Here is a 54,304-nt window from a genome sequence, read left to right as displayed (position 1 = left end):
GGCTCGCGGAAGGGCAAGTCCAGAGAACACAGAAACTGTCAATCTTGAGATGATCATAAGCGAGGTGCTCTAATATGGCTGTAGAGAAAAAGTTCGTTCAGGATGGATATGTAAAAGCATCCATGGATGAATATTTTGCAAAACAACTCAGCAGGGCTGGCTATGGTGGTATGGATATAAACCGTACTCCTATGGGTACCCAGATCACAGTATATGCTGAAAAACCAGGTATGGTTATTGGAAAGGCTGGAAAGGTAATCAGGAAGCTCACTCGTGATGTAGACCGATTATACGATCTGGACAATCCTCAGATCGATGCACAGGAGGTCAAGAGGCCGGAACTCAATGCACAGATGATGGCATCAAGACTTGCATCCTCCATCGAACGTGGATGGTACTTCAGAAAGGCCGGACACAACACCATGCGTGCTATCATGAATGCTGGTGCACTTGGCTGCGAGATCGTCATCTCTGGTAAATTGACCGGTGCAAGGTCAAGGGTAGAGAAGATGGTCAATGGTTACATCAAACATGCAGGAAAGCCTGTCGATGATATTGTCGATGATGGTTTTGCTGTCGCTGTCAAGAAACTCGGTACCCTTGGTTGTAAAGTACGTATCATTCACCCAGATGCAGTTCTTCCAGATTCCTACAGGTTGAAGAACGCCGAAGAACTTGGTTCATTGGTTTCCACTCCTGTCGAAGAGGAGAAGAGCGCAGGCATCGAGGAACTCGTTGAGGTAGAAGCTAAAGATGAAGTCGCAGAAGCTGCAGAAGCAGTGGTCGAAGAAGCAGCAAAGGCTGAGGCTGAGACCGTTGAAGAGCCAGCTGAAGAAGCGGAAGCATCCGAAGTAGAAGCTGATGTAATTACCGGTGAATCTGTTACCGAGGAAGGAGAGGAGCGCCGCGAGGTCAATGGTGTCTGGCAACACAAACATGGTGCCCATGATTACTGGCATCCAACCGGACGTATGCACAGGGAGAGCTAATTATGGCAATTCTTCGTACAAAAGAAATAAGGGACATGACCCCTCACGAACGTGAGGATGAGCTTGTAAAGATCCGCGGTGAACTTATCCGTGAACGTGCACTTGCATCAGCAGGTGGCGCTCCAGATAATCCTGGCAGGGTCGGAGAGCTTAGAAGGACAGTCGCAAAGATAAAGACGATTCAGCACGAATTGAAGGAGATCTGAATTGGAAGCATTGCCTTCTAATTTGATCTTTCACGAGCTAATCGGGCTTTATGCGGAAGTATTTGAGTCAACAAATCCCAAATTAATCAATATTTGTGGCAGAGTGATAGACGAGACGCGCAATATGCTTGTTATCGAAACGGAAGACACGCACGAAAAAATGGTTCCAAAGAACGGGACCACGTTTGTGTTCAAGCTTCCCTCATCATCTGCCGATCACGATCAACGTGTTAAAATATTCGGGACATTATTGCTCTCACAACCCGAGAATAGAGTCAAGAACATTAAGAAAATTCGCATGAGGTAATAATCATGGCAAAAGACATTGGATTGGATATACCCGAGCCAACAAAGGAATGTGATGATATTAATTGTCCGTTCCATGGCGAACTCTCCGTTAGGGGACAGATCCACGTCGGTACTGTTGTAAGCGCCAAAATGGATCGTACAGTGGTAATTCAACAGAGGCGTGAAAAACTGATAAATAAATACCAGAGATATGAGAAGAGGCAATCAAAGATCCACGCTCACAATCCACCTTGCATTGATGCAAAGGTTGGAGATGTTGTGACAATCGCGGAATGCCGCCCTCTCAGTAAAACAAAATCATACGTTATTGTCAAGGCGGAGGTGCAGGCATGAGGGGTATTCGTTCAAAGATCCCACGTGCACTGAATGCTGGCGCTAAGATAGAATGTGTTGATAATACTGGAGCACGTACTGTGGAGATCATCTCTGTAAAGAAGTACAGGGGTGTAAAGAACAGGATGCCTAAAGCAGGCATCGGCGAAATGTGTGTTGTATCTGTAAAGAAGGGTACTCCGGAAATGCGTAAGCAGATCCTTTACGCAGTCGTTGTACGCCAGAAGAAGGAATTCCGTCGTCCAGATGGCCTCAGGGTCGCATTCGAGGACAATGCTGTAGTTATCGTTGATGACAAAGGCATTCCAAAAGGAACTGACATCAAAGGTCCTGTTGCAAGAGAAGCAGCAGAAAGGTTCCCTAAGATCGGTACAACTGCATCTATGATTGTGTGAGGTGTTAAATATGGTATCAAAACAGCCAAGGAAACAGAGGAAAGCACGTTACGAGGCTCCACTTCACATGAAGCAGAAGTACATGGCGGCACCTCTGTCAAAGGACCTTCGTGGTAAGTACGGTCGCAGTGCAAATGTCATTGTAGGTGACACTGTAACTGTGATGCGTGGTGACCATGCAGGTGTTAAAGGAAAGGTCGAGGCATTATCCTTGAAGAGCGGAACAATTGTTGTAGAAGGTGTTTCTGTCAGCAAGGTGGATGGAACCGAGGTTCCAAGGCCGATCTATCCTTCAAATGTGATGATCACATCACTGGAAATGAAAGATAAAAATAGAGATTCAATATTATCAAGAGGTAGGTGAATTCGTGGCCACTCATCAAAAGAGGATATCTGTCCCAAAAAGCTGGCAGATCTCAAAGAAATCCAACAAATGGATAACATCCACAAGGCCTGGTCCTCACAACAGACTCCAGAGCATCCCATTAGCAGTCATACTCAGGGATATGCTCGGTGTTGTCGATAACCGCGCAGAAGCAAAGAGAGTACTCTCAGAAGGCAATGTACTTGTTGACGGAGTAGCAAGAAAGGACCTTAGGTTCCCTGTAGGTCTGATGGATATCATTACCATCCCATTGAACAACGTGGAATACCGCGTAATGCTCGATGGTAAGAGCAGGCTTGTGTTGAACAAGCTTGATGGAACCGGTTCTGACAAATTATGCCGCATCGAAGGCAAGACTACTATCAAAGAAGGCAAGGTTCAGATGCGCCTTAATGATGGTGTCAATATCATTGGCTCCAACGAGTACAACACCAAAGATTCAATCATCCTGTCTGTTCCAGACAAAAAGATCGTCAAACACATCAAATATGAAGTTGGCAATCTTGCAATAATTGTTGGTGGAAGCCATGCAGGTGAAGTTGGGTCTATCAAAGAGATCAACACAGTGAAAAGCTCCAAGAACAACACAGTTACTATTTCCGGTGAGACCGAATTCGAGACCATCGAAGATTATGTGTTCGTGATCGGAGAGTCCAAGCCAGAGATCTTCATAGGTGGTGAAATCGTTGAGTAATCCAATGAGAAATCCTAAGGTCGAGAAAGTAGTCGTTCACATGGGCGTTGGCGAAAGTGGTCAGCACCTTGTTGATGCAGAGGGTATCCTTGAGACAATTACCGGACAGACAGTTGTCAGGAGCTATGCAAAGAGAACCCTGCCTGCTTTCAGTATCAAAAAACACGAGCCTATCGGATGTAAGGTCACACTTCGTAGCGAAGCAGCAGAAAGTTTTCTTGAGACTTCATTGGGAATCGTTGAAAGAAAGATCAATGAATCCCAGTTCGATATCTTTGGCAATGTTTCATTTGGTATTGAAGAGCACACCGATTATCCAGGCATGAGGTACGATCCAAACATCGGTATCTTTGGAATGGATATCACTGTGGTCGTAAATCGTCCTGGTTACAGGGTGAGCAAAAGAAGGATCGCAAAACGAAAGATACCAACTTCCCACAAGATCACAAAAGAGGATACGATATCTTTCTTCAAGGATAAGTATGCTGTGGAGGTAGAATGATGACTCAGACAGTGAAGAACTTTGGAAGAGGCGCAAACGAGTGTAAAAGATGCGGCAGAAAGCAGGGTCTTGTGCGCAAGTATGGGATCTATCTTTGCAGGCATTGTTTCAGGGAAATTGCCCATGACATGGGATTTGAAAAATATACGTGAGGTGAACAGATATGGTATTATTAGATCCTCTTGCTGATGCGTTATCTATTATCAAGAACGCAGAAGCTGTTGGTAAAGATTCCTGTACGATCAGACCTGCATCAAAACTCATTGGAAATGTCCTTAAGGTCATGAATGACCGTGGATATATCGGTGATTTTGAGTTCGTAGAAGATGGTAAGGCTGGAATTTATACAGTTGAACTTATTGGACGTATTAACAAATGTGGAGCTATCAAGCCACGTTACTCCGTAGGAGTAACTGAGTTCGAGAGATGGGAGAAACAATTCCTTCCTGCTAAGAACTTTGGTGTGCTGATCCTCACAACCCCTAAGGGAGTGATCTCCCAGTACGAGGCTCGTGAGAACAATGTCGGTGGACAGTTATTATCATTTGTATACTAAGATTAAGGGTGAGATGATATGGCAAAAGAAATCAAGAAAATAATCTCGATTCCTGAAGGTGTGGCAGTGACGTTTGAGAAGAACGTCCTGTCTGCTTCAGGGCCCAAAGGTACCAATACAAGATTCTTGTGGTATCCAGGCGTGAATATTGAAGTGAACGGTTCAGAAATCACCGTTGACTCTGCTTCATCGAGGAAAAAACAGAAAGCAATGGTTGGGACATATGCCTCCCACATCACCAATATGATGAAAGGTGTTGTTGACGGGTTTGAGTATCACATGAAAGTGGTCTACTCTCACTTTCCAATGCAGATCAAGGTCGATGGAAAGCAGTTCGTCATCAACAATTTCCTTGGTGAGAAGAAGCCTAGGGTATCAAATATCCTTGGTGAAACCTCTGTAAAGGCAAGCGGCGATGAAGTTATCGTTTCCGGTATCAACAAGGAAGATGTCGGTCAGACCGCTGCTAACATTGAGCAGAAGACCAAGATCAAGCGTTTCGACCCACGTGTGTTCCAGGATGGTATATACATCGTAGACAAGAGGGTGTAAGAGAGATATTGTAGGTGATCTGAATGGAAGATACAGTTAATGAAACTAACATGAAGGAAGCAGTGTCCACCGAACTTGCACTTGATGTAGAGTCCAAGAGACTTTTCAATGTAAGAAAGGTCCAGAAGGGCAAAAAGCCTGATTTCAAAAGGGCCGATTCACACAAGTACAAGCGTCTGGATTCTAACTGGAGACGTCCAAGAGGTCTTCAGGGTAAACAGCGCAAGGGCATTAAAGCAAAAGGTGCAGTTGTGCAGGCAGGATATGGAAGTCCTAAAGCAGTGAAAGGTCTTCATCCATCTGGATACTCAGAAGTTCTTGTGAACAATCTTGCAGGAATAGAGGGTGTCGATGCTACACTTGAGGCTATCAGGATCGGAAGGACTGTTGGCGCAAAGAAGAAAGCTCTTATTGAAGCAAAGGCTGTAGAAATGGGAATCAAGATATTGAACCCAACAAGGAGTGAGTGAGATGACCGATCTCACAAACCAAAAAAGGCTTGCAGCTAAAGTTCTTGGATGTGGAGTTCACAGAGTTTGGCTGAACCCTGAAGCATCCAGCGAGATCGCTGTTGCTATCACAAGGGAAGATATCCGTGGTCTTATCGCAAGTGGAAGCATTAAAGCAGAAGCTGTGAAAGGCGTTAGCCGTGGACGAGCAAGAGCAAGGGATGCAAAACGCAGGTACGGTCACCGTAAGGGACATGGTTCCCGTAAAGGTACAAAGGGTGCACGTAATCCTCGAAAAGAACAGTGGATGAAGAAGATCCGTGCTCTCAGAAGGAGGCTCAAAGAGCTTCGAGCAGATGGCACACTCGATAAATCCGCATTCTGCAAAGCTTACCGTAAGGCAAAGGGTGGCGAGTACAAGAACTTGGCTCATATGGAAACACACCTCAATATTGCAAAGAAAGAGTAAGCCTGAGGAATGAATAATGAAAACAAATTTAAATGTTAAACTGATGTGGAGGATCTAATATGGCTACAGGACCCCGTTATAAAGTCGCATTCAGGCGACGAAGGGAAGGGCGTACAGATTATCACCAGAGACTCAGGTTGCTTTTGTCAAGAGAGGACCGTGTTGTTGTGCGTAAGAGCGCAAGGCACATGCAGATACAGCTTGTTGCACCTGATGCAAATGGGGATGTAACACTGGCATCCGCAATCTCAAAAGAGCTTGCAAAATACGGCTATGAAGGATCTACCGGTAACACTACCGCAGCATACCTCACAGGTCTCTTGTTTGGTTACAAGGCACTTGCTGAAGGTTATGAGAGTGGTGTGTTGGATATCGGTATTCAGGCATCATCCGTAGGTTCCCGTGTCTATGCAGCACTTAAAGGTGTTGTTGATTCAGGACTGGATGTTCCTCACAACTCCTCAGTGTTCCCATCCGATGAGCGCATAAGGGGAGAACATGTTGCAGAATACATGGAAGGATCAAATCTGCCTGAAGTGTTCGATGCAGTAAAGGAAAAGATCCTTGCCGAGTTCAGTTAAGGTGTGATTAATATGGCATATGAATATAATGAAGAATGGGTTCCTCAGACAAGGCTCGGAAAGCTTGTCTTCGATGGACAGGTCACATCCATGGATGAAGCTATGGATTCCGGTCTGCCTATAAGGGAATCAAAAATAGTAGATCTATTATTACCTGAACTTGAGGACGAAGTTCTCGACATTAACATGGTTCAGAGAATGACTGACTCCGGAAGGCGTGTCAAGTTCAGGGCTACTGTTATCGTTGGAAATGGAGACGGTTTCGTAGGACTTGGTCAGGCAAAGGATGTCCAGGTAGGACCTGCTATCAGAAAAGCTATTGACAATGCAAAGATCAACATCACACGTATCAAACGTGGATGCGGATCATGGGAATGTGGCTGTGGTCTTCCACACACCGTTCCTTCAGAGGTCAATGGTAAAGCAGGTAGTGTAACTGTGGTTCTCAAGCCTGCTCCTCGTGGGCTTGGTCTTGCTGCAGGAGGCACTGCAAGAAAAGTGCTTGAAAAAGCAGGCGTCAAAGATGTCTGGACACGTACTGAAGGTCAGACCAGGACAACCCTCAACTTCGCAAAGGCAACATACAATGCTTTGATGAACACCGGCACTGTAAGGCGTCCAATAGTTTTCGATGAGACGGAGGCCTGAAAATGTTCGCAGTAGTTAGAATTAGAGGCCCGGTAAATGTAAGCGGCAAGATCGAGGATACCCTCGGCATGCTCCGTTTACACAAGGTCAACCATTGCGTCTTCCTTCAGGATACCCCTAACAATAAGGGTATGATCCAGAAGGCAAAGGACTACATCGCATACGGTACTGTCGATGTTGAATCACTGACTGAGGTACTCAGCAAACGTGGAAGGTTGGAAGGCGATGTTCGTCTTACCGATGAATATGTGAAGGAAAACTCTGAGTTTGCTTCCATTGCTTCCTTTGCAGAAGCTCTTGTCAATGGTGATGCAAAGATCACCGATGTCCCACTGTTGAAACCTGTTTTCAGGCTTCATCCACCAAGGAAGGGACACGCAGGTATCAAAAGGACTGCTCAGCAGGGCGGTGTCCTTGGAAACCATGGCGATGATATCAAGGCACTTTTGAACAAGATGAGGTGATGTTATGACTAGCAGAAAATGCAACACAAAGAAGTTCAGGGGTTCTCGTACCTGTGGTGGCGGAACTACCAAGAATCGCCGAGGTGCAGGTAACCGTGGTGGACGTGGTAGATCTGGTGAAAACAAACACCACTTCACAAGGGCTCTTCAGCTCGGTTACATACGTGGAAGCGAACGTGGTTTTTCCCGCCCATTAAAGGCGATCCATGACGTTTCTGTAGTGAATGTAGGCGAACTTGATGAACTTGCAGATCAGCTCGTAGAAGATGGCTTTGCAAAGCTTGAAGCTGGAGCATATGTCATCGACCTTGCAGATCTGGAAATCGAAAAAGTTCTTGGTACCGGAAAAGTAACAAAGAATATGGTTGTTACTGCATGCAACTTCTCTGAAGTTGCAAGGGGCAAGATCGAAACTGCAGGTGGATCCTGCGTAGAATTTAAGGAGTAATGTCTTTTAAGACATTACTTTTATATTTGTTGTTTATCTTATACTGTGCTACTTAATTTGTTTTCCAGATATTCTGGATTTCAAACCTAATTAAAGGGTGTAGTTAATGAGTCTCAGGGAGAGTTTGGAACCGATTTTTAATAGATTGCCCGCCGTAGCTAGTCCGGAAGGGCATGTGCATTTTAAAAACAAGTTAATGTGGACTCTTGGAATTCTAGTGCTTTATTTCGCTCTGGCGAATATTCCACTGTTTGGTCTTTCAAGTGAATCCATTGACCTGTTTGAACAATATCGCGCTTTCTTCGCAGGAGCATCTGGTTCTTTGATGCTGCTGGGTATAGGTCCTATTGTCACAGCATCTATCGTACTTCAGCTTCTTGTTGGTGCTGACGTCATCAAACTCAATATGTCCGATCCTGCAGACCAGGCATTCTTCCAGGGTGCACAGAAATTCATGGTCTTTGTTATGATCGTTCTTGAAGCTCTGCCGCAGATCGTTGGTGGTTATATACGGCCTGATGTGGGTGTAGCATCTGCACTTGGTGTAACTCCAAGTATTGTTACAGGTATCATCTTCGTTCAGATCTGTATTGGTGGAGTCCTTATCCTCTTCATGGATGAGATCGTATCAAAATGGGGAATTGGTTCCGGTGTGGGACTTTTCATCGTGGCCGGTGTTTCCCAGCAGATCGTAACAGGTCTGTTCAATTGGGGTATTGACACTTCAGGTCTTCCAATTGGTATCCTTCCAAAGTGGATATACATCGTTCAGAACGTTGGTTTGGATTACATCGCAACCAGTGAAGGGGTAATGTTCCTGCTCATCAGAGGTGGGATACTTGCACTGATCAGTACGATAGCCATATTCCTGATAGTCGTGTTCGCGGAAAGTACTCGCATAGAGATCCCTCTTGCACACAGTGCAGTTAGAGGTGCCAGGGGCAGGTTCCCTGTGAAACTGATCTATGCTTCAGTTCTTCCTATGATCCTTGTCAGGGCGCTTCAGGCAAACCTTCAGATGATAGGTCTGCTACTGTCAGGACGTGGTATCACCATACTTGGTGAATATTCCGGTTCAAAGCCCATCAATGGTATCATGTATTATCTCTCACCGATAAACAGTCCGTATGACTGGATCCCTTCACTTGTGAGGGAGACGTTCACAGGCTATGGTGTTGCTGTGCCATCAATGTGGCAGGTCGGTTTGCATGTGCTAATTGATGCGATCTTCCTGATCGGTGGCGGTATCATATTCGCTCTGTTCTGGATCGAAACGACCGGAATGGGTGCAAAACCAACTGCTCAGAAGGTATTCAATTCAGGTATGCAGATACCAGGTTTCAGGCGTAATGTCGGAAGTATAGAGAAAGTAATGATCAGGTACATCCCGAAGGTCACTATCATTGGTGGTGCTTTCATCGGTGCACTGACGCTTCTGGCAAGTATGCTCGGTACTATAGGTGGTGCCGGTGGTACTGGATTGTTGCTTACCGTAAGTATTGTGTATCGCCTGTATGAGGATATTGCATCTGAACAGATGATGGAAATGCATCCAATGGTCAGATCGTTCTTCGGACGGGAATAATAAAAAAATGGAGATATATTGATGAATGTTGTATTGTTTGGTCCACCGGGTGCAGGAAAAGGCACCCAGGCCAAAGAACTTGCTAAGCACTATCAGATCCCTCACATATCTACCGGTGATATTCTGAGGGCCAATGTACGCGATGGTACTGAACTTGGTAAAGAAGCAAAGGGCTACATGGATAAAGGCGAACTGGTTCCTGATGAGGTACTTATTGGTATCATAAAGAACCGTCTGGCTGAATCTGATTGTAAGCCTGGCTATCTTCTCGATGGCTATCCAAGGACAACTCCTCAGGCAGATGCTTTATCTGCTATTCTTGTGGAGATCGGCATGCCTTTAGAGGTTGTGCTGAACATCGATGTTGCTGATGAGGAACTTGTCACCCGTCTTTGTGGCAGGTACGTGTGTACATGCGGTGAAAGCTATCACATGAAGTTCAACCCTCCTGAAAAGGAGAGTGTCTGTGACGCATGTGGTGCAGAGCTTTACCAGCGTGATGATGATAAGGAAGATGTTATTCGTCAGAGACTTGATTCATACAAGGAAAAGACCCAACCTCTCATTAACTATTATAAGGAGAAAGGTCTTCTTGTGGACATCGAGGGTACTGGTGCAATTGATCGGGTATTCTCGGATATCTGTAAAATCCTTGATCAGTACAAATAAACGAAAAACAGGTGTGACGCATGGCAGATTCTAATTTTAAAAAGACCGCAGAAAAGTTTGTTCTGGCGGTCGGTATTTCTTTAATGATAGGTATTGTCGTACTTGGTGAAGAAGGAAGAGAGTCCATTGGTGCTATTATGGGTGTCTTCATGGATCCTATCAGTATGATGGTCGGTGAAGGCAACTTCCACATAATGTTGTTCATTATGGCAGCTATCACTGCTCTTTACGCATCACTCATTCAGAAATATACAATTGACTGGGACCTGATGCGCAACACACAGGAGCGCATGAAGTCATTCCAGAAGGAGTTCCGTGAGGCACAGCTTTCTCAGAACACCTATATGGTGAAAAAACTGGAAGAGCAGCGTGCTGATATGATGAGTGACCAGATGGAGATGTCAAAGCAGCAGTTCAAGCCAATGGCATACATCAGTATCATCTCTCTCCCACTCTTCATGTGGGCATACCACTACATAAGTGGTCATCCGGGTGCATTCCTTGTATTTCCATTCTGGGGAGAACAGGTATTGGTCGAGACTATAATCGGTCCTATACAGTACTGGATCTTCTGGTATTTCATTACATCACTGGCTATCAGTCAGGTAGTACGTAAAGCACTTAATATCGGTGGCGTCTAAGCATGCTACTGACTATTAGTGGCTTGCCTGGCAGTGGAACCACTACTGTGGGGAAACTGCTGGCCGAGCATTACTCTGTGGATATGATATCCGCAGGTGATGTTTTCAGGGGTCTCGCAAAAGAACGTGGCGTAACTCTTGCTGAATTTGGTCGTCTCGCTGAATCCGACCCAAGCATTGATGTCGAGATCGATAAGAGGCAATCGGATATCGCGAATTCTTCGGATAATCTTATTCTCGAGGGCAGACTTGCCGGTCAAATGGCGAAAAAAGCACTTAAAATATGGATAAAAGCCCCTCTTGAAGTGCGTGTTAAGAGAATAGTTGACAGGGAAGGTTCTTCTTTCGAAGTGCGCTTGCAAGAAACTGTGGAGCGCGAAGCTTCAGAAGCTCTTCGTTACAAAGAGATCCATTCCATTGATATCAATGATCTCTCTGTCTATGACCTGGTGATCGATTCCAGCCGATGGGACCAGTTTGTGATCGCAGATATGCTTAAGAAAGCAATTGATGCTTCTGGCAGTTTTTAATTCTCAATGGAGTTTTTAGTTCATGGTTTCATCTAAACGTTTTTCCAAAGATGTGGATATAATGGTGGAAAAGTTCCACGCAACTACCAATGCAGCATACGGTTGTCCTCCCCTGGACCGGCCGATCCTTGAGTATATCAACATGGGTGTCGTGAACATCGATAAGGCGATAGGTCCGACCAGTCACGAGGTCACAGCCTGGGTACGGGATATGCTCGGTGTAAAAAGAGCAGGACATTCTGGGTCTCTTGACCCGCACGTAACAGGTCTGCTCCCTGTAATGCTTGGCAAGGCAACAAAAGCGATCTCAGCTCTGCGTCTTTCCGGAAAAGAGTACATATGTGTTATGCATTTGCATGACGACATTCCTGAAAGGAAGATCCGAAAAGCATGCAAGGAATTCACAGGTCCTATCTACCAGACACCTCCAATTATCTCTGCTGTCAAAAGACAATTGAGGATAAGGAACATCTATTACCTCGATGTCCTTGAGATCGAAGGCAGAGAAGTGCTCATGAGGGTGGGTTGTGAAGCCGGTACATATCTTCGCAAGCTCTGCCATGACATAGGGCTGGTCCTTGGATGTGGCGGCCATATGAAGCAGCTTCGCAGAACCGGGACAGGTCCGTTCAGGGAAGATACTCTTGTATCCCTGTATGATCTCAAGGATGCATGCGTGTTCTGGCAGGAAGATGGCGATGAGTCTGAACTACGCAAATTGGTACGTCCAATGGAAGAAGGTCTGTCACATCTGCCGAAGATCATCATTCGTGATACTGCTGTAGATGCTGTTTGCAGGGGCGCTTCCCTTGCAGTTCCGGGAATCGTTTCATTTAGTAAATGCATCAAGAAAGATGACATAATTGCCGTTTTCACTCTAAAAGGGGAAGCTGTGGCACTTTGCAGATCCTCTATGGGTGCAGATGAACTTGAAAATGAAAGTCACGGCATAGCCTGTGTTACCGAAAGGGTTATTATGGATGCCGCTATTTATCCAAGGTGCTGGAAGGCGAAATAAACGCCAGTCAGCACGAATCTGGCATTTTTGCCGAGGTAGTCTAGCGGTATGGCGCAAGCTTGGAAAGCTTGTGGGGCTTGACCCCTCGGGAGTTCGAATCTCCCCCTCGGCGTATAATTCTTTTTAGATATTTGATCAATTCCTTTCTATCTTTATTTGTATCATCTGTTATCTTTTCTCGAAATGTTTATATGTTTACAAAATGCATATCTCCTTGATGGGTATGTTGGGGAAAATCATAAGATCGGGTATATTAGTTACAACTGTACTATTAATCTTCACAGTTGTTGGTGTAGCGGCAGATTTTGAAGAATGTGGCGACTGCCATGAGGATACGTATGTGACCTGGAGCTCATCACCTCACGGGTCTGCATCTTGTGAGATATGTCATGCGGTATCGGCAGGTGGTTTTGATGCGCATATCTCTGCGCCGTTCACGTCCTCGCCTGGTGTAAACCTTTCTTCTGAAGTTTGCGGGGACTGCCATTCAGGTGTCTATGATGAATGGAACGAATTCGGTGAAGCTGACTTCGATATGGAAGCCATTGCAAGCCATTCAGAACCAACAGAAGTTGCTGAGCCTTATGTACTGGACAGCGGAGCATCATGTACTGCATGCAAGAGCACTGATGGTGGCATATTGAACATTGCAGACGCTGAACCTTATGCTCTGGATGAAGAAGGCGTTCATGATCTTGAAGTTGTGGAAGAATGGGCAATTTCATGTGCCGCATGTCATGACCCTCACGATACTGGCCCTCGTATAGATGATTCGATCCTTCTGTGTGGGAACTGCCATAACACCGAAGGTGCTGTTCTGGATGGTAATACACCGGTAGTAAGACATGCACAGTGGGAAATGGTGAGCACTTCCGGATATGTGGATGGTCCACATCCTACATCCATCGGTTGTGTGGATTGTCACATGGTGGAAATATCCACTGATGAAGTTGTTGAAACCGGGCACACATTCGACTTTGATGCGGCACTATTGTCGAATCCAGATTCCGGGAACAAATGTGGTAACTGCCATTCGTCTTTATCCTCCTTGATTGAGGAAAAGCAGGCACCTATTGAATCCCATATCTCCGATTTGAACTCATTGAAAGAAAAGGCAGGCAATGCACTTGAGAGCATCAATGGTACTGATGCATACGAGGAACAAAGGGCCAACTACAACAACGGCCAATTTTATCTGACAAAAATAGAGAATGATGGAAGCCTTGGGGTCCACAACCCTGAAACCGCTACAAATGACCTAGTGGCCTCAGAAGAACTGTTCAATATGGTCATAATTGCAGGCGATGGTTCCGATGAAGCCGAAAAACCAGTCCCTGGATTTAGTGCTTTCATCTCAATAGCACTTTTTGTTGCAGTGGCTTTTATTGTAAGGAAAGGGCGTTAATATCTGCCCCCACTCCTTCTATCCTTTTTTAAGTCTTTTTACTGTATTATTTACTTCAAAGCCTTTATCAAAGCCTGTCCATATTTGTTGGCAGCGTTTGGGTCCCTGCCAGTTATGATATTCCCATCGACCATGACATCCTTATCCCTGTATTTCGCATCATTGTCCTTCAGGATCTTCACAGTTTCATCGCTCTTGAAAACCGTGCTCATTTTGCCTTCCAGCAATCCCGCATTGGCAAGGACCACAGGTGAGATGCAGATAGCACCAATGATCTTCCCCTGTTCGTTTGCTTTTTTGACAATTTCCTGAAGTTCCTTATTGTCCCAAAGATACTGCTTTGCTCCTCCGCCTCCGGTTATTGATATCGCATCATAATCATCGATGTTCACATCAGAGATGCTGATGTCCGGACTGATCTTCTTTCCAAGCATACCTTTTGCCTTTTTTGTGGTGTTGCTCGCAACGGTAACCTTTGCACCACTGTCCTCGAATACCTTTTTTGGTTCTAGGAACTCTTCATCCCTGAAATTTTCCTGTGCTATTACCATGAGTATCTTCTTCTGCTCTGTCAAACTTATCACTCCTAAAAAGTTATTTCTTTTCTATAATTGTGTCCTTTTCTTTGAAAAAGTGTTGGTTTCATCTACTGCTTGCAGAATATTGACTGGCCGTTGCCTATCACTATTTAGAAACATGTTTAAGCTAACATGACTTTAGGAAAATAGGTGTAATCACATGGAACGTATATACAAATATTATCCTGAAGATTTTGGGGAGCTTAATGTAAATGTCATTCACATGGACCTTTTGTTCGATGTATATGATGACCATACATATGTTACATCCTATCTGAAGGTCAAGACCCTTGACAAACCGATAGATCATCTTGACCTTAACTGTCGTGATCTGGAAATAAAGGACATTAGTTGCAAGGACTATGACATATCCTACGAATTTAGGGCGGATGAATATATACTTTCCATCAAATTCCCTGCATTGGTGCCGGAAAATACTGAAATTGTCATTCACACGGAAACTATTTGCAGGCCAACCTCGAATGTACTCGAAGGTCTCTATTATGACGAAACACCTGCAGGCGCACCTCCTCAGCAGATCACTCAGTGTCAGCAGTGGGGTTTCCAGCGTATTGTTCCATGCATTGACGACATGACTGCAAAATGCACTTACACTACAACAATAATTGCAGATGAACGTTACACCAATCTCATAACCAATGGTGATGTGATCGAAGAACGCCATTCCATCGGAAATGGCAGGTCAAAGATCGTCTATGACAATTCCATCACACCCATGGCCACCTATCTCTTCTTTTTGGGAGTGGGTACCTACCGCACTTTCGCAAGAGAATTCGAATACCCCTCTGGAGACACTTTCGATCTCGAGTTCCTGGTCCCTCCGGGATCGGAAATATATCCTGCGGAAAAGGCACTCGATGTTCTCTATGATTCGGTTCTGTGGACATATCTTTTCACCGGACCTGAGCAATACAATGATCTTGACAAGAGGAAAGAGATATATGAGCTTGTCAGGACAAGGGATGGACTGAAGAAAGAAGGTGGTCCTGAAGACCTCCAGTTCGTTCGTGATGAACTGAAAAAGCTTGATAGCTCCCTTAAAATGGGCTATAAATATACCGGCACCGTCTATCGTGAGATTGGAATGCAGAACTCTGATTTTGGCGGGATGGAAAATGTCGGCAATACCACAATAACCACGAACCGCATAATGCCATATCCGGAAACCACCGATAATGCATTCGAATATATGATACGTGTCAAAGTGCATGAATATTATCACAATATCAATGGTTCGGAAGTCACTGGCTGGAGTCCTTTTGAGATCTGGCTGAACGAAGCGGTGACCGTACACATCGAACATCAGTTCCATGCTTTCCTTTTCGGGGAGAACTACAGCCGTCTGGCGAATGTCCTTGACCTGCTATACCCTGGGGTGGGTACCTTTGCCATTGATAGCGGAGCAGCTTCGATGTCCATTGTTCCGGAAGGTTTTAACGATCCCAATGACCTGATAACCGCTGTCACCTATGTGAAAGCGCCGGAATTTGTCAGGATGCTTGAAACTTTAATGGGCAAGGAAACGTTTGCCCGTGCTCTTGATAGTTATCATACGAAGTTCAGTCATTCCAATGCAACAGGCGAGGATTGGCTCAGGACCATGGAAGAGTTCTCAGGAATGGACTTTTCAGAAATGTCCAAAAATTGGCTCAAACAGACCAAATTCCCTGTTTTGAACATCGATACTTCTTATGACAGCTCGAACCGTTCATTCAAGTTCGAACTGACACAGGTCGTTCCGGAAGGCAGCACCCATTGGGAATTCCCTTTCGTGGCTGCATTGGTTGACAGTGAAGGAAATGATATTGCAGAATTCACTGAATGGATTGCGTCAGAAAAAGCAGAGGTTCTCGTGGAAAACGTTGAAATGCCTGCCTTTGTCTCTGTGAACCGTGGATATTCGTTCTACGGGAAGGTCGTGGGCGATGTTTCCGATGATGAACTGCTCCTGCAGGTGGAAAAGGATAACGATATGATCAACAGGTTCGTTGCGTATTACACTCTGGTCGACCGGGAAAAGATGAAGCTCATTGCAGACAAGGATGCCCGTGTCTCTGAAATGTTCATTGATATCTTTGGTGATCTCATCACCAATGATGAACTCATGGAAGATGTTGGAGGTCAATTCCTCTCTATATTCGAATCAGTTGAGGATGTGTCCTTGTCTCACCGCTATCAGCTCCTTTATGATGTTAAGGAACGTGTTCTCAGTGAGATCGCAAAGAACCGGACCGTTTCCATGCTTAATGTCTATCACAAATATGTTGCTCTTTCAGTTCCTGCGAACGATACTCTTGAAGAGCAGGCACGTTGCATCAAGGCCAGGCAGGTAAAGAATCTGGTTCTTAGGGTCCTTGCAACACTTGACACTCCTTTTGTACAGCAGTTATGCAAAAAGCAGTTCTATGAAGCCTCCTGTGCAACTGATAAGCTTGCAGCTTTTGATCGTTACATCAACAGTTCTGCCGAGGACAAGATGGATCTGCTTGAAATGTTCATGGAAGAGTCAAAAAAGAACCTTGTCGCATGGGAGGCTTTCCTGTCAATAGTCGCAGGGAACAGCAGTACGGAGGCTGTATCTCTTGTCAGGCAGATCGAAGTTTCCGAATCATTCCGTATCGAGCAGGCAAATGATCAGCGTGCTCTTTATGGTGGGTTTGCGAGGAACAGAAAAATATCTCTGCAAACGGAAGCTGGGCGTGAACTGCTTCGTGAGATACTGTTCAAGCTCTCTAATGTCAATGAATATAGTACCACTAACATGCTGAATGTGTTTGCAAATATCGATCTGATGGAAGAAGAATATCATGTGCCTCTGGTGGATATCCTTGCACAGATGTTGAAGGAATTGGATGCTGAAAAGGTTCCTAGTGTCTATAACCGGGTAAGGAAGCTCCTGAAAGGTGCTCCAAAAGCGGTTGCAAGATATCAGGAAGAAATTGGCGGGATCGAAGGGTTCTGATCCCTTCCCTTTTCAAATATGAAGTCGATTATCTCTGATATTTTTGAAAGGGTGATGTCGGCTTCTACTTTTTGTCCCTTCTCTCTTTTGTTCCCATATGCAGCATAGGCGGTTTGCATTCCTATCCTTCGGGCAGGTTCAATATCCCTTCTGGGACTGTCCCCTACGAAAAGAGCTTGTGATGGGGGAATGTTCAGGATGTCCAGTGCATAAAGGAATACTTTGAGGTCAGGTTTTTTTGCCCCGGTCACATCAGTTGTTACAACTGTATCGAAGTAATCGCCTATCTGTGTTCTTTCGATACGTTTTATTGCATTGTGTGATTGCGCATCCGTAACAAGTGCGAGATCCAGTTCCTTTTCTTTGAGTTTTTGCAGGGTTTCTATGACTCCGGGATATAGGACGAGCGCTTCTACTTTCACCTTCTCATAGAGGTCGCAACTGATCGCGTAGTTCTCCTCTGAATATAATTCGTTGTCCCGGAGGTAGTCCTGTATGTTCTTAAGGTCTTCAAAACCGGCGTTCTCTCTTAGGAAGTATTGAAGTAGTGATTCTGCATCCCCTGCGCCAAGGTGTTCTACTATCCTTCGGCATGCTATCAGTTTTGCTTCCATAAAATCGAAAAGGGTGTTGTCCATATCAAAAAGGACGGCCTGTATATTTCTGGCCATGTATTTTTAAGATCCTTGCATCAGTTTGTAAATGCAAGGTATCCAGGGAGGATAAAATTGATCCCGGGTACTAGTATGAGTACCCCATACCATCTTGATCTGTTGGTGGCAAAGGCTATTTCACCCCAGATGTATGCGAATACAAATAGGTTCACTAATGGAATGAGCAATCCCAAAAGTACTAGGATCGATGTCTTTCCTATTCTGCACATCAATATAAGGTTCAATATCGGTATCCATGCCATCCACGTATTTGAAATTCGGGTCTTGGCGGCTATTATTTGTAATGAGTAGGAAAAATACGCGTATAGCAATATGGCAAATATAATGTTCTGCATGCCGAATCCTGGGAAAAATGATATGATATCCATATTAGTTACCTTTTATTTTCTGATTGTAATAGCTTATACTTATTCATGCCGGTGATGAATGTGATATTCTATATATAATGTGTCTCATTTGTCGTTCATGGCATCAGTACCTATCAGGGGATATATGGAGATCACGACCGGCTGTATCATCTATGGTATGGTGGGTGTTTTTCTTGTCCTGGTCAATGATATGGGTACTCTGCCTATCATCTTTTACAAACTTCTCATAGGTGTGATCTTTCTTGCAGGTTATGTGTATCTGACAGGCAAAATGGACCTTATAAGGATAAAAGGAAAACGAAAGCAATTATTGCTTCTTGGTATCTTCAAGCTCCTTACCATTTACTTTTATTTCACATGTATTCTATATTCAGGTTTGTCAATTGCTATTTTGTTGCTCTATACGGCACCTATGTATGTTACTGTATTCTCTCCTTTTGTCCTCAAGGAAATGCCTACGAGACTTGGTATAGTTGGATTGTTCCTGTCTATGGCAGGTATTGTTCTGATAGTGAACCCTTCAAACCTTGTCGGGTTTGGACTGGGCGATATGCATTTCGTCGGTTTGATATCGGGTATTCTTTCGGGTATATCGTTCAGTTTCCTTATTATGACCGCACGCTACCTACGGGATGAATATTCGGGATTTGCACAATTCTTCTGGGCAACAATATTTTGTGTTATCGTGCTGCTTCCGTTCGCATCGGATGTTACAATTCCGGTACTCAAGGACAATTTTTTGATACTGCTTCTTTTTGGAGTGGTGAATACAAGTATAAGTGGAGTTCTCTATTTCAGCGGGCTTTCGAAGGTAAGAACTCAGACTGCCAGTATACTGGCTATGCTTGAGCCGGTAAGTGGCATATTTTTTGATTATGCTCTTTTGCATAGTGCAATATTTGCTGAAACGTTGATAGGGTGCGTGTTCATTCTTGCAGGTGCCCTTCTTGCTGTTATGGAGAATGTGTCTTTCAGGAAGCATCCCGAATTCGAGACCTGATGGGTGGTCCTGGGGCATTTCATATTTTGTGAAGTATTCTTTAGAATAAGCTCTGAACAATTATATGTAAGGTCGACGCTGGGTGATGGTTTGTATGGGTAATATGCATCCAAATACATATTTTTATTTTAAAATAAGTTTGTTATTATTATGTTCGGATGAATACCGTTATATACCAGAAACGGCATATTCAGCGAAGTCGCTTTTAAATTTATAAAAATTTATAAAGCCACATGGCTGTGTCGGAACGGATGAGTTCCGAGGCTACGGGATGCGGTATCGCATTCTTAAGGAGGACAATATATGGCAGATGAAGAAATAAGACATCTGGTTCGTATAATGAATACTGATCTGCAGGGAAACCAGCCAGTGAAGTACGCATTGACCGGTATACGTGGTATCGGATTACGAACCTCTCGTATTATCATTGACAGTACAGGTATCGACCCAAGCGCAGTGATCGGTTACCTTTCTGACGAAGATATTCAAAAACTGGATTCAACAATTGATAAGTTCGAAGAGCAACTTCCTAAATGGATGCTCAACAGACAGTTCGACCCTATATCTGGTGAGAACAAACACCTTCTTGGTCAGGACATCATTCTGACCCTTAAAGAAGATCTTAACGACCTCAAGAAATCACGTGCATACCGTGGTCTCAGACATGAGAGAGGTCTCAAGGTCAGAGGACAGAGAACCAAATCCACCGGTAGGCGTGGAAGCACCATTGGTGTCAGGAAGAAGAAATGAGGGTGATGAATTATGGTATATCCAGGTAAAAGTACAAAGAGCTACGACACTCCAAAACATCCATGGCAAGCTGAAAGGATGGCATCAGAGGTCGAGCTTCTTAAGAAGTATGGTCTCCGTAATAAAAGGGAACTCTGGAAATCTGTCAGTGTTCTGAGAAGGTTCAGAGGAGATGCAAGACGTCTTCTTGCAGAATCCGCAGAATCTGATCTTACAGGTCACTCAAAGACCGAAGCTGATCAGATCCTTGCAAAACTTATCAAGTTATCAATTCTCAAATCTGATTCCAATATCGATGATATTCTTGGTCTTCAGACAGAGGCTATTCTGGAGCGCAGGCTTCAGACCCAGGTCCACAGACTTGGACTTGCCCGCACTGCACGTCAGGCAAGGCAGTTCATCACACACGGACATATCGCTATTGATGGCAAGAGAGTAACAGTCCCTGGTATGATGGTAACAAGGGAACAGGAGATGAATATCGAATATTACGGTACATCACCTATGACCAAGGAATCTCATCCAGAGAGACCTGCACAGATCGCAGCATCAGTGGTTGAGGAATAAGGAGGAATAAAATATGGCAAACGGAATCTGGGGTGTTGCACACATTAAGTGCTCATTCAATAACACGATCATTACTGTGACTGATCTCACAGGTGCAGAGACCATCGCAAAATCCTCTGGTGGAATGGTTGTAAAGGCAGCAAGGGATGAAAGTTCCCCATATACTGCTATGCAGATGGCTACTCAGCTTGCAGATCTCCTTAGGGACAAAGGTCTCGAGGGTGTCCACATCAAGGTAAGAGCACCTGGTGGAAACAAGCAGAGAAGTCCTGGACCAGGAGCACAGGCTGCTATCAGGGCATTCGCAAGGGCTGGCGTCAGGATCGGAAGGATCGAAGACGTAACACCAGTACCACATGATGGAACTCGTCCAAAAGGCGGAAGGCGTGTATAATCACTAAGAACAGAGGTTATTTTATGGAAATCGATATACTTGAGTTATCGGACAGATCAGCAAAGTTCATACTGTCAAACACAACTGCAGCTTTCGCAAACGGTGTTCGTCGTGCAATGCTTGCCGACGTACCTACGCTTGCGATCGATGACGTGAATATCTATAACAATACTTCTGTTCTGTATGACGAACAGCTGGCATTGAGATTGGGCTTGATCCCACTCACTACCAGCCTCGACGACTTCGTTCCTCAGGATAAGTGTACATGCGATGGGGCAGGTTGCCCTGCATGTACTGTTTCATTGACACTTAGTGTAGAAACTGATGAAAGCGGTCAGACCATAGTTCACTCTGGTGATATTGTGTCATCTGACCCGAATGTTCAACCGGCAGACAAGAACATCCCTATAATCGATCTTAGGGCTGGCCAGAAGGTTGTCCTTGAAGCAATTGCTCATATGGGCTATGGCAACGATCATGCAAAGTGGCAGGCAGGCGTTGCCTGTGGTTACAAGATCATGCCTGTGGTCACCTTTGAGGGTTGTGACAGGTGCGGCGTCTGCGTCAATTCTTGTCCCAGGGAGATCATTCAGCTTACTGATGAATCTGCAATGGTGGCCGATGAAGACCTTCTGAAATGCTCTCTTTGTAGACTTTGCCAGGATTCCTGTGACATTAATGCAATTACTGTAAGTGCAGATGAAAAATCCTTCATTTTCAGTATGGAATCTGATGGTTCTTACACTGCTCAACAGTTAATCTTAAATGCAGTGAATACTATTAAAGGCAAAGCTTCTGAGATGCAGAGCATCTTAAGCACATTGTAAATCGGAAATTCTGATTTCCTTTTTACTTTATTTAATTCGCAGTATTCCCCGTGCGGGGGTTGCCCAGCCAGGTCAAAGGCGCTAGGTTGAGGGCCTAGTCTCGTAGGAGTTCGTGTGTTCGAATCACACCTCCCGCACCAAACATAATGCAAATATAGATAAAAGCGATCCTGAGCTATTTCAGGATGGAAATTCGACAAATAATAATTTAATAATGTGCGGGGGTTGCCCAGCCAGGTCAAAGGCGCTAGGTTGAGGGCCTAGTCTCGTAGGAGTTCGTGTGTTCGAATCACACCTCCCGCACCAAACATACCACAGATATGGATAAAAGCGATCCTGAGCTATTTCAGGATGGAAGTTCAATAGATCAACAATATGCGGGGGTTGCCCAGCCAGGTCAAAGGCGCTAGGTTGAGGGCCTAGTCTCGTAGGAGTTCGTGTGTTCGAATCACACCTCCCGCACCATTTTAAATTAAGTTATTGAACATCCATGCATTTTTTATTATCTTTTGTTTTCAGATAGCTTGTTTTTCGATATGTTAATGCAATAATGCCTCTTGAAGGCATTGGATTATTGGTGAGCTGTTCCAGGAACTCTATATATTTCGCTGCAGCCCTGCACAACGGAATGACTCTTCTGGGTCCTATGGTAGCCTTTGCAGCGCTTACCCATGTGTCACTGTCCCACCAAGGGCAGATGTTTCCATCTTTATCGCTTTGACCCTTGTCTTCCAACTACCCACAACTGCACCTGCATCGCTCATCTGCGGTATGCCGTCATATATGACCGACACATCGGTACTCGTGCCACCGTCATCTATTCCAAGGCTCAATTTCATGTTCGTCTCCATTTTTTACTAATTCACAGCTGTTTTAACCTGTAGTCCGAATGAAGTGCTGTCTCTATTTTTTGTGGACTTTTATTCAATGCTACAAGACGGGTCTTCCCGTATCTTCCCCTACTTTGCACAGGTGCGGAAATGATACCTTCCATGTCGAATTCTGAAACGATCCTGGATACACTGGTGCGTCCAAGCGGGTCAGTGTTCTTCTTATCGCAAAACTTCCTGTAGGGGGCTTCAATTTGTCCTGTAGTAACCTTGTCGTTTAATTCATTTGTCAGCTTGACAATACTTAAAAGAACCAGCTTTGAATGAAATGGCAGTTTTTCCATCGACCTGATCACTATCATATGGTCTGAACACGAGGTTTTTTCTGTTGGAGTGCTGAAACGATACTTTGTTCAATCTGTTCGTGGAATGTAAGTTCATCTGTAATACCTATGATGCCTATCATTGAAAAAGACTGAATACTTTCACCCTGCTTGGAGGTCTTTAATATATGCAGAAGTAGTACTATTGTTCGAGGTGAATTTAAATGGATGATTTCTTTACAGAATTAGTGAACAGGGCTAGATACTATGAACAATTTGAAGAATTCCTAAGAACTCAGAAGTGAGTTTTTGCACCATTCGGCCGTAGCTTCCTCCATCCCGTCAAACTGTTTGCTTTCACTACGGCCCCATTCTTCTCTTTATGATGGATATTTGTAAAAGCTCAATTTCGGATATGCTCTTCTTCCTTGCATCGATTTTGCATCTTACTTAAGAAACGTTCTTCCCGGTGCCTTTCGTACTCTTTTTGTTCCTCAAGACGAGTCTGGTATATGCGTATCGATCTCAAAAGGTCTATTTTCCGAAACTCCGGCCAGAAAGGTGCACAGAAATATGCAGCGCATTCGTTCCCATTGGCCTGCCATGGCAGGAAGTTCGATATCCTTTCATTTCCACCTGTGCGGATAATAAGGTCTACGTTCGAGACCGAAGGGCCTTCTATGGGGTATAGGTGCTCCGCAACGGTGTTCTCATTGATATCTTCAGACATCAGTTCATTGATCAGCACTTTATCCGCCATCTTTCTGACAGCTTGCACTATATCCTGCCTGCCTCCATAGGCAATAGCAACATTCAGTTTGAACTTCCTGTAGCCCTTCGTAGATTCCTCTATCCTTCGGGTAGCTTCCTGTAGTTCTTTGGGCAAAAGGCCAATATCGCCTACAGCACGTACCCTTATCTCACGTTCATGGGTACGTTCGTTCTTGCGCATATAGTCAAATTTGTTGGTAATAAGTTCAAAAAGGCGTACAGTCTCATCATCGGAGCGGCTAAAATTCTCTGTAGAAAAAGCATAAACAGTAAGCTCTTTAACTCCCATCTCATAGGACCATTCAATGACCTTTTCCGTAATATCCGCACCACGGGAATGGCCGTAGTCCACTCTTTTCCCAAGTTTGCCGGCAAATCTGCGGTTGCCATCCATAATTATCGCAATATGGTCTGGAACCCTCTTCCCTTTCATACCTGCAAGAAGGGACCTTTCATAGATATTGTAGAAAAGGTTCAATAGCGACAACATAAAAGATCAGATCTTCGATATTTTATTGATTGTGGGTATGTCAATTCTGATAATGAATGTTTAAGAGCATCAGGCACCGATCCTCAGTGCCACTTAGTAATTGAACTATAATGAAGATCAGTAATTATCAAGTACGGACTTAACTACTGGTTTGTAGTCCTCTTTTAACAGGTATAGATTATGGTCGCCTGTAACATCGATACTGAGTATTCCAAGCCTTGTGTTCATAAGTCCTACCATAGCTGAAACTCCTCTGTAGCTTACGTCGAACTCTTTTTCATGGAGATGTTTGTAGACATCACCTGTAGTGAAAGTGCCTCCGTCAAGGAACAGTTTCAGTACAACTTCCCGTATTCCGGTATCGTCTCGGCCCAAATATTTTATAAGTCTCGCCTTAACCCGGTCTTCTATAGTCTCCAGCACAAACACCTCAATTGTCTCTATGTGATTTTAAGTTATAAATTTATGGTAATACATTTGATTTCTGATGCAGAATGCGTTTTCTCTACAGCATTAATCCTTATAAATGTTAGTATCAAAGCGGTATTACCTCGACTATAAGGCCATCTTTGAATGGATATCTTTCGATAACTGATGGTATGAATCCACATTCTTTAAGTTCCTGGGCATTTTCTTCGGTAAACCACCCTGGCAATTCTATTGCCCTTTCCTTTATTTCGAACATATTTCCAGGGACGCCTATTTCATTTAAGAAGCTCACAGCTTCCTCAATATCGCTTGCTTCTATGGATCCGTATAACAATGTTCCATCCTCAGTGATCTCATCAAATGGGCGGGCGGTCTGCTTAGCAGTTCTAATGAGTCTTTCCCTAAGTTGCCCTGCATCTTTATATCTTGATGAACAGAAATGCATCTTTGGGAGATACTGCGCAATTTCCCGGGCAAATGTTTCAGAACCCTCCACTGCGTTGCTTATATCGTTCTTAAGCATGAATCCTCTTTCTGTGAGTTCCATGGCATTGTTATCTGAAAATTCCAGTTCGTTAAGGTTCAGGAAACATCCCAGCTCGTTAATAATGTCCTTCAGCTCGACAACTCCCTTTATCGAAGGCAGCTCGAACCCTACTTCGATATTAAGGTCCTTTGCATCCTTAACCGCTTTCTCATAAGCGGACCCTTTCAGAACGTGCCACATATTCTGCGGCGGGTGGAACCTTATCTCATCCAGCCCCGCAGCAGCAAGATCTTCAAGTGTCTCTTTTGAAGGTGCTATGGATGTGTAGAGGTGAATGTGATGTTCCTTTCCAAACTCCTCTTTGAGAAGTTCGATATAATGGATCACCTTCTCTTTTTTCAGTAAAGGTTCCCCTCCGGTGATGCCTGTGCCTAGCGCATCCATCGTACGCGCTTCGCTCAAAACATCATCATCAGTTTCAACAGCCTTCTCGTTCGCATAAACAGTATCTCTTTTCCTGTCGTCGGAAAGAGGGCAGTAGAAACATCCTCTATCACATGTACCTGTGATGAAGAGTACCATTTTGGCACCCTGTTGACAGAGTCTGCAACCTTCAGTTAGAAAATTGTAGAAAGACCCTTTATCCGTCTGGATCATTTCTTTCATAGTATCCCTTCATACGCTCTCTGATATATAAGGATATTTTAATGCAAAGTGCTTATCTATTTTGTACCATAATCTTTGATGATGGTGATACCTGAAGGCCTTATGGCCATCATAGGATGCAATAATTGCGGCAAATGTGCCCTGATATGCCCTCATGATGCTTTACAGAGTCAAAACGGAAGAGTGAGCATCGATTCAGATCGCTGTGTTCTCTGCATGGATTGCGCAAAGGTATGTCCCATAAAGGCCATTGTCTATATCGAATGAGCTGTCGTATAATATTCTTTCTTTTTCTTAAAGGCTCATATAAGTCCTCTGAAGAAGATCCTTGCCGTAATGGCAGTTACGGTGAAGACGATTGTGGATATTGGTAATGCCTGTCCCAGGTCATACATGAACTGTGTTCTGTCCCCACCGTTCTCAATGGTGCTTGAAAACCTTGTGAGGATGGCTGTGATCAGTATAATGTAGATCCCAATGGCCAGCATGAAAAGCTCTGGGGCAATCGTCTGGTCAAGGTTCTCCGGTGAAATGTTCGCAGGTCCGGGCATGATCTCCTGTGGTAATCTGCTCATCCCCTTTGCGATATTCTGCAATATCTTAGAAATTACCTCCGAAAGGGCAATTGTTACTCCTGCTATAAGAGGTGCAAATATGATCGCTGTAGTTCGCATGGTGGACGTCATATCATAGAGGGAATGTTTTATGTTCTGTTCCACCACCTGAAGTTCCTTTAAGTGATCTGCAAGTTTAATGATGGCAATTCCTGCTGACTGATGACTTTTATGTATGCTTTCGGTGAACATCACCATGGTCGTTTGTATCCTGTCGGAATAGATATCCCTGAAAGCCCCGAACTCTTCGTCGAATATTGCAGTCCTTATGTCCGTTCGCATCGTTATCAGGTTGGTGGAGATCCTTTCAAATGCTTTTCCGATGTGGGAGCCCTGCACCGTTCTTGCAGTGTGAGCGAACGCTTCTTCTGCTGCCCTGCCCTCTGATATACGCCTGCCGAGGATGAACAATGCATCTGCGAACTCGTTCTCCATTATTTTGATCTCATCACGTATTCTTTTGTATGGGGAATAAGCAGCGTTCATGTAGATCGAGAAAGCGATCACTATCCCCCATATTATCAGAAGGGTGGGCGGCAGGATGCCATTGAGGGTCTCTGTGGATATGATGTTGAAGGGATTGCCGGCATAGTTGTATAGATAACCTGAAATTCCAATGAGCGTTCCAGTTATCATCGCCACAATGAATGCATTGCGCTTCTTCTTATCAATGTTCTTAAGCCCGGGGTGGGTATCCGGGATGTTTTGGGGTACAAAGGTCGCTGGTCGCTGCATTAGGATATATTCAGCATAAACAAAGGTGGCAAGGGGGAGAATAATATCATAGAGTATTATCAGTGTCACAATATCGAACTTGAATCCAACAACGGTCATTGCAGGAAGCAGTGCCACCAGTGCAAGTGGTATCAATATGAATATCGAGTACAGGATGTATGTGGGTGTTTTCAATCTCGCTGCAAATTGTTCCATCAGTTCTTTCGTGCCATCAAGGACGATATCAAGGGCACGATTAAGTGTTATTATGCGCTGAGCTTCGTCAGGTTCGCTGATGGAGCTTTTGATAAGGTGGAGGGACCGTTTGAAATGTTCGCTGTTCTTTCCCCACATGTCGGCAAAATCAAGAAGTGCATCATCGATATTGGAATAAGCTCTTACCTGTAGATTCCATAGCATTTTTCGAAGGTCATATGCAAGAGGCCTGTTCGAATGACTGGCTGCAAAGTGGACTGCCTTTTCCATGTTCGATACAAGTCTCATTGACATCACTACATAGCTTAATACCTCTGGAATATCTCCTATTGACTGTATCTTCATGTATCTTGCATGGATCTTCACATATTCACTAAGGTACAAAAGTACACACAGGGGCAAGGCAATTGTCAGGATGGCTACAAGTGTCAATATGGTCCGATCGAATGTCGTTATCTGAAATAGCAGGATGTCAAAGAGCAGTAACAATGCCAAAGTGGCGAACGTGCCGGCATAGGAGAACATCACGGTCTCAAAAGGTTCTATCACAAACCCGGTAAAAGTAATTGAATCACGATACTCCTGACTAACTGAACTTTCGGCCTTTGTAGAAAAACTGTCCATATCCTTTATGAAACGTGAAAAATGGCGGACTGTGAACTTACAACCTCGAATATACCAATTCTGGGACTCTTTCATTTGAATTACACCCCTTTATTTCAGGTATGGATGGAAGAATATCTGTCGAACCAATCTGACCATTTTCGATAGACATTCTCATAATCCGGTCCATTCGGTTCGTTCTTTTCCATGTCCATGTAGAGCCAGAACATATTGTTGGCTTTGCTGACAGCTTCTGCCTCCAAAAGGTCCGCATTGTTTTGTCCTGCAATTGCCATCCTTTCCTTTATCTTCCCTCTTATGCGGATGTTAAGGGATGCGGCATCTATCGATATCCCCCATTTGTGAGCGATCTTCCCGACAATTTCGGATTGCCCTCTGTCAAGAATATCTGTTGGTATGAGCGAATCTGTTGCAGCGTTATATTCCATGATGTCTGCAAAAATATCATTTGTATCTGAATTTTCATCCCAGCTACTGACCACTTCGCATATCTGGGTGACACGTCTCTTCTTGCTCATGCTGCCGCCTATCCTTGTGTTAGTGCAGACAACAACGGCATCTGTTGCTTTAAAGGAGGCCGCAGGCACTCCTAGTGTATGTACTATCCTTTCGTAAACGGCACTTGCAGATGCCCCATGTATCGTGCCAAGTACAGAATTGCCTGCAGTTCCGACCTGCATTGCTTCATAGAGGACCTTTACTTCCTCTCCTCTGACCTCTCCTATTACAAGCGATGAATTTCCAAGCCTTAATGCTGCCCTTAGTGCAACCACCGGTCTGATCTCAAGATTCGTGTTGAGTATGGAAGACCGTGAGCTCATTCCCTGCATCTTCCAGCCCAGTTCCTGAAGGTCCTCGATGGGTAGTTCTCTGGTATCTTCAATGGTGAGTATCCTGTATTTCTGTGGTATTTCCATTATCATTGCAGACAAAAGGGAGGTCTTGCCTGCTCCCACTTCTCCGGCAACGAGGATGGATGTTTCTCCATCCATGAGAAAGCTCAATAGGCCGGCGGTGAGTGGGGATATGGACCCTGTGGCAATGAGTTTTGGTAGTGTCCATGGTCTTCTGGAATGTTTCCTGAATGCATACGCAAGCCCGTTGGCACTCAATGGGTCCCCTATGATAGAAACACGAACTCCGAATTCCTTAAGTTCCATCTCGAGTATCGGGGTAGCTTCTCCAAAAGGTCTGCCGCTTATGGCACGGAATCTCGATACCATGGAGTCCAGGTCATCCTGTGATAGGAATATGTTAGTGACACATTCATCTCCATCGATGACCACATGAACCGGATTCTTGTCTGCCGGGGCATTGATGTAGACATCCGTGACCCTTGTATCAGACAAAATATCTTCAAGGATTCCAAGCCCGGTGGTGTATTTTGCCAGAAGTTCAGAATAAGTGTTCACATCTGCGGGGGCAAGTGTGATATTATGTGACCTTGCATCTTCCTCAAGCATCTTCTTCCCAATCCTGCGGAAATACTCCCTTGAGTTAGCAGGGTTTGCAAAATTCATATCATCAGGTCTGAAACGTATCAGTTTTTTCCGAACTCTCTCAACCATTTTAAGACTATTTGCATCGAGGTTGTACTCCCTGGGAATTATCATGTACAGTTTTTCAGGGCGGTCTGTCATTTCATAGATGGAGACTTGTAGATCTCTTCCGTTCTTATGTGTAATATCGTAACATTCAAGGAACTCTGATAATTCAGGGGGCTCTATGTATATCCTTGATGTGGAAAATGCCGGTCTGACATTTGGTTTTATCAATTGGTCATAATCAATGTCCAATGTACTGTTCTCATCAGTATCAAAGATCCGTCTCAATCCCTTTTCTACTTCCCATATCTCATCCAGGACCGAATGGAAACGTTTTGTACATATGCCACATTCATCGCCTTCATGAAACGCATCTACAATATTTGTTTCATCCAATGCTTCTTGTCCTTCATTCTCTTCCCGAAGTTCTCCGAGAAGCTGGATCGATCGGAATGGGTCATTCTTTGATGTTTCGATGATATTGTTGAGCTTTTTGTTCCTGTCTGAACAATATTTTTCATATCTTTCCTTTTGACAATTGAACGAAAGGTCCAGATCACTGTAATTTCTAAGTGTTTCCTGCAAGTGTGCAAGTTCATAAAGGATCTCCATCTCTTTGCTTTCGTAATCACGTTCATAAAGATGGGACAGGACAATTCTCTCGGCAATTGGTTCTCTGAGGAGTGCTGAAAGTATCTGTTCACGACAGGCCTGATCGTTCAATGTGGATGAATTTCCACAGGTTGAACACATAAATATGAGGGATCTCTGAGTTTTAGTCTGCCGAATTTTATATGAGCATTTGCTATCATTTTTTGTATTTTTTTTAAAGAACGATCTATATAAATTGCCTGTATTGGTCACGGTTTCCTATCCTGCCTAGATTTGCAGGGAAATATTGGATATAATTATAAAAGTATAACTATATTGTTTATTCTGTATAAAAATTTAATATTTGTTTGGAATGGATGTGCTTTAAAATCAGTGCCAAAATAGTAAAGGAAGGTACGAGATCAATAATAATAGATCAATAAAGATGGCAGTTCTTTCAACTGCCTACCTTTTCAAAATAAGAAATTCTTGTCATATCAAATGATGGGATGTTCGTTCTTGTCGCCTCTGCCAATGCCCTTGTAAACGAATCCATTATCGATAAATGCATCCGGGTCGAGAACATTCCTTCCATCCACGATCACAGTGTTCTTCTTTCCTGTCAGTGATCTAAGCTCTGACGGGTCGAGTTTGAAGTAATCCGAATGTCCTGTCAGGATCGCAATGACATCGGCATTTTCCATAACTTCATCGATGTCTTTCATTATCTCTACATCGGGGTAGTTCAGGACGTGAGGGTCATGTACCATCACTTCAGCACCGTTCTCGATCAGGAGACTTCTGTATGGTTCGGACGGTGGGTTTCTCGCATCATCTGAATCATTGATAAAGGCCCATCCCAGGATAGCTACTTTCGAACCTTTCACATCTTTGCCTATGCGCTTCAGGGCTTCTTGTGTAAGGTGGTACATGTGGTTTGGCATGAAGTCGTTGACCTTTCTTGCAAGTACAAAAATGGAGTCTGTGTTTTCAGGATAGTCAAGTTCACCACTGCTTGTTGTGACCCCTCTTTCAAGATGGTATGTATCTTTAGTGAGGCAATGCCCTCCTACTCCGGCACCCGGGTAAAGCACAGCTCGAGTGATGCCTTCCCCTTTTAGGCTATCGATACCTGTTCTTACATCATAGACATTGATGCTCATTGCTTCACAATATAATGCAAGCTGGTTGATGGCTGCTATTTGTAGATCTCTGAACGTGTTCTCTGCGGTCTTCGTGACTTCGGCAGCGGTTGCTGTCATGGGTATGATCTTTCCTTTTGTCAGAACTGGGTTGTAGAGTTCCACAGCTCTTTTCGTACTTGCATCATCAATGCCTCCTACTATGCGGTCGTGTTCCTGTATGTTCTTTAACAGGCGTCCGACCATCACTCTTTCGGGAGCGTGAGCAAGTGCAAAATCCTCTCCTGCTTTAAGTCCTGATTCCTCTTCAAGTATCTGCCTTGCAAGAGTGTCCGTTGTTCCGGGTGTTATCGTAGATTCCAGTACTACGAGCATTCCTTCTTTAAGATATTTCCCGACATTGCGTATGCCTTCGATGAGTGCTCCAAAATCAGGGATAAGGTCTGCAGGGTCCTTAAATGGTGTCTGTATTGCCAGCGTGACAGCATCAAGTTCGGATATTCTTGAAAAATCCGGAGTGCATTCGAATTTCTTTGCATCCACTACTTTTTGAAGTAGGTCCTCAAGACCGGGCTCTTCTCCTTTTAATGGACTTTCTCCGTTGTTCAGCATCTCGATCTTGTAACCGGAGCTGGGTGAATCTCTCTGGAACCCAAGGACAATATCGAAATTTTCAGAATCTGCAAATAAAGCGGCTGCAGGAATGCCTACATACCCCATTCCAAGGACGCCTATCTTTTTTATCGGACCTTTCCTTTCAAGAACTGAACTTAGTTTACCTGTCATAGTATCACTATCTTATTTTATAATGAAGAATACTGGAATATATTCTGCGTATATATCTGACCATATAGTATCTATTCATCTATTATTTAACTCATATATGTTCAGAAGGGAAATTGTTCAGTTCAAATGTTTTTATCCGTAATTGCCCGATCTATTATCCCCGGCTCTCCTCCCTATATTGCTCATTTTATCAAGCTATGGGCTTGGGGTTGAATTTCAATTAGGTATGCTGTGTGAAAGCGAAGTTTTTTCAGAGATCGAAGATCTTCTGTGATGGGTCGGTAAAAAAGTGAAGTATTCTAATAGGCAAACGATTAAGTGGGCTACTAGGTGAGTAATAAGAAGTAAGTAAGTTTTCGTTATGTGAACAACTTGTGTTTTGGTCCACACAACAAAAAATAAGAAAGTTTAAGCCTTCTGTTCTTTCTTTTTCTGAACGATCTTCTCAAGTTTCTTTGTCCACATATCTTCGTTCATCTCTGTGTATTCGCATTCAAGATAGTGTTCTACTGCAATGCTAAGTGCCTCTTTTGTTGATGTGTTGTTGCATTTATCTTTTAATGCTAATAATTGTTCTTCTGCAAGAACGGTTTGGGCATGTACTATCTTCATTTTTGTCATCTCCATTTAGGCATTTCGTGCATCTCCTCATAATGATGTATGTTATTTATAGGTTTTGTTGAAAATATGCTTGCTCATAAAGTCCCCTACATGTGGTCAAGTAGCTTACTTTGTGGTCAAATCGTATGCTGGCAAACCATTTCCCACTATTGTGTGAATGAAAGAAAAAAATCATGTATATTCGATAACTCCAATATCGAATACATTACTATCATTGACCAGGTGAAAATGCACAGTATTTACTCGATGTGGAACGGTGCTATAATTTACTGAAATGTTTTCTGATTCGAGGTAAAATTGCCATTCCTTTGTAAGATATTCCGGATCTTTGCTTTTACGCGAACTCGAGCATGCCAAGATCGACTTCGGTTTTTTGATACGAATCGATTCTTGAGGTTCAAGCTGATAAAGTTCTTCCATATATACTCTACCAGATGAATTGATGATTTTGAGTGTTGCGTTATGTGGCTGGTGGTCATGATTATTAATTGTACATATCGGTTCTGCTTGAATGAATTTTTCAGCGATACAAACGATAAATTGTGAAACTACAAATAATGATATTATTGCTATTGTAATTATTATCAACCATCGTTTGTTTTGCATTTCAAAAATCCGTCCTTGTTATCCTCAATATATATCGTCAAATTTTTAATTTATAATTGAAATTTATGATTTAGACTAATTATATTTATTGGATGTCTATTTCAACCAGAATAAATATTTCTTGGTCAAATGTAATACTTTGTGGTCAAATAAAGCAGTTTGTAGTCAAAGGGACTTTATGGGCAAGCCCGTTAAAAAACAGTTTTTATTACTTTATCATAAAATCATTTCTGCCGTTTTATTTTCTATATCGATATTACCACATCTGTATCGGTCTGTTCATCATTTTGCATATCTTTCTGTTGCAATGCATTTTGACCAATAGATTTAAAATATTGATTGACATTACAAGGGTTACTCGAGGGCGTGTGGCCTAGCCAGGATATGGCGGCAGCCTCCTAAGCTGTAAATCAGGGGTTCAAATCCCTTCACGCCCGCCATTATTCTTCTAACATTGTTTTCAATTTAAGGAGCTTGTGTTTTGATCAGGAAAGCCACATTGAAGGATGTTGATGCGATCAAGAGCATCATCAGTTTCTATGCAAAGCAGGAGCTTATGCTCCATCGTTCTGTCAGTGATCTCTATGAGTCCATACGCAATTTCTATGTTTGCGATATCGATGGCGAGGTTGTAGGTTGCTGTGGTCTGCAGGTATTGTGGTCTGATCTTGCAGAGATCCTATCCTTTGCTATTCTTCCGGAATATAGGGGAAAAGGTATTGGCACTCAATTGTTGGAGGCATGCCTTGACGATGCCCGTGAACTCGGTGTTACCTCTGTCTTCACATTGACGTATGCACCTGTCTTTTTTGAGAAAAATCATTTCAAACGTGTGGACAAGGCAACTCTCCCGCACAAAATATGGAGTGGTTGCATTAAATGCCATAAATTCCCGGATTGTGACGAAATAGCTCTTTCATTGGAACTTTCATAATTCAGTCCATCAATGTAAGCATTTATTAATCCCAAGTACATTTGCCTAGCTATAACTAGACCAGGAAGATAATAATGATCAAAGCACGTATCAGAGATTTTCTAATTACCAAAGACGACTGGATATTTGCGGTTGCTGACTATTTCCATCCCGAAGGTGTCAGGTGTGTGCTGCGATATGTACCCGATGAGACCGGGGACCGTCAGCTCAATGGGATGAATTATCGCAAATATGATTTTGATGTTGCCTTTGATTTTATGCGTGATAACAGACCTGAATGGGTCCAGGATGTCCACGTAGTTCCTGAGGACCAGGTGAAGGTCATTCTCCATCCTTCTGATCCTATTCCCGAGCTCATAAAAAAGGATGAGAGGGTAAAAGCTGTCTATGAAGTATTGCATTCAGCTGGTATTCCTATTGAAAAGATGGGTGTGACCGGCTCTTTCCTTCCTGGTTTACAGAACGAAATGTCCGATGTTGATTTCGTTGTATATGGCAAGGACTGGTTCAAGGCCAGAGATGCCATTGCAGCTGCAAAGGCAAAGGGCGGATTCATTGAGGACATCGATGAGGATATGTGGCATCGCATTTACAACAAACGTATCCCTGAGATCTCTTTTGAAGAATTCGTTCTACATGAAAAGCGCAAAGGCAACAGGGGAATGGTTGGTGGCACATATTTTGATCTCCTTTTCGTTCGAGACTGGGATCAGATAAGTTCGCCTATCTCACGCGGCGAAGACATAGGTACTGCAAAAATAGAAGCAATAGTCACCGATGCAGAACTGGCATTCGATAACCCTTCCATATACAAGATCGACCACGATGAGATCGACCATGTCCTTTCATACACTCATACCTATGCCGGTCAGGCCCTGAAAGGGGAATTGATCGAAGCACAGGGCGTAGTTGAACAGGTCGGCGATATTAAGAGACTTGTAGTGGGAACCTCAAGAGAGCCTAAGGGCGAGTGGATAAGATCCCTTACCCTGCTTGAGCAGTGATGTACTAACGGTATATCAAAAAGTGCTAAAAAAGATACCAGCAAAGATGTAAAAAAGGTATTAAATTTAGTTCTTTTGAGCGCAGTGAAAAGAATGGGCGTTCCAGAAGAACAAAATCGGGCGGTGATGAGTGATCAACCGCCGCCAGTTGCCTGGAACACTTCTTCTACTTTTTCCTGACCTGCTTCGGAACGTTCTTTAACAAGCTCTTTTGTTTCCTCTTCTGTAAGGACGTGTTCCTTTCCTTTGGTAGATACCTTTTCGGTTATTTGCAGTGTATCGATCCTGTAATATAATTGTGTGGAATCAAGAAGTGCCCAGGTGCCCTCTTCATCGGTCATGATATCCTCTATCACTCCGATGGTATCGGTATTGATATAGCGTACATTGCTGCCAACGTTTATTGGCTTGCCATCGATATCAACGGTTTCGGGCACTTCGTTCATTTGTTCCTCGCATCAGTTGTTTTTTATCTCATCTCTGAGATCGCCGAGAAGGGCAACTCTTTCTGCAAATGCATTATGTCTGTGTATGCTCTCTTCATTGATCTGCTTGATGGTAACGAGTGCACTGTCAGGCACATGAGCAAATTCACTGACTATATTCTGTGCCATTGTTCTGACACAATCTTCTACGAACTTAGGGTTCTGGTGTGCTCTTTCAACTACCATTGCTTCATCTGCGCGCTTCAAGAGCTCTACTATACTTGAACTCATGGAACTCTCGATGATACGGATGATGGTCTCTAGGGAGACATCAACGTTACCGCTGACCTCGAGGGATATAATTCCGCGTCCTCTCTGGTTGTGGGTAGCCATTGGTACTTTGTTCAGGAAGTTGATAACGGTCTCGAGATCGACTCCAAGTTCCCTGAGTGCAGTTTTTGCGTTGTCCCTCATTATTTCCTGTGCGCACGGGCATGCTGTCATGCCAACAACCTCGGCTCCAATGAGTTTCTTGACATCGATGTCATCATCTTCAAGTCTTGTTGCGATCGCTTCTGCAAATATGTCCACTACTTCTTGACACTTCATTTTTGTAGATGGCGCTTCCCTTTTGACGACATATTCACTCTTCATACGTACTTCTGAGCGAGTGGCATATTCATGGCGTCTTAGGAGGCTTTTAGCAACATCGTTACAGAGTTCCTCTATCTCATATACTGGAAGATTGATGGCTTTTTCAAGAACTTCATCGACGGCTTCGAAGTTACGTGAAAGGTTTGCACCTTTACGGTCAGAAGGTAGATCTACAAAGATCTCAAAGGTTGAGATAAGTACGATCGGACGTTTGTCCTTTCTCTTTATCTCAACAAGCTTTTTAACTCCGGTAACACCCACACGTGTAAGATTTATGGGTATCTTTGGTCTGTTTGCCTGTACATCAGGAAATTGCGCAATTGGAAGTTCCATATTTATAACCTCGAACAAGGATTAAATGAATGATTTTATCTATTTATTATTGAATAGTAACCAACACAAACAGATTCATTGCATGTAAATGTTTTGTTGTATGGTCGTATTGTATCAGGCGCAACACTTACTAATATATTTCATTAATTCTTTATATATTTTTATATTTGGGGGGATATGATGCTCTATTTTATCTATAAATCTGTGTTCTGCTCAATTTCACATCCAGAATCATAATCAAAAGGCAACATTAAAAGAAAACTATTTATATTTCGTAAGTACAACTACCTATAACCGATAACGGCTTAGTAAGGTGATAAAATGTCTGAAACAAGAAACTTTGTGTTACGAGACGAAAAAGGCAATGAAAGCGGCGTATTCACGGGTAAACAGCCACGTCAGGCAGCTCTTAAGGTTGCTAACAGGGGCAAGGGTACCAAAAAGAAGCCAGAAAAGATCATGCTTCGTGAGCGCGGCACTAAGAAGATCCATGTTTTCCTTGGATGGAAAGAAATGGTCGATGCACCAAAGAACAAACCTGACTGGATGCCTGACAAGATCAACAAGCCATTCGTCAAGAAACAGAAACCAGGCATAATCAAACTGGAAACTATCTAATATTTTCAATTATTGTAGGTTCTGACTCGGACCTGCAAGTTATTCTTTTTGAATTTTATTGACAATTCTCTTTGACCTATCTTTCAAGCGCTATCATATGCTCTTTTACACTTCTTAAATCAAAAAGCTTTATACGATGTATAATCTTTATTGTACCTATATGACAGGAAAAAGAGAGAATGTGTTGATCGAGGCACTTCCTTACATAAGGGAATTCCACGATTCTGTTATGGTCGTCAAAGTAGGTGGACATGCCATGGTCGATCCTCAGGTAATGAGTGATATCATCCAGGATATTGTCCTACTGCGCTTTGTCGGTATTCATCCTGTGATCGTTCATGGCGGCGGACCGGAAATAACCGAAAAGATGGAACGCATGGGCAAAAAATCAGAATTCATAGGTGGGTTGAGGATAACTGACGATGAGACCATGGAAATTGCCAGGATGGTGCTCGTCGGAAATATCAATACGCGCATAGTTTCCCTCATAGGTAAACATGGTGGGAAAGGTGTCGGTCTTTCCGGAAAGGATGGGAAGATGATATTGGCAAAGAAAAAGGGCACTCAGAAGATTATGATAGAAGAGGTTGAACACGATGTCGATCTTGGTTGGGTGGGTGATACAGAGATAATCGATCCGGAGATCATCAATATAGTGATAGCGAACGATTATATTCCAGTCATATCTCCAATAGCGATGGATTCAGAGGGGAATGCCCTGAACATAAACGCTGATACGGTCGCAGGCGATCTCGCAGATGCTCTGAATGCAAAGAAACTGATACTTATGACCGATGTGCCGGGTGTTCTCAGAGATCAGACCGATACATCAACACGCATATCCCGCATCGGTGTGGATGAAGTTGAACAACTGATAGAAGATGGCATCATCGGTGGCGGTATGATCCCGAAGATGAGAAGTGCAAAAGCAAGTGTTGAGGGTGGTGTGGATCGCGTACATATCATAGATGGCAGCATATCCCATTCAGTATTGCTGGAGCTTTTCACCGATCAGGGTATTGGTACGATGTTGTATAAGGACACCGAATAAGGGTGTCCTCTCATCCATTTTTAGCTTTATCTGTCAAGTATCGGACTGCCATAGGTAAAATCGTCCAGTTCGAGCACTTTTTTCCACGTCTGTTTGCAATCGCATGTAAGTCCTTCGAGCACTTTCAGGTCCTGGGTACGTGAAAACAGATGTACTGCATCTGAAACATCCCTGCTGCAGATCTTGCAATTATGGGGGCCACGTTTTGAACCTGCACCTACAGGGTCGGAAGTTATGGCCAGGTCAGGGTGGCGCTGTTTTGTTCGTTTAAGGATCTCAACGATACTCCAAAGCCAGGGTGTTCTGTACTGACTCCTTTGCCAGAGCTGTTCCACATACGTACCATTCTGGACATTACATAGGTTTATCGAGATGGTCTGTGCATGATCTGCAACATCATCGACAGTTTTGACAATGTCTTCCAGTGCTTCCTTCTCGGACAGGAACGGTGGTTTCAGCAACAGATATGCCTTCATGGTCACATCGTTGTTCTTTGCCACGTTTGAGGCTGTAATGTAATCCTCGAAGGTGAATCCCTTATTGATGGAGTTCTTCCGTATATTGTCTGAACTTGTTTCCAGTCCGATGGCAATTTCAAAAGCAGTATCTCCGAGTGCTTCTTTACAGGATTTCAGGGTCTCTTCAGTAACGAACTCAGGTCTGCTCTCAACGATGACCTTAAAGATACGTTCATCGGATGCCAGTTTGCTCAGAATGTTAGCTCTTGTTTCGGCTGGTACTTCATTTTCATCAAGGAAACTTCCTGATGTAAATATCTTCACCATGAAACTTTCGAACTTCTCACCCTTCTGCATGGCATTATCGAACTGTCTTTCAAGTTCTTCCGGCTGTGGGGGTATCTTCGCACTGTCATACACAAAGCCGCACATTGTACAGCCTCCAGCTTTTCCCCACCAGCAGCCTGATGTCTTGAAGATGATGGTCAGTGTATCAACTGTCTTCCCGTCACAGTGATCTGTGCTTCTCCATACGGCGGCAGGATAATCGTTAGATGATGGCTTTATACGCTGACGTTCGCGTATATCTAATACGGCTTTATTGAGTGACATTTACTCGAACTCGATAGTTGCAGGTGGTTTTGGTGACAGGTCGTAAAGCACTCTTGCGACTGATGCTATCTCGCCAGAGATCCTGGATTCGATCTTCCTGAGGGTCTCCCAGGGTAGTTCAAGTGCCTCTGCGGTCATACCATCTCTTGAACCGACAGCTCGCACGGCAATTATCCATCCATGTACACGGACATCCCCTTTGACACCGGTTCCTTTTCCTATGACAGCTGCAAATGTCTGCCATGGTTTGAACTGCTCGAGGAGTTCTTCCTCTACGATAGCGTTCGCTTCACGTACGACATCGACCTTTTCCTCAGTGACCTCTCCGATTATCCTTACAGAAAGCCCGGGTCCCGGGAATGGCATTCTCTCACATATCTCTTCAGGAAGGTCAAGTGCCCAGGCGACCTCACGCACTTCATCTTTGTAAAGGTCATCTATAGGCTCGATTATCCCCTTGAAATCTATGTGTTCTGGTAATCCTCCAACGTTATGGTGGGATTTTATGCCGCCGTCAGACTCGATCCTGTCCGGATAGATAGTTCCCTGAATTAAGTACTCTGCATTTATTTCGCGTGCTTCCTCTTCAAAGACGCGAATGAAGGTCTCTCCGACAACCTTTCTCTTCTCTTCAGGGTCTTTGATGCCGACAAGTGCATCAAGGAATCGGTCCTTTGCATCTATGGTCTGCAGGTTCATGTCCTCAAAGATCTCTTTGATCCTTTCGGTCTCACCTTTTCTCATAAGACCTGTGTCGATGTAGATAGGTATCAGATCATCTCCAATAGCACGGTATGCAAGTACTGCACAGACTGAACTGTCAACACCGCCGGAAAGTGCGATTATCGTCTTTCCTTTTGCTTTTTCCTTGATCCTGTCTATAGCCTTAGGTATGAATTTCTCGACTTTTACCATGAATATGAACTCCAGTTATGATGTGATGATGATCAATATTAGTGAATTTCTTAGATAATACTGTGCTTTAATATGTTTGTTGGTTTTAATAGTATCGATGGAAAACTCAATGATCCTACATCAATTACTTTCACCTTGCATGGTTGCATGTTAAATATAGTGAAAGACATTTTGAGGATTGAATCACTAGCTTTATCTCGGTATAAATATGTACAGGACACTCCAGAAATATTTTGGTTACAGCGAATTCCGTCCTCTTCAGGAGGACATTATCAATGATGTTCTGGACAAAAAGGATGTTTTTGTATTAATGCCGACCGGCGGTGGCAAATCAATATGCTACCAGATACCTGCACTCATAATGGATGGAATTGCCGTCGTGGTGTCCCCGCTCATTTCTCTGATGAAGGACCAGGTGGACGGCCTTGTCAGCAATGGGGTCTCGGCTGCTTATCTCAACAGTACGTTAAGTTATAACGAAGTTCAGAAAACTACTCGTGCCATCGTCGAAGGGCATGTGGATATATTGTATGTAGCACCTGAACGCCTTTGCATGAAAAGCACTCAGGAACTGCTCAGTCATGTCAATGTAAGTCTTTTCGCCATTGATGAGGCCCATTGTATCTCTGAATGGGGGCATGATTTCAGGCCGGAATATCGTCGAATGGGATTTTTGAAAAAGAAGTACCCTGATGTTCCTGTGATAGCTCTGACCGCAACAGCTACTGCGAAGGTAAAGGAAAATACCATCAAACAACTTGATCTGGTCTCTCCTTCTGTTTATGTGGCGAGTTTTGATCGTGCTAACCTTTCCTATGAAATAAGACCAAAGAACAATACCTATGGGGACATGGTAAGTTACCTTAAGGGTCAGCGTGGAAATTCGGGTATCATATACTGTAACAGCCGAAAGAGCGTTGAATCTGTTTCCACCAAACTGAACCGTGAAGGATTTCATACCCTTCCTTATCATGCAGGATTGAACGATGCCAAAAGGCAGGAACATCAGGAACGTTTCATCAGGGATGATGTCGATATCATTGTGGCCACCGTTGCTTTTGGTATGGGGATCGATAAACCGAACGTTCGTTTTGTCATCCATTATGACCTTCCCAAGAACCTGGAGGGCTATTATCAGGAAACAGGTAGGGGTGGACGTGACGGTCTTGAATGCGAATGTATCTTGTACTTCAGTCGGGCTGACTGGTACAAGATCAAATATTTAATTGATCAGAAACCCAAAAAGTCCGAGCGCGATATCGCAATGACGAAGCTGCAGGAAATGATCGATTATTGTGAAAGCACTACCTGTCGCAGGAAGGCCTTATTGCGTTATTTTGGAGAAGAGCTGGAGTCCGATAATTGCGGAAGTTGTGATATCTGTTTGAACCCGCGCGACACTTATGATGCGTCCGAAGTTGCAAGGACCTTCCTTTCCTGTGTCGATGAGGTAAATGAACGCTTTGGATTGACGCATATCGTGGACATCCTTACAGGCTCGAAGTCCAAGAAAATAATAGGCTATAGACATGACTGCCTTAAAAGCTATGACACCGGTGACGGGTATATTAAGTCCGAATGGGTGGAAATGGCAAGGGAAATGATCCGTCTGGGTTATGTTGATGTAAAGGAAGGAAAATATCCCATACTTCTTCTGAACAAGCAGAGTCGTGATGTCCTTGGGGGCGGTGAGGTGCATCTGACGCGTTCCATGGGTGTAGCCGCTGCCAAACCTCGGAAAGCACCTGTTAGTGTGTCGAGGTCAGGCAATTCTACAGCCTTTAGGCCTACCTATACTGGTTCAAAAAAGGTTAGTTCAACGGCGGTGAGATCCCCTGCCAAGACCAGACAGTCCAGCACTCCAAAAAGAACATCTGTTCCGGGAAAGGCAAAGAGGGCCCCAACTCCTATCTCACGTCCGAACAAGAAACTCTTTGATAAGCTTCGGGAACTGCGCAAAAGGCTTGCTGTGGAGGCAAATGTCCCTCCTTATATCATATTTGCAGATACCAGTCTTAGACAGATGGCTGCAAAGCTTCCGAAAAATGAAAAGGAGTTCATTGGCATCACGGGTGTCGGTGAGGTCAAGTTAAAGAAATATGGTTCCGTTTTCATGGAAGAGATAGCTGCCTTTGAAAAAGGCAGCAAATAAATTCCAATTTATATCAGGAAATGAAGTGTCAATTGGAATATTAGGTCTCCATAGATCACTGCACTGATAAAACCGGCTGTTATGGGTATCATAAATGGCAGTCCTGGGGTTACCCAGACTCTCTTCTCAATAAGTCCTTTTCTATCATATTCCTTCATCGTAGCTATTGTGTCCTCATCAAGCTGCATGCCTCCTGTCGTGAATCGATGCGATACGTCCCCATCGTTCTCTTCGTACTTTTCAATAAGGCGAATGTGAGGGCGCTCAAGGTCTTTGGTCAAAGATCTGTAGCCAATGAACATGTACTGAGGTCTTTTAAGGGTCTCTTTCAGAGAGGGCTGCGTGAGATTGTAAAGGAAAAGTCCCAGCGGTACGACCACTGTGAGTAAGACCGAGTTCCCAAAGACGCTGAATGTAAAAAGTCCAATGGGGGGCAGACCTGCTACAGGCAACTGGTAGTTGATCAGATCCAGTGCAGGGTAGAATGGAAGTATCAATGATATCACCATCAATACTTTGGCATCTGCACCACCGAAGGCTCCGAAATAGAACAATATGTAAACGAATACGAATATGAATATGAATGATATGAGTGTCCATTTTAAATAGGGAATGCCATATCGGGCGATATCATAGATGATTAGCGGGGCTGCTACGCCAAGCATTATTGGCCAGAGCTTGTTCGTGACCCTTCGTGTCTTAATATCTGAATAGCATGAATAAAGTAGAAATGGCATGCAAACAAGCACTTTCAATAGTTCTATCATTTACATTTTCTCCCATTTTTTGAGCTTAAGGACCTCGGAAAGCGTGCTTCCTCTTTTTATCTCTTCATAGATTCGTTTTTCATTCTTCTCAACTTCCTTGGCACGCCTTGCTATCTCATACGCTCTTTCTTTGGGTATCACGACCACTCCGTTGTCATCTCCTACAATGTAATCTCCGGGGTTGACATTTTGTGAGCCGCAGTGTATGGATGCCCCTATTTCACCAAACCCTTTCGGGTCGCCGGCGTTAGGTACATTGCTGATGGCAAAGACGGGAAGTCCTATCTCTCTTATCTCTTCGATATCCCTTACTGGACCGTCAATGACCACACCTGCTATGCCTTTGTTAAGGCAGCTAAGGGTGGCAAGTCCTCCCCATGGTGAAACATGTCGACTTCCGTTGTATATGACAATCACGTCTCCCTCGCTGGCAACTTCGATGGCCTCGACACTTTTTGCCCAGTCGCCTTCGAATGTCTGTACTGTAACAGCTTTGCCCACCATCCTTTTTCCGGCAACCATTGTGTGGATGTCCTTCATGGATCCTTTTCTGTGCATTGCATCGGTGATGTTCGGGGTGGACACCTCTGATAGCAGTTGGCGTATCTCTTCTTCGAGGGATCGATGTGCTATTTCAGGAATATCGTTTGAATCAACAGCTTCACGTATTCTTTTTGCAGAGTCTGTCACATTGTCGGATTGTGTTATATTTCCTCCGACGATAACGATGCTTGCACCTGCTTTTACTGCCATTGCGGCACTTGCAGCATCCAATCCTCCTGCGGCAGCTACCGGAATGTCAACTGCTGCTGCCATTTTCTCAAGTATTGGTGTGGGGTCCTTGCCTGTCATCTGCTGATCGATCCCTGTATGCATGTTGATGTAATCGACACCCATTAGTTCCAGTTCAATTGCCCTTGATACTGGATCTTCGACGATTATAAGGTCGGCCATCAGCTTCACCCCATATTTGTGTGCTGACCTGACGGCATCGAGTACAGTGGAATCATCGGCATTTCCCAGGAGCATGACAATATCAGCCCCTGCTTTGGCGGCCATCTCCACTTCAAATGCACCGGTATCTGCTATTTTCATGTCGGCAAGGATCGTATGGTTCGGGAATGATTTCCTTAGTTGGCGAATGGCATTCATTCCTTCACTCTTGATAAGCGGTGTTCCTGCTTCTATCCAGTCTATGCCTCCCTCGACGGCTTCCTTTGCGATCTGGATGGCGCGGTCTATTTCCAGCAGGTCAAGAGCTACTTGAATTATTGTGTTGATATTATCACCCTTTGGAACTTACGTAGTATAGTTGAATAAGTATAAATCAAACCGGGTATATGGTTATAATACTTAATAGTTGATGCTATTTGTTAAAAGTAATTCATTATTAATGGGTACATATTATGGCAGAAGAAGATATGTTGACCGAAAAGCAGCGCAAAAGGTTCCTTGCGGGCCTTCATCGTCAGTTGTTCTGGTGTGGTGAAAGGATACCCGATGAAGTGGAGGTCAACGGTAAAATGATCCCGCTTCATGAGATCACCTGGGAGCTTATCAGTAAGCCAAGCTTGAATGATGCTGATAAGGAACGAATCGACCAGTGCATTCTTTCCCTTTCCGAGAAGGCACGAACCTATGAGCATGTGCTGGGGACTGATAAGATGACCGTTGGGGAGGCAAAAGAGATATTTGATAAGACTGCGGGTCTTTTGCGAGCTGTCATGGACCTGGAGGAGCTCGGGGAATTGCCTGGTCCTGAGCGCATGCATAAGTTCAAGGAAGATGCTAGGAAGTGCTCAGTTAAAGATGCAAAGGGCTGGGTGAAGTTCCTGGCTGAACTTGATGAATGAACGGATACATCTCTGCATTATATCAATATTTTATTCCGATCTTAATTTATTATAGGTAAACATTATATTTCATGCAATTCTTCTTCACGGTGAATGACGTTCAAAGACTTGCATATTATTTCTATGAAATCCTTTTCAAGGGATATGATCGATCATGTCCTCAATACTGCAGAAATGCTTGAACCCATAGCCAGGGACAAGACAAAGTCAGATATTCTGAAGGGCAAGGTACTTGGTGTGATGTTCTTTGAGCCAAGTACGAGGACTCGTATGTCCTTTGAGACCGCAATGATGCGTCTTGGGGGGGATGTCTTAAGTCTTGGTTCTGTGGATGCAAGCTCAATTGCAAAAGGAGAGACCCTTGCAGATACCATTCGTGTGGTTGATGGGTATACCAATGCAATAGTTCTAAGGCATAATAAAGAAGGTGCTGCACAACTTGCTTCGGAGTTCTCCTCGGTTCCCATACTGAATGCGGGAGATGGTGCAGGGCATCATCCTACGCAGACGTTCCTTGATCTTTATACCATACGCAGGGAAAGCCATCTGGATGGGTTGAAGATCGCTCTTGCGGGAGATCTGAAGTATGGCCGGACTGTGCATTCGCTTTGCTATGCCCTTTCTCTTTACGGTGCTGAGATCACGCTTATTTCTCCTAAAGAGTTGCGGTTACCTGCTGAGATCATCGAGGACCTTAAGAGCAGGAACATAAAGGTGACGGAGACCGAAGCTATCGAGGATGCCATTGAAAACATCGATGTACTTTATGCTACAAGGGTTCAGAAAGAGCGTTTTCCAGATCCTGCAGAGTATCGTAAAGTGGCCAACAGTCTGCTGATCACTCCTGAACTTCTTGAGAAGGCGAAACCTGAACTGAAAGTAATGCATCCGCTACCGAGGACGAATGAGATCGATCCAAGGGTGGACAATACTCCGCATGCGTGTTATTTCAAACAGTCATTCTACGGAGTTCCGATCAGAATGGCACTTCTTGCACTTGTTATGGGGGCATTGGAATGAGCAGTGAAGATCAACAGATACGTGAGATACGTGTGCATCCCATTGAGAATGGTACTGTTATAGACCACATCAATGCCGGACAGGCGTTGAACGTTCTTAAGATATTGAACATACCAACTTCCTCATCAAGGGTCGTAAGTGTACTTATCAATGCACCCAGTGTCCATGGTCGAAAGGATGTCGTCAAGATAGAAGGCAGGGAACTCAATGTTGAAGAGGTCGATAAGATCGCTCTGATAGCTCCTAATGCGACCATCAATATCATCAGAAATTTCGAGGTATCTGAAAAAGATATTGTTCATATCCATTCACAGATCGAGGGTGTTGTCAGGTGTATAAATCCGAACTGTATCTCTAATAGCAATGAACCGGTGACATCGAAGTTCGCGGTAAGTTCCAATGGGCGGAGGACCATTCTTCGCTGTTCGTATTGTGAACGTATAATTTCAGATGATATAGGAGAGCATCTGCTCTGATACTTATATCATTTCTATTTTTAATTTAATAAAAAAGGGTTAGAAGCCCAGAATATCATCCATTGTATGGATGCCTGGTGCTGCATTGTTTATCCAGATGGCTGCTTTTACTGCGCCTGATGCAAATGCATTTCTGGAATGTGCCTGATGCTTGATCTCTATCCTTTCGCCATCTCCAGCAAAGAGGACGGTATGATCGCCTACGATGTCTCCTCCGCGAACTGCATGGATTCCGATCTCTTTATCCCTTGGTGCGAGACCTTCGCGTCCGTAGACAAAGTCCTTGCCACCCAAAGTCTCACTGATGACCTCTGCTGCTTTCATAGCAGTTCCGCTTGGTGCATCTTTCTTCTGGTTGTGGTGGGCTTCGATTATCTCGATATCATATTCAGAAAGGTACTTTGCGGTTTCCTGAAGGATCTTGAAAAAGACATTGACGCCAACTGAATAGTTCGGTGAGATGACTGCTGAGGTGCCGTTCCTTATTATGGCATCTTCGATGGTAGCGCGCTGTTCGTCACTGAATCCGGTTGTTCCTATGATAAGGTCAACTCCGGCTCCAGCTACTACTGGTGCGTTTGCAGCGGTTGCGGGAGCAATGGTAAAATCAATGACAACATCGGTCTTTGATTCTTTCAGAACGTTTGCCATGTCAGCTACGTCAGAGATTTTCACATTGAGCTTCCCTATTTGTGCAACCTCTCCTACGTCCTTACCGATGTTCATAAGATCGAATGCGGAAGAGAGCTGTATTCCTTCCATCTTGATGATGTTCTCGATGATGAGCTTCCCCATTCGTCCGGAAGCACCTGTAACTCCTGCATTTATCATTGTAGGCACCCTAGTCCTTTAAGACAATCTGTAAGAAGCTTATCGTTTTCAGCACTTATCGGTGCAAGAGGAGGTCTTAAGTGACCTGCACTGAGGCCCACAAGCTCCATTGCACGCTTTATTGGTACTGGGTTAGTTTCTGTGAAAAGAGCACGTATAAGTGGAGCTATTTCATAGTGCAGTTGTTGAGCGGTTGTCGTGTCACCTTCGTTGAAGGCATTGACAAGCCTGCTCATCCTGTCCGGCACAATGTTAGCTGCCACGGATATAACACCACATCCGCCGATGCTCATCATGGGTAAGGTAAGTCCATCATCTCCTGATGTGACCATGAAGTCCTCGTCCATTGTGTTCTCGATTATCTGTGATGCTTTGTCAATACTACCGCTTGCTTCCTTGATCCCTACGATATTATCGATCTTAGCAAGCTCTGTGATAACTTCCAGTGGAATGTCCTGCCCTGTACGTGAAGGCACGTTGTAGAGCACAATAGGTATTTCCACTGCTTCTGCTATTGTCCTAAAATGGGATGTGAGTCCCGCTTTGTTCGGTTTGTTGTAATATGGGGATATTACAAGAGCACCTGAGGCTCCGGCCTCTTCAGCGTGTTTTGTTAGTTCCACTGCTTCAGCCGTATTGTTCGAGCCGGTGCCGGCAACTACCGGTACGTTCGCACATTCAACTGCGATGTCGATGACCTCCATGTGCTCTGCCGTAGATAATGTGGCAGATTCACCTGTGGTACCACAGACAACTACACCGGTCACTTTGCCATTCTCGGCAAATTCGATATTCTTTATCAGACCGGTCCTGTCGATGGTGTCATCCTTCGTGAACGGAGTTATAAGCGCCGGTAATACTCCTTCGAACATAGCGTTCCACTTCCCGGACTTAAATTAATTTTGGATATCTGATCTTGCGGGTAACGTAACCTGCTACACGGTTTCTGATTACTTTGCCCTCGATTGTTGTGTATTGGGAGACGAGAAGCTTGTTCTTCTCAAAATCTGTTGTAAAAACGTCTCCATAATTTTCGACCAGACGGAATGCAATGTTCTTGATATGTGTTTGTCTAATATTTCCCATTTAAGTATCTCCAGTAAATTTAGATAGATATGATTAAGAGTATCGCCTTATAGAAAACCTTTACATTTATAGCTTTTGGATTGAGGTCATCTTCCAGTGCTTTATTTGAGGGTGGCTGCTCAATTTATATCGCTCTTTCCCAGAAGCCGCTCGACAGTGTTCGCTTCATTGAATACATTTTCACGTACTCCTTTGCGGTTTATGTAAAGGCCTATGAACACTATCACCAATCCGATCTCAGCGTTGACCTCTACTGCAATGATACCCAGCAGTACTACTGTGGATGCTACAATTCCTTTAATTGCTCCCTTTCTGTATGAATCAAACCTTGTGCGGCGGAATATCCTGATATCACGAAGTGTCAGGAAAAGGACTACACAATATGCTGCAATGGCTATGTAACTGTACATTGTTCATTTCCTATGGGTCGATACGGTATAGTCCTCAATGTCCTTTATGGATTAAATCCTTTGCTGAATATCTGATAATGTGCACAAACATTTTCAATCATGGTGTTTATGGGTGGGGCTGGTGAGACTATTAAGATAATCTTTCATATTGACATGGACAGCTTCTATTCATCCGTGGAAGTAGCTGCAGACCCTATGCTTAAAGGGTTACCTGTGGTGGTTGGCTCTGATCCGCTGCAAGAGGGTAGCAGGGGTGTTGTAAGCACTTGTTCCTATGAGGCACGTGAGTTTGGGATAAGGTCAGCAATGGCTATATCGAAAGCATATCGCCTCTGTCCTGAAGCCGTATATCTGCGTGTTAACATGCCTTTGTACAAGAAGGTCTCCAACTCAATTATGGAACTGTTAAGGAGCTATTCTTCAAAGTTCCAGCAAGTAAGTGTGGATGAAGCTTATCTTGATGTTTCCGATGTCGTTTCCGGTCTCGATGAGGCTGAAAAGCTGGCGTTACAGATCAAAGAAGATGTCTTTCAAAAGGAGGGCATCACCTGTTCAGTCGGTATCGGCCCTAACAAGTCCATTGCGAAAATAGCATCCGATTACCAAAAACCCGATGGCTTGACCATTGTGCGCCCTGAAGATGTCCGTTCTTTCCTTTATCCTCTGGATGTTTCCCGAATATCGGGGGTTGGTAAGAAAACGAGTGTAATGCTGGGCCAGATGGGAATCGAAACTATTGGTGATCTTGCCGTATATGATGTTCAGGAATTGCGTGAGAAGTTTGGTAAGTTCGGTCTGGTCATGCATCAGCTTGCCAATGGTGTGGATGGGCGTAAAGTTCAGGAAAGTGGGGAGATAAAGTCCATCAGTAAAGAGGACACTTTCAATAAGGATACTTCTGATATGGGATATCTGGAAAGTGTGGTGGATACTCTCTCAGAAAATGTTCATTCTTCCCTTTCAAAGAAGAAATACTTGTTCAAGACCGTTACAATAAAGGTAAGATTTGCAGATTTCACAACCTATACAAGAGCAAAAACGCTTGCTGCGCATTCCGATGACCTTGTTACTATAAAGAAAACAGCAAAAGGATTGCTTCAGGAATTCAACGGGAAAAATAAATTACGCTTATTGGGTGTAGGTGTCACAAAACTGGACAAGCTCGATGAAAGGCAGACCCGGCTTTCGGATTTCTTCTGAGCATCATTAATATTTCATGGTGTTTTAGGTCTGCAAAAACTGGCACATTTCATGGTGCTAACTGGCTTAGGTCTGCAAATCCTGCAATGTAGAGTATGGCTATCAGTACTGGTTGATGAAGCAGATATATAAGCAGTGATCGTTTACCCATATATGTCAATGTCCTTATGGGGAGAAGCTCTGATATGTCCGAAAGGACAAACTTCCTTTTGTATTGCGGATAAAGTTCATTTCCTGTAAAAATCCCCATTAGCATCACTCCGAACCATGGAACTAATGGGAAATAATCGTATGATCTAAATCCTGTTGGCTGGATGCCTATCCATAACAGCCAGGGCTGTTCTATTGTAATTGTTCGCAGCAGCATCCAGGTGATCAATATCAAAATAGCTGCTACCAGGCTTGGGATGCGATGTTTCAAAAATGGATATGAAAGTATTATGGCAACTCCTATGAAATGGAGTACTCCAAAGATGATCACTCCTTCTTTCAAAAAAATATAGCTTCCAGCAGTTATTACCATCCCCCACAAAAATACCTTAATTCCTCTTTTTACATATTTTGTAAATTTGGGTTTGGTCTGCCCTAGCTCAAGTTGTTTTGAGAAGCTTAATGTGAGTGATATTCCTGCTACGAATATGAATAAAATTGCTGCTGCTCTTCCTATCAGGTAAACGATCCCTGTGTGGACATTACTTTCATGGTAACCCAGGAACTCAAGGTCGTAGAGCAGATGGAAAAAAATCATCAGTATGATGGCCATTCCTCTCAGGAGGTCAATTTCCCATTTTCTGTCATAGGTTCCTGTCATCCACTCCCCTGACTTCAATGATAAATTCTTGAAATAATTTATTGGGATCTATGATCAATTGATGTATCTGATGATTCACTTTTGTTTCTTCTTTTTCTTTCTGAAAGCAGAGGAGAGGTCTACTGCATATGTTCCATCCTGTTTGATGGCCATGACTATCTCGTCCCTTTCAAGGAGGGAGTTCAGGTTCAGTTCATAGGAGCCAGGTCCGAGTATTCTTACGGACTCTACGCGTTCTCCTTCCTCTTCAACTACTTCTCTTTCCTGATGTCCAATGCCGATGATATCATCTATTTCTCTGATGAACTGTTCTGCCGGGATGTCCTCTTCTACACTATCCACTATCTCTGGCTGTACTTGGACCTCTTTTTCTTTGGCTTCTTCTTCAGGCTCCATGTCCTTTACATAAAGGAACTTGTTCCAGCCACAGTTCGGACAGCCGCTTAGAATTACTTCGGCCCCGTCTTCGAATATTTTTTCACATCGGGTACATTTATGTGGCATCTGTTCACCGATTCCCTATTAGTTGCGATATATTTAAAGATTTATGGCATGAGATCATTCCTTGTCCTTATCTTAATACCTTAACATGGGCTAAAAGTAGTTTCAGAAGGCAGGTTGTACGCAAACTATATATGCCAGTGCGCAGTAGTAGGGTTGCAAGTGTGGTACAGTAACACTGTGCATGAATAACTCACTCTTAGCGGGGTGGGGTAGCCAGGAGATCCCGACGGGCTCATAACCCGTAGACCGATGGTTCGAATCCATCCCCCGCTATTCAATCTACCTTTTTTCTCTAATATTGATCTCAATAATACTAATCTCATTTTATATCTCTGTTCTGGTTCTATAAGCTTAATTGTTTTTTGAGAATTCCAATTATGGGTGTATTCATCATCAAAGGGATGTTTTGTCCATGTTATTGCCATATCCATCATATGTTTGCAGAGCTTGGGGTCTGACACAACATGATGAAATATAAGTCACATACACAATAAGATTTAAATGTCTGGGGGACAAAGTATAATTGCCTTAATCTAAAAGGGGGAATTATACTGAACGAAGAAGTGGTTGACAAATTAGCCGCGCTTATAACTGCGGCGTTTGGGCTGGTAGCAGCTCTGGCATGGAACGATGCAATAAAAGCATTATTCGCAGAGGGTGGGGCGCTTTATTTCCTTGCTTCCTGGGGAGTATGGGCATATGCGATATTCGTCACTATTCTTGCAGTTTTCTTTACTATCTGGATAGGAAGGATTGCAGAAAAGTCAAAGAAAAAAGAATAAAATATGCACCTTTTTTCTTTTTTTTTTGATACTATTCTTGAAACCGGGTGGTTGGAACGTTGAACTTGATCTGACTATTTTTGCACTTATGAATATGGTCATGTCTATCCTAAAAAATCACATTCCCACTAGGGTTAAATATGAACTACTCATTTATTAGAGCAAATAATAGTAGAACTTACAGGATGATCATTATATGGTAATGGATAAACTCGGCAGTTCCCTTCAGGACGCTTTAAAGAAACTGGTCGGCGCTGGGCGCATCGATGAAAGAACGGTCACTGAGGTCGTAAAGGATATACAAAGGGCATTACTGCAGGCGGATGTCAATGTCAAGCTTGTAATGCAGATGTCAAGTCACATCAAGGAACGTGCCCTGAAGGAAGAAGTTCCGCAAGGCATGAACCCACGTGAGCATGTCATCAAGATCGTCTATCAGGAACTCATCAGTATCGTGGGCAGAAGCGCTGACATTCCGCTAAAGCCTCAAACGATCATGATGATCGGTCTGCAGGGCAGCGGTAAGACAACTACTACTTCCAAGCTATCCCGCTATTTCCAGAGGAAAGGAATGAAACCTGCGGTAGTTTGTGCAGATACGTTCCGTCCGGGTGCTTATCACCAGTTGAAGACCCTTTGTGACAAATTGAACGTTCCATTCTACGGCGAGGAAGGTAATCCCGATGCTGTGGGGATCGTGGAAAGAGGATTGGCGGAGCTTGAGAAGAACGATGTGCTTATCGTGGATACCGCTGGCCGCCACTCTCTGGAAGCCGATCTCATCGATGAGATGGAACAGATCCACGAGGTTGCACAACCGGATTACAAGTTACTGGTCCTCGATGGTGCTATTGGGCAGCAGGCAAGCGAGCAGGCAAGGGCTTTCAATGATTCCGTGGGTATTTCCGGAGTTGTCATCTCCAAATTGGATGGTACTGCAAAAGGTGGTGGGGCATTGTCCGCTGTCTCCGAGACGAATTCCGCCATTGCTTTCATTGGTGTGGGCGAAACCCCTGACGACCTCGAGAAGTTCGAACCGGACAGGTTCATTTCCCGTCTTCTTGGTATGGGTGATATCAAATCACTGATCGAAAAGGCAGAGGAGACCCTTTCCGAGGATGACATTGACATGGAGGCCATGATGCGTGGTCGTTTCACCCTCAAGGATATGTATTCTCAGCTTGAGGCGATGAACAAGATGGGTCCTATGAAACAGATCATGCAGATGCTTCCTCTTGGAGGCATGGGAGCTAAGCTCTCAGATGATGCTTACAAGGTCACTGAAGATAAAATGAAAGGTTATCGTGTACTCATGGACTCCATGACCGATGAGGAGCTCCTCAATCCACGACTGATCGGCAGTGCACGCATAAAGAGGATATCCATGGGTTCAGGTAGCAGTCCGGAGTCTGTACGCGAACTTCTGAAATACCACAAGATGATGCAAAATGCCATGAAGGGACTTCGTGGCGGTAAGTTCAATATGCAGAAAATGATGAAGAAAATGGGTATGTGATTATTGTGGTAATTAAGTAAATTCGGAGGTATGTACCTCCGATGTTCCTACTTTTTTAATTTAAAAATAATTATGGTTCATGTTTCTTAAGCTCATTACGTGCCATCATATTCGTGCCGAATACGTAGACCAGCAGAATGAATCCTAGCCACATGAAATGTTCTCCTATGTCTGCACGTCCAAAGTATTTGAGTAGAAGTCCTGTGCCGAGGATGAGCATGTCCACCTTAGCTATCTTCTTGTTCCTTTTTGTAATTGCAAAGTATTCCTGTCTTGCAACATTGTATTCCTTTTTTTCTGTTTTCAGTGGATACACTTCCCGATCATACTTTTTTTATCTCGTCCGCCGCTTTACGTAACCGATTGAATACGGCAGCTCCTATTCCTTCTGTTTTCAATGACCCATCGACAAGGATCAGGTCTATCTCCTTATTATCAAGATGTCGCAGACCCATAAATATACTATGGG

Annotated in this window: 68 protein-coding genes and 6 tRNA genes (2 of these 74 running past the window's edge); 48 read left to right on the top strand and 26 right to left on the bottom strand. The window is 43.9% G+C overall.

Going from position 1 to position 54,304, the window contains the following annotated elements; translation table 11 throughout:
- From AC20MK_RS08745 to AC20MK_RS08625, 25 genes are all read left to right on the top strand, one after another.
- Window positions 1–73, top strand: partial view of a 50S ribosomal protein L22 gene (locus AC20MK_RS08745; RefSeq protein ID WP_487355455.1) — the 3' portion only. The gene continues 383 nt to the left of window position 1, outside the view; only the last 73 of its 456 coding nucleotides appear in the window; its start codon lies beyond the left edge, outside the window; its stop codon occupies window positions 71–73.
- Between the two features lies 1 nt (window position 74).
- A complete protein-coding gene (locus AC20MK_RS08740; RefSeq protein WP_487355454.1) occupies window positions 75–989 on the top strand; it encodes a 30S ribosomal protein S3 in 915 nt (304 codons plus the stop codon).
- Window positions 990–991: 2 nt separating this feature from the next.
- Complete coding sequence (gene rpmC / locus AC20MK_RS08735) at window positions 992–1,195, top strand: 50S ribosomal protein L29 (protein WP_250867209.1); 204 nt, start codon at window positions 992–994, stop codon at window positions 1,193–1,195.
- A gap of 1 nt (window position 1,196) precedes the next feature.
- Complete coding sequence (gene rnp1, locus AC20MK_RS08730) at window positions 1,197–1,502, top strand: ribonuclease P protein component 1 (RefSeq protein WP_487355453.1); 306 nt, start codon at window positions 1,197–1,199, stop codon at window positions 1,500–1,502.
- Between the two features lie 5 nt (window positions 1,503–1,507).
- A complete protein-coding gene (locus AC20MK_RS08725; RefSeq protein ID WP_487355452.1) occupies window positions 1,508–1,837 on the top strand; it encodes a 30S ribosomal protein S17 in 330 nt (109 codons plus the stop codon).
- A complete protein-coding gene (locus AC20MK_RS08720; protein WP_487355451.1) occupies window positions 1,834–2,232 on the top strand; it encodes a 50S ribosomal protein L14 in 399 nt (132 codons plus the stop codon). Before AC20MK_RS08725 ends, AC20MK_RS08720 begins: the two co-directional genes overlap by 4 nt.
- 10 nt (window positions 2,233–2,242) lie before the next feature.
- Window positions 2,243–2,596: a 50S ribosomal protein L24 gene (gene rplX, locus AC20MK_RS08715; RefSeq protein ID WP_172368497.1), complete on the top strand. Its 354-nt coding sequence runs from the start codon at window positions 2,243–2,245 to the stop codon at window positions 2,594–2,596.
- Between the two features lie 4 nt (window positions 2,597–2,600).
- A complete protein-coding gene (locus AC20MK_RS08710) occupies window positions 2,601–3,311 on the top strand; it encodes a 30S ribosomal protein S4e (protein WP_487355450.1) in 711 nt (236 codons plus the stop codon).
- 4 nt (window positions 3,312–3,315) lie between these two features.
- Window positions 3,316–3,813: a 50S ribosomal protein L5 gene (locus tag AC20MK_RS08705; RefSeq protein ID WP_487355449.1), complete on the top strand. Its 498-nt coding sequence runs from the start codon at window positions 3,316–3,318 to the stop codon at window positions 3,811–3,813.
- A complete protein-coding gene (locus AC20MK_RS08700; RefSeq protein WP_487357090.1) occupies window positions 3,813–3,965 on the top strand; it encodes a 30S ribosomal protein S14 in 153 nt (50 codons plus the stop codon). Before AC20MK_RS08705 ends, AC20MK_RS08700 begins: the two co-directional genes overlap by 1 nt.
- 11 nt (window positions 3,966–3,976) lie before the next feature.
- On the top strand, window positions 3,977–4,369 hold the full coding sequence (locus AC20MK_RS08695; protein ID WP_487355448.1) for a 30S ribosomal protein S8: 393 nt from the start codon (window positions 3,977–3,979) through the stop codon (window positions 4,367–4,369).
- Window positions 4,370–4,387: 18 nt separating this feature from the next.
- Window positions 4,388–4,921 carry a 50S ribosomal protein L6 gene (gene rpl6p, locus AC20MK_RS08690; protein ID WP_487355447.1) on the top strand — a complete coding sequence of 178 codons (534 nt, stop codon included), beginning with the start codon at window positions 4,388–4,390 and terminating at the stop codon, window positions 4,919–4,921.
- Window positions 4,922–4,944: 23 nt separating this feature from the next.
- Complete coding sequence (locus tag AC20MK_RS08685; protein WP_487355446.1) at window positions 4,945–5,391, top strand: 50S ribosomal protein L32e; 447 nt, start codon at window positions 4,945–4,947, stop codon at window positions 5,389–5,391.
- 1 nt (window position 5,392) lies between these two features.
- A complete protein-coding gene (locus AC20MK_RS08680) occupies window positions 5,393–5,839 on the top strand; it encodes a 50S ribosomal protein L19e (protein WP_487355445.1) in 447 nt (148 codons plus the stop codon).
- A 59-nt stretch (window positions 5,840–5,898) separates the two neighbouring features.
- A complete protein-coding gene (locus AC20MK_RS08675) occupies window positions 5,899–6,420 on the top strand; it encodes a 50S ribosomal protein L18 (RefSeq protein ID WP_487355444.1) in 522 nt (173 codons plus the stop codon).
- Window positions 6,421–6,432: 12 nt separating this feature from the next.
- On the top strand, window positions 6,433–7,068 hold the full coding sequence (locus AC20MK_RS08670; RefSeq protein ID WP_011498209.1) for a 30S ribosomal protein S5: 636 nt from the start codon (window positions 6,433–6,435) through the stop codon (window positions 7,066–7,068).
- 2 nt (window positions 7,069–7,070) lie between these two features.
- Window positions 7,071–7,532, top strand: coding sequence for a 50S ribosomal protein L30 (locus AC20MK_RS08665; protein ID WP_487355443.1), 462 nt, complete (start codon window positions 7,071–7,073; stop codon window positions 7,530–7,532).
- A gap of 4 nt (window positions 7,533–7,536) precedes the next feature.
- Window positions 7,537–7,980: an uL15m family ribosomal protein gene (locus AC20MK_RS08660; RefSeq protein WP_250867198.1), complete on the top strand. Its 444-nt coding sequence runs from the start codon at window positions 7,537–7,539 to the stop codon at window positions 7,978–7,980.
- A 106-nt stretch (window positions 7,981–8,086) separates the two neighbouring features.
- Window positions 8,087–9,565, top strand: coding sequence for a preprotein translocase subunit SecY (gene secY / locus AC20MK_RS08655; protein ID WP_487355442.1), 1,479 nt, complete (start codon window positions 8,087–8,089; stop codon window positions 9,563–9,565).
- Between the two features lie 21 nt (window positions 9,566–9,586).
- Complete coding sequence (locus AC20MK_RS08650; protein ID WP_487355441.1) at window positions 9,587–10,234, top strand: adenylate kinase; 648 nt, start codon at window positions 9,587–9,589, stop codon at window positions 10,232–10,234.
- 20 nt (window positions 10,235–10,254) lie between these two features.
- A complete protein-coding gene (locus tag AC20MK_RS08645) occupies window positions 10,255–10,875 on the top strand; it encodes a DUF106 domain-containing protein (protein WP_487355440.1) in 621 nt (206 codons plus the stop codon).
- A gap of 2 nt (window positions 10,876–10,877) precedes the next feature.
- Window positions 10,878–11,405, top strand: a complete 528-nt coding sequence (gene cmk, locus AC20MK_RS08640; RefSeq protein ID WP_487355439.1) for a (d)CMP kinase — start codon at window positions 10,878–10,880, stop codon at window positions 11,403–11,405.
- A gap of 22 nt (window positions 11,406–11,427) precedes the next feature.
- Window positions 11,428–12,423, top strand: coding sequence for an RNA-guided pseudouridylation complex pseudouridine synthase subunit Cbf5 (locus tag AC20MK_RS08635; RefSeq protein ID WP_487355438.1), 996 nt, complete (start codon window positions 11,428–11,430; stop codon window positions 12,421–12,423).
- A gap of 29 nt (window positions 12,424–12,452) precedes the next feature.
- Window positions 12,453–12,535 (top strand) — tRNA-Ser (locus AC20MK_RS08630).
- Window positions 12,536–12,646: 111 nt separating this feature from the next.
- Window positions 12,647–13,828 (top strand): ammonia-forming cytochrome c nitrite reductase subunit c552, encoded by a 1,182-nt coding sequence (locus AC20MK_RS08625; RefSeq protein ID WP_487355437.1) that lies wholly within the window; start codon window positions 12,647–12,649, stop codon window positions 13,826–13,828.
- Between the two features lie 50 nt (window positions 13,829–13,878).
- Here the strand turns inward: AC20MK_RS08625 and AC20MK_RS08620 are convergent, their stop codons facing one another.
- A complete protein-coding gene (locus AC20MK_RS08620; protein ID WP_487355436.1) occupies window positions 13,879–14,403 on the bottom strand; it encodes a DJ-1/PfpI family protein in 525 nt (174 codons plus the stop codon).
- A gap of 163 nt (window positions 14,404–14,566) precedes the next feature.
- Here AC20MK_RS08620 and AC20MK_RS08615 point away from each other — a divergent pair, with 163 nt between their 5' ends.
- Window positions 14,567–17,389, top strand: a complete 2,823-nt coding sequence (locus AC20MK_RS08615) for a DUF3458 domain-containing protein (protein ID WP_487355435.1) — start codon at window positions 14,567–14,569, stop codon at window positions 17,387–17,389.
- On the opposite strand, the gene AC20MK_RS08610 is transcribed toward AC20MK_RS08615, so the two are convergent.
- Window positions 17,356–18,060, bottom strand: a complete 705-nt coding sequence (locus AC20MK_RS08610; RefSeq protein WP_487355434.1) for an HAD family hydrolase — start codon at window positions 18,058–18,060, stop codon at window positions 17,356–17,358. The two genes, AC20MK_RS08615 and AC20MK_RS08610, sit on opposite strands and share 34 nt — an antisense overlap.
- Window positions 18,061–18,080: 20 nt before the next feature.
- Window positions 18,081–18,431 carry a DUF5684 domain-containing protein gene (locus AC20MK_RS08605; protein WP_487355433.1) on the bottom strand — a complete coding sequence of 117 codons (351 nt, stop codon included), beginning with the start codon at window positions 18,429–18,431 and terminating at the stop codon, window positions 18,081–18,083.
- A 97-nt stretch (window positions 18,432–18,528) separates the two neighbouring features.
- Here AC20MK_RS08605 and AC20MK_RS08600 point away from each other — a divergent pair, with 97 nt between their 5' ends.
- The 8 genes from AC20MK_RS08600 to AC20MK_RS08565 all read left to right on the top strand — a co-directional run bounded on the left by AC20MK_RS08600 (window position 18,529) and on the right by AC20MK_RS08565 (window position 22,434).
- The gene (locus AC20MK_RS08600) at window positions 18,529–19,431 is read left to right on the top strand and encodes a DMT family transporter (protein ID WP_487355432.1); all 903 of its coding nucleotides are present in this window, start codon (window positions 18,529–18,531) and stop codon (window positions 19,429–19,431) included.
- A gap of 303 nt (window positions 19,432–19,734) precedes the next feature.
- The gene (locus AC20MK_RS08595; RefSeq protein WP_487355431.1) at window positions 19,735–20,181 is read left to right on the top strand and encodes a 30S ribosomal protein S13; all 447 of its coding nucleotides are present in this window, start codon (window positions 19,735–19,737) and stop codon (window positions 20,179–20,181) included.
- Between the two features lie 12 nt (window positions 20,182–20,193).
- Window positions 20,194–20,748, top strand: coding sequence for a 30S ribosomal protein S4 (locus AC20MK_RS08590; protein ID WP_487355430.1), 555 nt, complete (start codon window positions 20,194–20,196; stop codon window positions 20,746–20,748).
- A 13-nt stretch (window positions 20,749–20,761) separates the two neighbouring features.
- Entirely contained in the window at window positions 20,762–21,142 is a 381-nt protein-coding gene (locus AC20MK_RS08585) for a 30S ribosomal protein S11 (RefSeq protein ID WP_305064389.1), read from the top strand.
- 23 nt (window positions 21,143–21,165) lie between these two features.
- Complete coding sequence (locus AC20MK_RS08580) at window positions 21,166–21,969, top strand: DNA-directed RNA polymerase subunit D (protein ID WP_487355429.1); 804 nt, start codon at window positions 21,166–21,168, stop codon at window positions 21,967–21,969.
- Window positions 21,970–22,021: 52 nt separating this feature from the next.
- A tRNA-Leu gene (locus tag AC20MK_RS08575) sits at window positions 22,022–22,109 on the top strand.
- 78 nt (window positions 22,110–22,187) lie between these two features.
- A tRNA-Leu gene (locus AC20MK_RS08570) sits at window positions 22,188–22,275 on the top strand.
- A 71-nt stretch (window positions 22,276–22,346) separates the two neighbouring features.
- Window positions 22,347–22,434, top strand: a tRNA-Leu gene (locus AC20MK_RS08565).
- A 200-nt stretch (window positions 22,435–22,634) separates the two neighbouring features.
- Here the strand turns inward: AC20MK_RS08565 and AC20MK_RS08560 are convergent.
- From AC20MK_RS08560 to AC20MK_RS08540, 5 genes are all read right to left on the bottom strand, one after another.
- On the bottom strand, window positions 22,635–22,808 hold the full coding sequence (locus AC20MK_RS08560) for a hydantoinase/oxoprolinase family protein (RefSeq protein WP_487355428.1): 174 nt from the start codon (window positions 22,806–22,808) through the stop codon (window positions 22,635–22,637).
- 23 nt (window positions 22,809–22,831) lie between these two features.
- The gene (locus AC20MK_RS08555; protein WP_487355427.1) at window positions 22,832–23,143 is read right to left on the bottom strand and encodes a hypothetical protein; all 312 of its coding nucleotides are present in this window, start codon (window positions 23,141–23,143) and stop codon (window positions 22,832–22,834) included.
- 382 nt (window positions 23,144–23,525) lie between these two features.
- Window positions 23,526–24,383 carry a polyprenyl diphosphate synthase gene (uppS, locus tag AC20MK_RS08550; RefSeq protein WP_487355426.1) on the bottom strand — a complete coding sequence of 286 codons (858 nt, stop codon included), beginning with the start codon at window positions 24,381–24,383 and terminating at the stop codon, window positions 23,526–23,528.
- 117 nt (window positions 24,384–24,500) lie between these two features.
- Window positions 24,501–24,812: a DUF2551 domain-containing protein gene (locus AC20MK_RS08545; RefSeq protein ID WP_309739811.1), complete on the bottom strand. Its 312-nt coding sequence runs from the start codon at window positions 24,810–24,812 to the stop codon at window positions 24,501–24,503.
- Window positions 24,813–24,918: 106 nt separating this feature from the next.
- Window positions 24,919–25,965 carry a radical SAM protein gene (locus tag AC20MK_RS08540; protein WP_487355425.1) on the bottom strand — a complete coding sequence of 349 codons (1,047 nt, stop codon included), beginning with the start codon at window positions 25,963–25,965 and terminating at the stop codon, window positions 24,919–24,921.
- Between the two features lie 78 nt (window positions 25,966–26,043).
- Between AC20MK_RS08540 and AC20MK_RS08535 the strand changes: the two genes are divergently transcribed.
- Complete coding sequence (locus AC20MK_RS08535; RefSeq protein WP_487355424.1) at window positions 26,044–26,232, top strand: 4Fe-4S binding protein; 189 nt, start codon at window positions 26,044–26,046, stop codon at window positions 26,230–26,232.
- A 35-nt stretch (window positions 26,233–26,267) separates the two neighbouring features.
- Here the strand turns inward: AC20MK_RS08535 and AC20MK_RS08530 are convergent, their stop codons facing one another.
- The 4 genes from AC20MK_RS08530 to AC20MK_RS08515 form a co-directional block, all read right to left on the bottom strand.
- Window positions 26,268–28,208 carry a hypothetical protein gene (locus AC20MK_RS08530; RefSeq protein ID WP_487355423.1) on the bottom strand — a complete coding sequence of 647 codons (1,941 nt, stop codon included), beginning with the start codon at window positions 28,206–28,208 and terminating at the stop codon, window positions 26,268–26,270.
- 20 nt (window positions 28,209–28,228) lie between these two features.
- Complete coding sequence (locus AC20MK_RS08525) at window positions 28,229–30,430, bottom strand: ATPase, T2SS/T4P/T4SS family (RefSeq protein ID WP_487355422.1); 2,202 nt, start codon at window positions 30,428–30,430, stop codon at window positions 28,229–28,231.
- A 335-nt stretch (window positions 30,431–30,765) separates the two neighbouring features.
- A complete protein-coding gene (locus AC20MK_RS08520) occupies window positions 30,766–32,196 on the bottom strand; it encodes a nucleotide sugar dehydrogenase (protein ID WP_487355421.1) in 1,431 nt (476 codons plus the stop codon).
- Window positions 32,197–32,604: 408 nt separating this feature from the next.
- Window positions 32,605–32,808, bottom strand: a complete 204-nt coding sequence (locus AC20MK_RS08515) for a DUF5371 family protein (protein ID WP_250868159.1) — start codon at window positions 32,806–32,808, stop codon at window positions 32,605–32,607.
- A gap of 977 nt (window positions 32,809–33,785) precedes the next feature.
- Between AC20MK_RS08515 and AC20MK_RS08510 the strand changes: the two genes are divergently transcribed.
- The 3 genes from AC20MK_RS08510 (at window position 33,786) to AC20MK_RS08500 (ending at window position 35,361) form a co-directional block, all read left to right on the top strand.
- Window positions 33,786–33,863, top strand: a tRNA-Arg gene (locus AC20MK_RS08510).
- Window positions 33,864–33,904: 41 nt separating this feature from the next.
- Window positions 33,905–34,357, top strand: a complete 453-nt coding sequence (locus tag AC20MK_RS08505) for an N-acetyltransferase (protein WP_487355420.1) — start codon at window positions 33,905–33,907, stop codon at window positions 34,355–34,357.
- Between the two features lie 74 nt (window positions 34,358–34,431).
- On the top strand, window positions 34,432–35,361 hold the full coding sequence (locus AC20MK_RS08500; protein WP_487355419.1) for a nucleotidyltransferase domain-containing protein: 930 nt from the start codon (window positions 34,432–34,434) through the stop codon (window positions 35,359–35,361).
- Between the two features lie 134 nt (window positions 35,362–35,495).
- On the opposite strand, the gene AC20MK_RS08495 is transcribed toward AC20MK_RS08500, so the two are convergent.
- Complete coding sequence (locus AC20MK_RS08495; RefSeq protein ID WP_487355418.1) at window positions 35,496–35,807, bottom strand: DUF2098 domain-containing protein; 312 nt, start codon at window positions 35,805–35,807, stop codon at window positions 35,496–35,498.
- 12 nt (window positions 35,808–35,819) lie between these two features.
- On the bottom strand, window positions 35,820–36,773 hold the full coding sequence (gene mptA, locus AC20MK_RS08490) for a GTP cyclohydrolase MptA (protein ID WP_487355417.1): 954 nt from the start codon (window positions 36,771–36,773) through the stop codon (window positions 35,820–35,822).
- Between the two features lie 321 nt (window positions 36,774–37,094).
- Here mptA and AC20MK_RS08485 point away from each other — a divergent pair, with 321 nt between their 5' ends.
- On the top strand, window positions 37,095–37,391 hold the full coding sequence (locus tag AC20MK_RS08485; protein WP_487355416.1) for a non-histone chromosomal MC1 family protein: 297 nt from the start codon (window positions 37,095–37,097) through the stop codon (window positions 37,389–37,391).
- A gap of 160 nt (window positions 37,392–37,551) precedes the next feature.
- Window positions 37,552–38,442 carry an acetylglutamate kinase gene (gene argB, locus AC20MK_RS08480; RefSeq protein ID WP_487355415.1) on the top strand — a complete coding sequence of 297 codons (891 nt, stop codon included), beginning with the start codon at window positions 37,552–37,554 and terminating at the stop codon, window positions 38,440–38,442.
- A 26-nt stretch (window positions 38,443–38,468) separates the two neighbouring features.
- Here the strand turns inward: argB and AC20MK_RS08475 are convergent, their stop codons facing one another.
- Together AC20MK_RS08475 and guaA are read right to left on the bottom strand one after the other, a co-directional pair.
- Complete coding sequence (locus AC20MK_RS08475) at window positions 38,469–39,512, bottom strand: archaeosine biosynthesis radical SAM protein RaSEA (protein WP_487355414.1); 1,044 nt, start codon at window positions 39,510–39,512, stop codon at window positions 38,469–38,471.
- Window positions 39,513–40,427: a glutamine-hydrolyzing GMP synthase gene (gene guaA, locus AC20MK_RS08470; protein ID WP_487355413.1), complete on the bottom strand. Its 915-nt coding sequence runs from the start codon at window positions 40,425–40,427 to the stop codon at window positions 39,513–39,515.
- A 208-nt stretch (window positions 40,428–40,635) separates the two neighbouring features.
- Between guaA and recQ the strand changes: the two genes are divergently transcribed.
- A complete protein-coding gene (gene recQ, locus AC20MK_RS08465) occupies window positions 40,636–42,579 on the top strand; it encodes a DNA helicase RecQ (protein WP_487355412.1) in 1,944 nt (647 codons plus the stop codon).
- An 8-nt stretch (window positions 42,580–42,587) separates the two neighbouring features.
- On the opposite strand, the gene AC20MK_RS08460 is transcribed toward recQ, so the two are convergent.
- Complete coding sequence (locus AC20MK_RS08460) at window positions 42,588–43,346, bottom strand: A24 family peptidase C-terminal domain-containing protein (RefSeq protein WP_487355411.1); 759 nt, start codon at window positions 43,344–43,346, stop codon at window positions 42,588–42,590.
- On the bottom strand, window positions 43,347–44,615 hold the full coding sequence (gene hxlA, locus AC20MK_RS08455) for a 3-hexulose-6-phosphate synthase (RefSeq protein WP_487357089.1): 1,269 nt from the start codon (window positions 44,613–44,615) through the stop codon (window positions 43,347–43,349).
- Between the two features lie 137 nt (window positions 44,616–44,752).
- On the opposite strand from hxlA, the gene AC20MK_RS08450 reads away from it, so the two are divergent.
- From AC20MK_RS08450 to pyrI, 3 genes are all read left to right on the top strand, one after another.
- Window positions 44,753–45,199, top strand: a complete 447-nt coding sequence (locus tag AC20MK_RS08450; RefSeq protein ID WP_487355410.1) for a DUF5788 family protein — start codon at window positions 44,753–44,755, stop codon at window positions 45,197–45,199.
- 93 nt (window positions 45,200–45,292) lie between these two features.
- Complete coding sequence (pyrB, locus tag AC20MK_RS08445; RefSeq protein ID WP_487355409.1) at window positions 45,293–46,219, top strand: aspartate carbamoyltransferase; 927 nt, start codon at window positions 45,293–45,295, stop codon at window positions 46,217–46,219.
- On the top strand, window positions 46,216–46,695 hold the full coding sequence (gene pyrI / locus AC20MK_RS08440) for an aspartate carbamoyltransferase regulatory subunit (protein WP_487355408.1): 480 nt from the start codon (window positions 46,216–46,218) through the stop codon (window positions 46,693–46,695). The genes pyrB and pyrI overlap by 4 nt, the downstream gene beginning before the upstream one ends.
- Before the next feature lie 39 nt (window positions 46,696–46,734).
- Here the strand turns inward: pyrI and dapB are convergent, their stop codons facing one another.
- From dapB to AC20MK_RS08420, 4 genes are all read right to left on the bottom strand, one after another.
- Window positions 46,735–47,526, bottom strand: coding sequence for a 4-hydroxy-tetrahydrodipicolinate reductase (dapB, locus tag AC20MK_RS08435; RefSeq protein WP_487355407.1), 792 nt, complete (start codon window positions 47,524–47,526; stop codon window positions 46,735–46,737).
- Window positions 47,523–48,398 carry a 4-hydroxy-tetrahydrodipicolinate synthase gene (gene dapA / locus AC20MK_RS08430; protein WP_487355406.1) on the bottom strand — a complete coding sequence of 292 codons (876 nt, stop codon included), beginning with the start codon at window positions 48,396–48,398 and terminating at the stop codon, window positions 47,523–47,525. Before dapA ends, dapB begins: the two co-directional genes overlap by 4 nt.
- 19 nt (window positions 48,399–48,417) lie before the next feature.
- The gene (locus AC20MK_RS08425; RefSeq protein ID WP_487355405.1) at window positions 48,418–48,612 is read right to left on the bottom strand and encodes a 30S ribosomal protein S17e; all 195 of its coding nucleotides are present in this window, start codon (window positions 48,610–48,612) and stop codon (window positions 48,418–48,420) included.
- A gap of 119 nt (window positions 48,613–48,731) precedes the next feature.
- Window positions 48,732–49,022 (bottom strand): hypothetical protein, encoded by a 291-nt coding sequence (locus AC20MK_RS08420; RefSeq protein ID WP_487355404.1) that lies wholly within the window; start codon window positions 49,020–49,022, stop codon window positions 48,732–48,734.
- Between the two features lie 99 nt (window positions 49,023–49,121).
- Here AC20MK_RS08420 and dinB point away from each other — a divergent pair, with 99 nt between their 5' ends.
- Entirely contained in the window at window positions 49,122–50,222 is a 1,101-nt protein-coding gene (gene dinB / locus AC20MK_RS08415; protein ID WP_487355403.1) for a DNA polymerase IV, read from the top strand.
- Between the two features lie 49 nt (window positions 50,223–50,271).
- Here the strand turns inward: dinB and AC20MK_RS08410 are convergent, their stop codons facing one another.
- Window positions 50,272–51,033 carry a heparan-alpha-glucosaminide N-acetyltransferase gene (locus tag AC20MK_RS08410; protein WP_487355402.1) on the bottom strand — a complete coding sequence of 254 codons (762 nt, stop codon included), beginning with the start codon at window positions 51,031–51,033 and terminating at the stop codon, window positions 50,272–50,274.
- A 75-nt stretch (window positions 51,034–51,108) separates the two neighbouring features.
- Window positions 51,109–51,537 carry a Zn-ribbon domain-containing protein gene (locus AC20MK_RS08405; RefSeq protein ID WP_487355401.1) on the bottom strand — a complete coding sequence of 143 codons (429 nt, stop codon included), beginning with the start codon at window positions 51,535–51,537 and terminating at the stop codon, window positions 51,109–51,111.
- 198 nt (window positions 51,538–51,735) lie between these two features.
- On the opposite strand from AC20MK_RS08405, the gene AC20MK_RS08400 reads away from it, so the two are divergent.
- From AC20MK_RS08400 to AC20MK_RS08390, 3 genes are all read left to right on the top strand, one after another.
- Window positions 51,736–51,810: transfer RNA gene (locus AC20MK_RS08400), tRNA-Met, on the top strand.
- Between the two features lie 290 nt (window positions 51,811–52,100).
- Window positions 52,101–52,319 carry a DUF5654 family protein gene (locus AC20MK_RS08395; RefSeq protein WP_487355400.1) on the top strand — a complete coding sequence of 73 codons (219 nt, stop codon included), beginning with the start codon at window positions 52,101–52,103 and terminating at the stop codon, window positions 52,317–52,319.
- A 196-nt stretch (window positions 52,320–52,515) separates the two neighbouring features.
- Window positions 52,516–53,835, top strand: coding sequence for a signal recognition particle protein Srp54 (locus tag AC20MK_RS08390; RefSeq protein ID WP_487355399.1), 1,320 nt, complete (start codon window positions 52,516–52,518; stop codon window positions 53,833–53,835).
- A 70-nt stretch (window positions 53,836–53,905) separates the two neighbouring features.
- Here the strand turns inward: AC20MK_RS08390 and AC20MK_RS08385 are convergent, their stop codons facing one another.
- Together AC20MK_RS08385 and AC20MK_RS08380 are read right to left on the bottom strand one after the other, a co-directional pair.
- Complete coding sequence (locus tag AC20MK_RS08385; RefSeq protein ID WP_487355398.1) at window positions 53,906–54,151, bottom strand: hypothetical protein; 246 nt, start codon at window positions 54,149–54,151, stop codon at window positions 53,906–53,908.
- A gap of 7 nt (window positions 54,152–54,158) precedes the next feature.
- Window positions 54,159–54,304 carry the 3' portion of an L-threonylcarbamoyladenylate synthase gene (locus AC20MK_RS08380; protein WP_487355397.1) on the bottom strand. 907 nt of this gene lie beyond the right edge of the window, so only the last 146 of its 1,053 coding nucleotides appear in the window; the start codon falls outside the window, past its right edge; its stop codon occupies window positions 54,159–54,161.

This window comes from Methanococcoides sp. DA23, assembly GCF_057593895.1.
This window is presented reverse-complemented; position numbering and strand designations above follow the sequence as displayed.

What these genes read in the sequence shown, in the direction of transcription:
- AC20MK_RS08740 (WP_487355454.1), top strand. Translation starts at nt 75, where the DNA reads ATGGCTGTAGAGAAAAAGTTCGTTCAGGATGGATATGTAAAAGCATCC.
- rpmC (WP_250867209.1), top strand. Translation starts at nt 992, where the DNA reads ATGGCAATTCTTCGTACAAAAGAAATAAGGGACATGACCCCTCACGAA.
- AC20MK_RS08725 (WP_487355452.1), top strand. Translation starts at nt 1,508, where the DNA reads ATGGCAAAAGACATTGGATTGGATATACCCGAGCCAACAAAGGAATGT.
- AC20MK_RS08720 (WP_487355451.1), top strand. Translation starts at nt 1,834, where the DNA reads ATGAGGGGTATTCGTTCAAAGATCCCACGTGCACTGAATGCTGGCGCT.
- rplX (WP_172368497.1), top strand. Translation starts at nt 2,243, where the DNA reads ATGGTATCAAAACAGCCAAGGAAACAGAGGAAAGCACGTTACGAGGCT.
- AC20MK_RS08705 (WP_487355449.1), top strand. Translation starts at nt 3,316, where the DNA reads ATGAGAAATCCTAAGGTCGAGAAAGTAGTCGTTCACATGGGCGTTGGC.
- AC20MK_RS08700 (WP_487357090.1), top strand. Translation starts at nt 3,813, where the DNA reads ATGACTCAGACAGTGAAGAACTTTGGAAGAGGCGCAAACGAGTGTAAA.
- AC20MK_RS08695 (WP_487355448.1), top strand. Translation starts at nt 3,977, where the DNA reads ATGGTATTATTAGATCCTCTTGCTGATGCGTTATCTATTATCAAGAAC.
- rpl6p (WP_487355447.1), top strand. Translation starts at nt 4,388, where the DNA reads ATGGCAAAAGAAATCAAGAAAATAATCTCGATTCCTGAAGGTGTGGCA.
- AC20MK_RS08685 (WP_487355446.1), top strand. Translation starts at nt 4,945, where the DNA reads ATGGAAGATACAGTTAATGAAACTAACATGAAGGAAGCAGTGTCCACC.
- AC20MK_RS08680 (WP_487355445.1), top strand. Translation starts at nt 5,393, where the DNA reads ATGACCGATCTCACAAACCAAAAAAGGCTTGCAGCTAAAGTTCTTGGA.
- AC20MK_RS08675 (WP_487355444.1), top strand. Translation starts at nt 5,899, where the DNA reads ATGGCTACAGGACCCCGTTATAAAGTCGCATTCAGGCGACGAAGGGAA.
- AC20MK_RS08670 (WP_011498209.1), top strand. Translation starts at nt 6,433, where the DNA reads ATGGCATATGAATATAATGAAGAATGGGTTCCTCAGACAAGGCTCGGA.
- AC20MK_RS08665 (WP_487355443.1), top strand. Translation starts at nt 7,071, where the DNA reads ATGTTCGCAGTAGTTAGAATTAGAGGCCCGGTAAATGTAAGCGGCAAG.
- AC20MK_RS08660 (WP_250867198.1), top strand. Translation starts at nt 7,537, where the DNA reads ATGACTAGCAGAAAATGCAACACAAAGAAGTTCAGGGGTTCTCGTACC.
- secY (WP_487355442.1), top strand. Translation starts at nt 8,087, where the DNA reads ATGAGTCTCAGGGAGAGTTTGGAACCGATTTTTAATAGATTGCCCGCC.
- AC20MK_RS08650 (WP_487355441.1), top strand. Translation starts at nt 9,587, where the DNA reads ATGAATGTTGTATTGTTTGGTCCACCGGGTGCAGGAAAAGGCACCCAG.
- AC20MK_RS08645 (WP_487355440.1), top strand. Translation starts at nt 10,255, where the DNA reads ATGGCAGATTCTAATTTTAAAAAGACCGCAGAAAAGTTTGTTCTGGCG.
- cmk (WP_487355439.1), top strand. Translation starts at nt 10,878, where the DNA reads ATGCTACTGACTATTAGTGGCTTGCCTGGCAGTGGAACCACTACTGTG.
- AC20MK_RS08635 (WP_487355438.1), top strand. Translation starts at nt 11,428, where the DNA reads ATGGTTTCATCTAAACGTTTTTCCAAAGATGTGGATATAATGGTGGAA.
- AC20MK_RS08625 (WP_487355437.1), top strand. Translation starts at nt 12,647, where the DNA reads ATGTTGGGGAAAATCATAAGATCGGGTATATTAGTTACAACTGTACTA.
- AC20MK_RS08615 (WP_487355435.1), top strand. Translation starts at nt 14,567, where the DNA reads ATGGAACGTATATACAAATATTATCCTGAAGATTTTGGGGAGCTTAAT.
- AC20MK_RS08610 (WP_487355434.1), bottom strand. Translation starts at nt 18,060, where the DNA reads ATGGCCAGAAATATACAGGCCGTCCTTTTTGATATGGACAACACCCTT.
- AC20MK_RS08605 (WP_487355433.1), bottom strand. Translation starts at nt 18,431, where the DNA reads ATGGATATCATATCATTTTTCCCAGGATTCGGCATGCAGAACATTATA.
- AC20MK_RS08600 (WP_487355432.1), top strand. Translation starts at nt 18,529, where the DNA reads ATGGCATCAGTACCTATCAGGGGATATATGGAGATCACGACCGGCTGT.
- AC20MK_RS08595 (WP_487355431.1), top strand. Translation starts at nt 19,735, where the DNA reads ATGGCAGATGAAGAAATAAGACATCTGGTTCGTATAATGAATACTGAT.
- AC20MK_RS08590 (WP_487355430.1), top strand. Translation starts at nt 20,194, where the DNA reads ATGGTATATCCAGGTAAAAGTACAAAGAGCTACGACACTCCAAAACAT.
- AC20MK_RS08585 (WP_305064389.1), top strand. Translation starts at nt 20,762, where the DNA reads ATGGCAAACGGAATCTGGGGTGTTGCACACATTAAGTGCTCATTCAAT.
- AC20MK_RS08580 (WP_487355429.1), top strand. Translation starts at nt 21,166, where the DNA reads ATGGAAATCGATATACTTGAGTTATCGGACAGATCAGCAAAGTTCATA.
- AC20MK_RS08560 (WP_487355428.1), bottom strand. Translation starts at nt 22,808, where the DNA reads ATGAAATTGAGCCTTGGAATAGATGACGGTGGCACGAGTACCGATGTG.
- AC20MK_RS08555 (WP_487355427.1), bottom strand. Translation starts at nt 23,143, where the DNA reads ATGGAAAAACTGCCATTTCATTCAAAGCTGGTTCTTTTAAGTATTGTC.
- uppS (WP_487355426.1), bottom strand. Translation starts at nt 24,383, where the DNA reads ATGTTGTCGCTATTGAACCTTTTCTACAATATCTATGAAAGGTCCCTT.
- AC20MK_RS08540 (WP_487355425.1), bottom strand. Translation starts at nt 25,965, where the DNA reads ATGAAAGAAATGATCCAGACGGATAAAGGGTCTTTCTACAATTTTCTA.
- AC20MK_RS08535 (WP_487355424.1), top strand. Translation starts at nt 26,044, where the DNA reads ATGATGGTGATACCTGAAGGCCTTATGGCCATCATAGGATGCAATAAT.
- AC20MK_RS08530 (WP_487355423.1), bottom strand. Translation starts at nt 28,208, where the DNA reads ATGAAAGAGTCCCAGAATTGGTATATTCGAGGTTGTAAGTTCACAGTC.
- AC20MK_RS08525 (WP_487355422.1), bottom strand. Translation starts at nt 30,430, where the DNA reads ATGTGTTCAACCTGTGGAAATTCATCCACATTGAACGATCAGGCCTGT.
- AC20MK_RS08520 (WP_487355421.1), bottom strand. Translation starts at nt 32,196, where the DNA reads ATGACAGGTAAACTAAGTTCAGTTCTTGAAAGGAAAGGTCCGATAAAA.
- AC20MK_RS08515 (WP_250868159.1), bottom strand. Translation starts at nt 32,808, where the DNA reads ATGAAGATAGTACATGCCCAAACCGTTCTTGCAGAAGAACAATTATTA.
- AC20MK_RS08500 (WP_487355419.1), top strand. Translation starts at nt 34,432, where the DNA reads ATGATCAAAGCACGTATCAGAGATTTTCTAATTACCAAAGACGACTGG.
- AC20MK_RS08495 (WP_487355418.1), bottom strand. Translation starts at nt 35,807, where the DNA reads ATGAACGAAGTGCCCGAAACCGTTGATATCGATGGCAAGCCAATAAAC.
- mptA (WP_487355417.1), bottom strand. Translation starts at nt 36,773, where the DNA reads ATGGAACTTCCAATTGCGCAATTTCCTGATGTACAGGCAAACAGACCA.
- AC20MK_RS08485 (WP_487355416.1), top strand. Translation starts at nt 37,095, where the DNA reads ATGTCTGAAACAAGAAACTTTGTGTTACGAGACGAAAAAGGCAATGAA.
- argB (WP_487355415.1), top strand. Translation starts at nt 37,552, where the DNA reads ATGACAGGAAAAAGAGAGAATGTGTTGATCGAGGCACTTCCTTACATA.
- AC20MK_RS08475 (WP_487355414.1), bottom strand. Translation starts at nt 39,512, where the DNA reads ATGTCACTCAATAAAGCCGTATTAGATATACGCGAACGTCAGCGTATA.
- guaA (WP_487355413.1), bottom strand. Translation starts at nt 40,427, where the DNA reads ATGGTAAAAGTCGAGAAATTCATACCTAAGGCTATAGACAGGATCAAG.
- recQ (WP_487355412.1), top strand. Translation starts at nt 40,636, where the DNA reads ATGTACAGGACACTCCAGAAATATTTTGGTTACAGCGAATTCCGTCCT.
- AC20MK_RS08460 (WP_487355411.1), bottom strand. Translation starts at nt 43,346, where the DNA reads ATGATAGAACTATTGAAAGTGCTTGTTTGCATGCCATTTCTACTTTAT.
- AC20MK_RS08450 (WP_487355410.1), top strand. Translation starts at nt 44,753, where the DNA reads ATGGCAGAAGAAGATATGTTGACCGAAAAGCAGCGCAAAAGGTTCCTT.
- pyrB (WP_487355409.1), top strand. Translation starts at nt 45,293, where the DNA reads ATGACGTTCAAAGACTTGCATATTATTTCTATGAAATCCTTTTCAAGG.
- pyrI (WP_487355408.1), top strand. Translation starts at nt 46,216, where the DNA reads ATGAGCAGTGAAGATCAACAGATACGTGAGATACGTGTGCATCCCATT.
- dapB (WP_487355407.1), bottom strand. Translation starts at nt 47,526, where the DNA reads ATGATAAATGCAGGAGTTACAGGTGCTTCCGGACGAATGGGGAAGCTC.
- dapA (WP_487355406.1), bottom strand. Translation starts at nt 48,398, where the DNA reads ATGTTCGAAGGAGTATTACCGGCGCTTATAACTCCGTTCACGAAGGAT.
- AC20MK_RS08425 (WP_487355405.1), bottom strand. Translation starts at nt 48,612, where the DNA reads ATGGGAAATATTAGACAAACACATATCAAGAACATTGCATTCCGTCTG.
- AC20MK_RS08420 (WP_487355404.1), bottom strand. Translation starts at nt 49,022, where the DNA reads ATGTACAGTTACATAGCCATTGCAGCATATTGTGTAGTCCTTTTCCTG.
- dinB (WP_487355403.1), top strand. Translation starts at nt 49,122, where the DNA reads ATGGTGTTTATGGGTGGGGCTGGTGAGACTATTAAGATAATCTTTCAT.
- AC20MK_RS08410 (WP_487355402.1), bottom strand. Translation starts at nt 51,033, where the DNA reads ATGACAGGAACCTATGACAGAAAATGGGAAATTGACCTCCTGAGAGGA.
- AC20MK_RS08405 (WP_487355401.1), bottom strand. Translation starts at nt 51,537, where the DNA reads ATGCCACATAAATGTACCCGATGTGAAAAAATATTCGAAGACGGGGCC.
- AC20MK_RS08390 (WP_487355399.1), top strand. Translation starts at nt 52,516, where the DNA reads ATGGTAATGGATAAACTCGGCAGTTCCCTTCAGGACGCTTTAAAGAAA.